Below are 57,671 nucleotides of genomic sequence, written 5' to 3'. Positions count from 1 at the left end.
GTTGAACCGCCCGCGCCGCCGTGCTAACATGGGCATTCCTCCATGTACTGCGATTACCATACCCATACCCCCCTGTGCCTGCACGCCTCCGGCACTCCGCAGGAATATGTGCAGGCAGCCGTCCGCGCCGGCCTCCGGGAATACGGCATTTCAGATCACGCCCCAATGCCCGGGGAGCCTTTTGACGACTGGCGCATGAAGCAGGCGGACATGCCGGCCTATCTGGACTGGCTCACGGAGGCCCGGGAATGCGCCGCACCGCACGGCCTGACGGTCCGCGCCGCGCTGGAATGCGACTGGTTTCCCGGCATTGGGCCATGGATAGAGCACTTGCAGAGCCTGCACGCATGGGATTACCTGATCGGGTCCGTCCATTATCTGGGGGAGAAGGAGGAGTTTGACAATCCCTACAAGATGGATTTCTGGAACCGGACGGATGTAGAGGACGCATGGAGGCAGTATTGGGAACGCTTCCGGGAGATGGCGGCTTCAGGCCTGTTCCACATCATGGGCCATGCAGACCTGATCAAGAAGTTCGGCTTCCGCCCTTCCGGAGATTTGCGTCCTTATTACGAACCGTCTCTGGAAGCCATGAAGGAGTCCGGCGCCTGCCTGGAGCTTAATACCGCCGGCTGGCGCAACAAGTGCGCCGAACAGTATCCGGACGCGCAGTTTTTAAAGATGGCGGCGGAGATGAATATTCCCCTCACCATCAGCTCAGACGCCCACAAGCCGGAGGACGTGGGCCGGGATTTTGAGCGCGCCGCGGACCTGGCCCGCCAGGCGGGCTTCACGCATCTGGCCTCCTTCCAGGAGGGCCGCATGGAGCTGTATCCCCTCCCCGGAATCTGACCTTCCCCTTTCCTCTGCGGGAAGGGAATGCTTCCCGGGGCCGCGGCGTCTGCCGCCTGGGCAACCCGTGCCTTGAGTTTCCTGTTCCGGCAGCCCGTTTGCTGCGGAGGCTGGCGCACGCTTTCCGGAAGAAGAGGAGGAACCCGCGGACGCACTTTCAACCACCGTACAAGCCAGGCTTCACAGGCAAAGGCATCGGACGCGGTGGAACGGGGCGGGGAGGGACGGGATGGGGCCTTGGCGGCAAGGGGGAAGGCCGGATAATGACGGGCGGCGGCGGATAGTTCCACGTCCTGATAATCGGAGGGACAATGATGCGCTCCGTTCTCGGCTGGCTGGCCACCTCCCTTACTTCCCCCTGCAACTGGGAGACCTGCTTGTTCAAGTCCGCAATTTTCTTCTGGGTTCCGTCCTTCAGAGCCAGGTATTTCTTTTCCAAATCCTGCCAGTACTGTTCGGCGGTCTCCCTTTTTTTACGGATGGCGTTCACCTGTTCCTGATAGGTTCCCATCCTCGCACGGAAGGTACGGGCATCCTCCGGCAGTCCCACGCGGTCCGCTTCCAGGGCATTCCATTGCAGGGCCATGACTTCCGCCTCCACCTGGGAGAGTTCCCCCAGCAGCAGAAACATGCGGGAGATATCCGCTCCTTCCAGATAACGGGGATGCCGCTCCGCTTCAGACAGGGATTCCCTGATTTTCCTGGCTTCTTCATCAGCCGCCTTTCTGGCCTCTTCCGCCTTTTTCCTGCGCGCCGCGTCCTCCAGGCGCCGCTGGTCCAGCCTGGCTTTCACGTCCTCCGGCGTCATCCTGTAATCCTTCTGCTGGGCATCCGTGAGCTCCTTGTAGGAGACCTTGGCCACCCCGTCCGTGTACTGGACGCTGACAAAGTCGTCTCCGGAAGACACCACGCTGGCGTCTTCCAGCACCCTGCCGGACCGCAGGGTCATATTTTCCGCCAGGGCCGCAGGCAGCAGGGCGCACAACATCAAAAAACAGGTTCCAGGCTTCATATGATTCTCCTCTTCTACGTTGGTAAGAGGCGTGGGGAAAGAAATTTATTCAAAAAAAATAGAACCAGAGGTTAATACTGGCGCCGCGGCCCGGTTTTCGCTAGCATCACGCGAGTCATTTACACGTGTTATGAGTCTCTATTCTTCATCCTGGTCCCCTTTACCCTCTCTTCCCGATCCGGAAGGTTTCGCCGGCATGTATGCCGGAACATGCGGAGAAACAATGATTTGTGCCGGCGGCACCAATTTCCCGGACAAACCCATGCTTGAAGGCGGCGCCAAAACGTGGACGGACCGCATTTTCACGCTGTCTCCGGGGGAGAATGGGTGGACGGAGGCAGGAACGCTCCCTGCGCCTTACGCGTACGGAGCCTCCGCCAGCACCAGGGAAGGCCTGCTGTGCATCGGCGGCTGCGGCAAGGAAGGCCACCGGAAGGACGTTTACCTGCTGAGCACTGCGGACGGAGCCGTCACTGTGACTCCCTTCCCTCCCCTTCCCATAGCCCTGGCTTACACGGCCGCCGCCGTTCTGGACGGCAAGGTTTATCTTACGGGAGGCTGTGAGCGCCCCGGGGAGCAGGACTGCACCAACCGGGTTTTCATGCTGGACGCACGCGGGCCGGAACAGGGCTGGCAGGAGCTGGACCCGCTGCCGGGCCGCGGACGCTTCCTGCACCAGATGGCCGCGGCGGACGGCGTCCTTTACGTGCTCGGCGGCATCGGCCTCCGGGAGGAGGACGGCAAACAGGCCCGGGAATTGCTGACGGAAGCCTGGAGCTTCACGCCGGAACGCGGATGGACGCGCCTGCCGGAGATGCCTTACGCCATCGCCGCGGCCCCCACCCCGGCCCCGGTTTCCCGGAACGGCGTGATTTATTTGCTGGGCGGGGACGACGGCTCCGGAAAGAAGTATACCCCGCAGACCAACCCCGGCTTCAACAACCAGTCCCTGTGCCTGGATACAGCCGCCATGGAATGGCACGACGCAGGGCCCATCGCGGCGCCCAGGGCGGTCCTTCCGTGCTGCGCGTGGCAGGGCCGTTTTGCAGCCGTGAACGGAGAACTTAAACCCGGCAGGCGCTCCCCTGAAGTGTGGAGCATCACCCTTTCCTGATTTTTCACCCACATCCCATCCCTATCTTCCAGCATATGCACATTTCACGTCACCTTACCCGGTTTTCCAGGGCATGCGGCTCCGCTTTCGCCGCCCTGCTGCTGATGGCGGCCCCCGCTGCCAACGCCTCTTTTTCCGTGGATGTACACCCGGCCGGAGCCATTCCCGACCTGCCGGACCCGGCGGGCCGCGCTGGAATGGCGGCTGGAACCGTTACGGAAAGTGACGGCACCCAGTCCATCATCGCCGCAGGCGGCGCCAATTTCCCCCAGGCCGCTCCGGGAGCCTCAACGCCGGAAGAACGCGGGCCTAAGGCGTACCACCAGGATATTTTCAAACTCCGCAACGGCCAATGGAGCAAGGTGGGGACGCTGCCCGTTCCGCTGGGTTACGCGGCTTTTGCAAGCGTAGGCAAGGGGCTGGCGGTAGCCGGAGGCCATAATGCGGAAGGCATCCTGAAAGACGCCCTGCTGATCAAGGCGGACGGCTCCGTGGAAAAGCTTCCTCCCCTTCCCGTCCCCGTTACGGAAGCCGCCTTCGCCGCTCACGGAAACAAGCTGTTCGTCATCGGCGGACGGGACAGCGACCAGCCGGAAGCCGCCCTCAATACCATCTACATGCTGGACACCACTCCGGATACGGCCAAAATGAAATGGGCGTCCCTCCCGCCCTTCCCGGTGCGGGCCGCATCCTCTCCACCGCCGCCGTCTGTGACAGCACCCTGTTCATCGCAGGCGGCTGCACCCTGTCCAGGGATGCCGCCGGAGAAACCGCCAGAACGTACCTTTCCGACATGATCGGCTACGACATGACGTCCAACGATCCCGCCGAATGGGGAGCCGCGGGCAAACAGCAGCCTGCTGGACCGGGAACGCCCGTAGCCGCCGCCGCAGGCCCCGCCCCGGTACGTGAAAATTCCATCATCCTCATCGGCGGGGACAAGCGCGGCAACGCGCCGGACCCGTCCAAGCCCGTGGTGCAGTCCCGCGACATCCTGGTTTATGACGTCATCGGAAACAAATGGACGCACCAGGGGGAGTGGCCCGTCGGCATCGCCACCGCGCCCGCCGTCGTGAAGGGTTCCGAGATCATGACCATCAGCGGGGAAACCGCCCCGGGCGTCCGGACCCCCGTGAACGCCTCCGCCTCCGCAGGGTACCATTTTGAAATGAGCACGGTTGATTACGCCGTTCTCATCCTGACCGTCATCGTCATGGCGATCATCATCGTTTCCGCCGTGCGCAACGGCGTTAAAAATGTTTCCGCCGTCACGGACCCGAACACCAGGCCGGGCCTGTGGGCCTGGGTGGCCGTCATCGTCCTGTGGTTCGTGGTCATGCTGAACTATTTTGACCGCCAGCTCCTTTCCGCGCTGCATGAACCCATCGTCCGGGACATTCCGCAGACGGAAGCCCAGTTCGGCATGGTCACCTCCGTCTTCCTGCTGATTTACGCCCTGCTCAGCCCGGTGGGCGGCTTCCTGGCGGACCGCTACAGCCGCCGCCTGATGATTCTCTGCTCCCTCGTCGTCTGGTCCGTGGTCACCTGGTGGACCGGCCATGCGGAGGATTACACGTCCCTGCTCATCGCGCGCGGCGCCATGGGCATCAGTGAGGCCTTTTACATCCCCGCCGCCCTGGCCCTGATTACGGACTACCACCGGGGCAGCACGCGCTCCATCGCCACGGGGCTGCACATGAGCGGCATTTACGTGGGCATGGCCGTGGCCGGCTTCGGGGCCACCATGGCTTCATGGACGGGCTGGCGCATGACGTTCGCCCTGTTCGGCCTGATCGGCGTGGCGTATGCCATCGTCCTCATCCTGTTCCTGAAAGACCCGGCCAAGGCCCCTGCGGATACGGCGCAGGCCAAAAAGCCGTCCGAACCCAAGGAAAAAACGGTCCTGATCAATGTGGACAATGACGAACGGGCCATCAAGGAACCCGCGTCCAATCTTTCCACCGGCGCCGTGCTTTCCAGCCTGCTGAGCGGCCGCCCCATGTGGATGCTGCTGGCCGTGGTCGCCTTTGCAGGCGCCGGGAACTGGTTCCTGCTCACCTGGTACCCCACCCTGCTTCAGGATAAATACCAGCTTTCCTCCGCGGAGGCAGGCCCCGCCGCCACCCTGTGGAGCTCCGTAGCCAAGTACGTGGCCGTGCTGGGCGGCGCCATTCTGGCGGACATGTGGTACCGGCGCAACGCCCGCGCCCGCGCCCTGGTGCCCGGCATCACCTTCACCATATCCGGCCCGCTGGTGGTCCTGGCGCTGCTGCCCGGCATCTTCGGCTGGGACATTGCGGTTCCCCTCGTGCTCATGCTGGGCCTCGTCGCCACGCAGGGGCTGGCGCAGGGATCGCTGGACGCCACCCTCATGCCTGTGCTACGCTCCCATATCGACGAGCGTTATTCCGCCACCGGCTATGGCCTCCTCAACCTCACGTCCGCGGGCGTGGGCGCCCTTATCTCCTTCTTCGGGGGATGGTTCAAGGACCAGGGCGTTCCGCTGACCACCACCCTGGCGGCGGCAGGATGCCTGATGCTGCTCTGCGGACTGCTGCTCCTGATGCTGCCGCGTCCCAAACATTAACAGCAACTTTCTTTCATATCCCCAACCCCAGCCTTATGAAGAATCCCGCATGCCTGTACCTGGTGACGGGAGCCCTGTGCTCCCTCTCCTTCCTTCCCCTCGCGCAGGGGCGCACCTGGACCAGCGTCCAGGGGAAAAGCCTGGAAGCCGAGTTCGTCAGGCTGGACGGCCAGAAAGCCGTGCTGAAACGCTCTGGCGGCCAAACCGTCTCCATCCCCCTCGCCCAGCTTTCCCGGGAAGACAGGGATTTCATCGCGGCCCGGGGAAAGGGAGGGGCTGCCTCCTCCAATCCCGCGGACAATTACCACCTGCCATGGCCCAGGACCGTCAAATGCCAGGACAATTTCAAGGTGGAAACCATCAAGGAGGAACAAGGGGAGTATATTTATGAAACGCCCCATTTCCGCTTCATCTGCGACGCCAAGCTGGGCGCCGGCATGATCAAGCGCCTGGGCCTTCTCTTCGAGGCCACCCACCTGGCGAACAAAACGCTTCCCATCGGCAACATCCCCCCTCACGACGATTCCGCCAAATTCCCCGCCTACCTGTACGAAAAGTTCAGCACGTACCTGGAAAACGGAGGCCGTGAAGGCACGGCAGGCATTTTCCTGGGGACGACGCGCAGCGGAGACCGCGGCAAAATCCTGGTCCCGTTTGATTCCCTGGGCGTCAAGACCATGGGGAGCACGTACATCATTGACCGCGACAAGGATTCCTCCACCCTCATCCATGAACTGACGCACCAGCTCATGTCCCCGGAGGCCAAGCAGGCAAGCTGGTTCTGTGAAGGCTCCGCGGAATACATGGGGATGACCCCGTATTCCGGAGGCCGCTTCAACTTCGGGGCCAACCGTTCCCACATTGTCTCCCGCGTGACGGAATACGGCAAGAAAAATACGGGGGGCCGCGCCCTGGGGGACGACTTTGAGGCGCCCAGCCTGGAGTCCTACATGAACATGCCCTATTCCCAGTTCACGGGAGAGAACGCCAACCTGAATTACGGCCTGGCCGCTCTGATGGCCTACTATTTCTACCACATGGACGGCAAGGGGGACGCCCAGCGCGTGAAGAACTACATGAAGGCCATCCAGTCCGGCAGCAGTGAAAAAGAAGCGCAAAAGCTCCTCCTTGATGGCCGGAGCTATGAGGAGCTGGCCAAGGAGATTGAACAGAAATGGCGCAAGGCCGGCGTTAAAATCCGCTTCCGCTCCTCCTCCTGACCCGCGCCGCGCATGCGGAAAGACGCTTCCGTCAATGGCCGGAGGACAGTCTGTGCCCTGAAAAACCGTTGACATGGCAGGGAAAGGCGGCACACTTTCCACCAGCAGGGGCTATCAGACACGCATGGCAGAAGACGCTTCCATAACCGCCCTGATGGACAGGGTGGCCCGCACCGCACCCTTTCACCGGGAACTCGCGAAACTGGGCACGGAGGAACAGGCGGTTTTCGACCATACCTCCCTGCCCGGGGTTCCGTTCGTGGCGGCCCTGTGCATCAGGACCATTCCGGACACCGCCCGGGCCTGGGTGATCGCGCCCCATCTGCGCGCGCAGGAATCCCTTGCCGCGCAACTGGAAACATGGGGAGTGCGCAACATCCTCTTCGTCCCGGAAAAAGAGGTGGCCCTGGGGGAGGAAGTGGGAGACCCGGAGCTTGCCGCGGAACGGCTGAACGTCCTTCACCGCATCGCTTCCGGCCATGTGGGCAGGCAAACCGTCGTTCTGACGGAAGGCAGCCTGAATGACGAGGTTCCCTCCCCCGACGGCATGCAGAACCAGGGAATGACCCTGAAAACGGGAGAAACGCACGCCCCTGACGATTTGATACGGCTGTTTGAGGAGGCGGGGTTCGAGGGCGTTCCTCAGGTCATTTCCCGCGGGCAGTGGTCCCGCCGCGGCGGCATTCTGGACGTTTTCCCGCTCCAGTCCTCCCATCCCGTACGCCTGGAGTTTTTTGACGACGAGATTGAATCCATCCGGGAATTTGACGTGGACTCCCAGATTTCCTTCCGGAAGACGGAGCACGTCAACCTCGTCCTGACGGAAGCGGCAGGCGTGGAAACCCTGCGGGCCTGGATCAAGCCGGGCGACCTGGTCATTACGGCCCCCTTCTGCAAGGAACGGGGGAACGTGTGCATCCTCACCGCACCGCCGAAGAACGCGGAGGGGGAGGAGGACTTCTCCCTGGCCATCCATGACAATCCCCTGGGCAGCTTTGACGCCGGGGACTTCGTGATGCAGGAGATGCGGCGGGAGCTGGCGGAACGCCAGATCCGAGAATGGCTGGACCGGAAATGGAACGTCAGCATGTTTTTTCCCAACGAAGGGGAGGAAGAGCGCTTCCGGGACATCTGCGCCGGAACGCCCGCGCTGCTGTCCATCACCGCCCTGCGCGGGGACCTGCCCGGCGGCTTCAGCATTCCGGGGGCAAAAACGGCCGTTCTCTCCTCCTCGGAGCTGTTCGGCAGGTACCAGTCCGCCACGGCGCGCCGCCGCGCCAGCCGGGAGGACAAGGCGCGCAAGGCCCGCGCGCAGGCCTCCCTGAAGGACATCAACCCCGGAGACCTGGTGGTGCATACCAGCTACGGCATCGGCAAATTCATCAACATTTCCACCTCTCCGGACTCCGGAGACGAGGAAATGAACATCCTTTACCGGGACAATACGATCCTGCACGTCCCCCTCAGCCAGGCGCACCTGGTTTCACGGTACATAGGGCTGGGCAGCAAGACGCCGGAACTCAACAAGCTGGGGGATTCCAAATGGCAGCGCGCCAAAAAGTCCGCGGAACGCTCCGTGGCGGACTACGCCGCCCAGCTCCTCAACGTGCAGGCGGAACGCCAGACCGGAAAGGGCTACAGCCACCCTCCGGACAGCAAATGGATGTGGGAGTTTGAAAGCTCCTTCCCCTTCCGGGAGACCCAGGACCAGCTCCGCGCCATCGCCCAGACGAAGGCGGACATGGAAGCCACCCGCCCCATGGACCGCCTGATCTGCGGGGACGTGGGCTTCGGCAAGACGGAGGTGGCCATCCGCGCCGCCTTCAAATGCGTGACGGGAGGCCGCCAGGTGGCCGTGCTGGTGCCCACCACCGTGCTTGCGGAACAGCACTTCCGCACCTTCAAGGAGCGCATGAGCGAATACCCCGTGCGGATTGAAATGCTCAGCCGCTTCAGCAGCGCGGCGGACGTCCGCTCCACGCTGGAAGGGCTTAAGTCCGGGGCCGTGGACATCGTCATCGGCACGCATCGCCTCATCTCCGAGGACGTGTCCATTAAAAACCTGGGCCTCGTGGTGATTGACGAGGAACAGCGCTTCGGCGTCAGGCACAAGGAGAAATTCAAGGAACGCTTCAAGGGCATCGACGTGCTCACGCTGTCCGCCACGCCCATTCCCCGCACCCTGTACATTGCGCTGATGGGAGCGAGGGACATGAGCTCCATTGAAACGCCGCCCGTCAACCGGCAGCCCGTGCAGACGAGCGTATGCCCCTATGACGAACGCATCATGAAGAAGGCCATGGAGCGCGAACTGGAACGCGGCGGCCAGATTTTCCTGCTGCACAACCGCGTCAAAACCATCGAACTGTTCCGGGACCGCATCCAGGCCCTGGTGCCCAAGGCCCGCATCGTCATCGGCCACGGACAGATGCCCAAGGACGAGCTGGAGAAGGTCATGCGCACCTTCGTGCAGGGGAAGGCAGACATCCTGCTGGCAACCACCATCATCGAATCCGGCATCGACATCCCGAACGCCAACACCATCATCATTGACCGCGCGGACCGCTTCGGCCTGGCGGACCTCTACCAGCTCCGCGGCCGCGTGGGCCGCGCGGGGCACCGGGCCTACGCCTACCTCATGCTCCCCAGGTCCGCCGCCACCACGGGAGACGCCCGCAAGCGCGTCTCCGCCATCAAGCAGTACACGGAGCTGGGTTCCGGCTTCAAGATAGCCATGAGGGACCTGGAAATACGCGGCGCGGGCAACCTGCTGGGCACCCAGCAGAGCGGCCATATTGCCGCCATCGGCTTTGACCTGTACTGCCAGCTTCTCCAGCAGTCCATCGCCCACATGCAGGGCAGGTACACGGCCCCCCGGCCGGACGCAGCCCTGAGAACGGATTTCATCGTGAACAGCGAGACGCAGTTCGCCGCCAAATCCCGCAAGGATTATCTGGGCGCCTTCCTGCCCCGGGATTACATCAGCGACGCAGCCCTGCGCATTTCGGCGTACAAGGACCTGGCGGCAGTCCGCACCCTGAAGGAGGCGGACGCCCTGCTCCGCGCGTGGGAAGACCGCTTCGGCCCTGCACCGGAAACGGTGCATCACCTGCTGGATTCCCACAAAATCAAGATACTGGCCTCCAAAGCAAACATCTCCATGGTGGAAATCAGCGGACAGCGCCTGATGCTCACCAGGAACGGGGATTTTATCCTGCTGTCCAACAAATTTCCGCGGCTGGCAGGCGTCTCTCCCGCAGACAAGCTACGGGAAGCGCTGGAAATGCTGAAGAACATCTAAACCGCGCCACAGCCTTCCCGGCCGGGCCATCCAGCGGAAACAGGAAAGCCCCGGCGCCGGGGCCTTCCGCCCCGAACGGCTTCCGATAACGGACGGAAACCGCATGCCGCGTTCTCTCCTTTCCCGTGGTAAAATCCTTCCATCAAATTCGCAGCTCTTCCGCGCCGGAAAACTCCTTCTTCCTCATCATTTCCATGATGCCGGACGTATTGGCCGGAGCCATGATGACCTCTATCGACCATTCGGAACTGTCCATTTCCTTTGCGTAATCCTCCATGTTTATGGAGACCTCCAGGACGGGAGACTCCCGGGTAAGGGCCGTACGGAAAGAACGGGACATGACCTCCTGCCCGTTCCGCAACAGAATCACCTTGTCAATAAGGATACTTCCCCCTTCCACGGAGGTCCGTACCAGCCGCAGTCCTGAAAATTGGCTCATCTTCCTGCCGGGAATGGAGCAGCGCATCCTCGTATAGGTTTCCTCCTTCTGCCCCAGAAGCTCCCAATGGGATAAAATGGGGGACGACAAGGTAAGCCGCGACAGGTCGTAACCGGAACCGGCCAACAGCCTGGACAGGCGCGCGACCATCTCCGCGGAATATTCCACCCCCCACCCCTGGGAATACAAGACACCCAGCATATACAGCACGGAAGGATCCTGCGCGGCAAAGGACATCAGAAGGAAATCAACCGCCTGAGAATAGTTCTGGGACAGGCTGACCGGGCACTGAAGCATATCCGGGAAAAATTCCTTGCCCCCCACAAGAAGAAACGCCAGATCCCTCTGCGCCACAATAAAGCCCCCCATGGCCGCCTTATAAAGCCAGGCGCCTCCTTCCTCTCCGTATCTCCCATCCCGTTCAAAGATGAGACGGGCTATTTTATACTGGGCGGCGGGATACCCCGCCTTGGCGAACTTCCGCACCTGCGCCTTCTCCTGTTCCGTCAGCACGATGGAATCAATTTCCGTACGGTTCCTTTTCCGGGAGGCGATGAGCATTTCCCGGATCCTGCCGTTTTCCGGCCTGTTCAGCGAATCTCTCACCGCGGGGTCATCCATCGCGCAAATGAATTTAAAATGGGGCCTCACGGTTTTCCCGCTTTCCAGCGTCGTAACCTGGGAAGAAACAACCTTCAACGGATGAGGAACATTATCCTTGGTTTCAAAACTGAACCTGTAAGGCGCATCCACATTCAGCGCCGGAAGATCCACAAAGCGGAACCCGGTGAGCACAGGACTCTCGATCAAGGTGAAGGAAAAGCCGTTGAGAGACCGGGAAACCAGCTTTCCCTCCTCATCACGTATGGTCAAATACAGGAGCGGGCACATCTTGTCTTCCTGAAGCACCCTCAAATGGACACACGCCAAGGAAAAGCGGTCGGGAAGCAGGGATGGAAGAGCATGGCGCGACAAAGACGGACTATCCAGCCTGACGTCAAAACGTTCCACGGGACTCAGCAAGGAAACGCCCCTGGATTCTGAAATAATCTGGGGAATGGGGGTGGACATTACACTGGGAAAGCGAAGCCCTAAAGCATCGTCCTCCTCCGGGCCGCCTCCCCAGTCATAAACAAAATAGCCGAGGGTTGCGCCAATCACGCCCACAACAACGAAGAGCCCCAGCACCTTCCTCCATCCGGCCCCCCACTTTTCGTGCCCTTCCGACATGATGCGGGAAGAGGACAAGGCAAACAGATTGAAAAAACGCTTACGGGCGGACTTGAACTCCTCACTGGAGAACTTAATGGTTGAGAGCGCCCCTCCTTCCACTCCCAGATCCTTCATCCACTCTTCCGCGGAGTTATAACGATCTTCCACCCGAGGAGAAAGGGCCTTGTCTATGGTCCTGAGAAAATTTTTCGAATAATGGGAGGACAAGGGCGCGGACAATGCCAAAGGCTGTATGGTATCGTGGATCAGCCGCTCCTCTCCTCTGGGGGGCGCACCCCCCTTCAGCAGGGAATAGAACGTAGCGCCCAGGGAATAAATGTCGCTCCAAGGTCCCGTGTTTTTCCTGCCGAGAGCCTGTTCCGGAGAAGAAAAGCCATGAGTCGTCAGGACAGTCTGGGTATGGGTGCTCTCCATGTGGCGCGACGCGCCGAAATCCACGAAAACGGGAGTTCCCTCCTGTGTAAGCAATATATTTCCCGGTTTGATGTCCCTGTGGCAGATGCCTTTTTTATGAAGGTAATCCAAAATCTGGAGGATGTGCATCAGCAATCCCTTCAACTTGGCTTCCGAATAACAGTTTCCGGCAAGCAGCTGCTGTTCTCCCAGGTAATCCAGAGGAAGCCCCTGAACATAATCCATGGAAAAATAAGCCGTGCCGTTGCACTCAAAAACGGAAAGAACCCGGACAATACCTGGAGAATCCAGCCTCGCAAGAATGCGGGCTTCATTCAAAAAGTTGGAAAGGGTCCACTTGAAATACTCGGCGTCATGCTCATTATTGGGAACCACGCGCCCCGTAAACGGATCTCTGTAAGCATAGGAAGAAGGAAAATTCTCTTTTAAAACCACTTTCCTCTTCAGCATCAAGTCCCGGACCAGATAGGTAATGCCGAATCCGCCGCTTCCCAGCACCTTCAATATTTTATAATGCTCCAACGTCGCTCCGTCCGGGAGTTCTTTGGAATAAACGGAAAACTCGTTCCAGGAAGAGGGAGGTGTCAATTTGGATCCATGCACGGAAACATTATTCAAATGAGCATCTTTTCCCGGAACTGCCGCATGGTGAAAATCGGGAACACTATTTGAGCCGCAACTCTCCATCCTAATATCTGATCAGGAAATTACTTTTATCTTTTCCACCTAATTTGTAAAGATTATTCTTTTGCCGCTCACCGGGTCGGTTATTTCTCCATAACCTCTTGCACGGGAAACAAGACATCCGCCATTTTTCATCTTCATGAACAGCTCACGGCTTCCACGGATTTAACGGAGAACCACCCGGCCTTCACGCAGGGAGGGCCTTTTCCCCCATTCCGGAAAGTAGATGCGCTGGCTGCCGCCCTTCCAAAACATACTTTTGCAATAAACGGGCCAAGATGGACGTATTCTGACAAAGATATGATTGTAAAATCTCTCATTATTTTCAGCAATATGGCAGGATGCCTCCTGCCCGGTTCCGGACAGGCGGGAGAATTGCATGCCTCTCTGCAATCCCCGGACGGCCGTCTGTCCTGGATGCTCCACGCGGATAACCGGGCCGCCCATTCCCTGAAAAAGGGAAACAGGACGGTTCTGGAGCCCTCCGGCCTGGGCATCGTGGTGAACGGCAAGGACCTTGCCGGAGGCATTACGGGATGGAGCGTGAAAAAAGTGAAGGACAACGTCCACGACACCTTTGAAACGCGCGGCAAATACCCCTCCGCTTCCGTCCATTTCAACGAATACGTGGTTTCCGGGGATAATTCCGGCCTCCGCCTCCGCGCCCGCGTTTTCAACAACGGAGTCGCCTTCCGCTACGAGTGGACGGAAGACGTGCAGAAAGCGCCCGTGCTGAACATCGGGGAAGAAAAAACGTCGTTCGCCTTCCCGGAAAAAGCCGTCCTGTGGACCCAGGACGCCGCTTCCGCACTGGGTCCCTGCGAGGGAGTCTGGTCTCCTTCCAGAATAGCCGATTTCAAGAAAGACCCCGGCAATCCCCGCAGCCATGTCCGCACCATGCCGGTTGCGGCGGAACTGCCGGGCGGAGGCTTCGCCCTCATCCAGGAAGCCGCCAATTTCAACAGGCAGTGGAGCGGCATTAAATTCTCCCTTCAGGACGGCGCATGCAGGACGGTATATTTCCAGGACCCGGAAGGCTTTTCCGCCCCCTCTTCCGCAGAGATGCCCTGGCGGGTCATCCTGGTGAACGACGACCTCAACGGCCTGGTCCGGAACGACGTCATCCCTTCCCTGGCTCCGGAACCGGACAAGAACCTTTTTCCGGAAGGAGCCAAAACGCCCTGGATCAAGCCGGGCCGCTCCACCTGGACCTGGTGGGACCGCGGAAACGTCCGTGAAGAGGACCAGTACGCCTTTGTCGACATGGCCTCCGAATTCGGCTGGGAATACCACCTCGTTGACGAAGGATGGAAGAAATGGGGCAAAACCGTGCCGGAAAGCATGGACAAGGTGGCTCAACTGGCCAGCTACGCCGCCGGCAAACAAGTAGGCATCTGGGTATGGGTGCGCTGGTCAGACGTCAACAACCCCGCCAACGACTGGGAAAGCATGCGCAGCTTTTTCAGCAGCCTTGCCAAAACGGGCATCAAGGGAATCAAGATAGATTTCATGGATTCCGCCTCCCGGGAACGCCTGGCCTTTTATGACGCCGTCGCGGAAAACCTGGCTAAAAACAAGCTCATGGTCAACTTTCACGGCGCCAATACCCCCACGGGGGAAGAACGCTCCTGGCCGCATGAAATGAGCCGGGAAGGCATCTACGGCGGGGAACAGAACATCTGGGCCGCCATCGGCGGACGGCACTACTGCGCACTGCCCTTCACCCGGCTGGTCTCCGGCCACGCCGATTTCACTGGCGGCTACTTCGGCCACGGGCCCAAGCTGCGCGGCTCTTCCTGGCCCCTCCAGATGGCGGCCAATATCATTTATACGTCCCCAGTCCTCCACTGGGTATCCAACCCCGCAGACATGGAAGCCGCCTTCCCGAAAGGCTCCCCGGAACGGGAAGCCGTCCGGAACATTCCCTCCGTATGGGATGAGACCATCGTCCTGCCGCCGTCCGCCATCGGGGAATGCGCCGCCTTTGCCCGGCGTTCCGGGGACCAGTGGTACATTGCCCTGATGAACGGGGACGGACGGGAACGCACCGTTTCCATTCCCCTGGACTTCCTGAACAGGAACACCGCGTACCGGGCCACCATCCTCCGCGACCTGCCGGAAAAGAACGACGGCTGGAAGGTGGAAAACCGGGAACTCCATTCCGGGAGCACCCTTTCCTTCACCATGCGCGTCAAGGGCGGCGGCATTGCCCGCCTGGTCCCCGCCGGAAAGTAGCGTTCCCTTCCGTCTGCTCAACGGGAGTTCATCAGGAAAGGGGAAGAGGCTATTTTCCTCTTCTCCCTTTCCATTTGAAGCGGCCTTTCCGGAAAGGGAGAATTCCCATCATTTACGGCCTCCGGCAGTCACCAACTTCATTACCCGCGGAAAGACCGGAAAAGACGGCAAAAGGGTCAGTCCTGGCCAGCCTTCTCCATGGTGCTCCACGCCGGGAGCCACTGCACGTCCCGGAGGCGGTAGCCGCGTTCCAGAAGAGCTCCGTGCAGGCCGGGAAGATGGGCCGCGCCATAAAAAATGCCTATCCTGCGAACGCCCTTGCCGCGCCATTGGTCAAATACTTCCATGCACTTGGAATTCCGGCCTTCCAGAATCACGGTATCCTCCAAATCATTCGGAGCATGGGCAAAAATGCGCATCAGTTCATTCTTCAGCCCCGCCTTGTTCCCGGCAAGCAAATCCACCATCATGCCGAATTCATTCGGCTGGTACGCCCCGGGCTTCTCCACCAGGGAGGACAGCATGGATTTAAGCATCAGGCTGGCGAAGTTTTCTCCCTTACTGGCCTGCGCCTGCCGGAATTCCGCCAGCGTCATGTCCGCATGGATAAAATGGGGCGCGGAATAATCAATGCCCTGATGCTGGGTTTGAAGGCCCAGCGCGGCGCTCAATTCCCGGTACGCGCTTCCCAGCAGCCCCAGCAAAAAAGACTTTTCCTCAAGGGCGGCTCTCTTCCTCCACTCCACCATCCGGTTCCATTCCCGCGCCTCCTCCAGCGTCAGCCCTCCCATAGGCTTATTGCGGTCTATTTTACGGCGGAGCTCCTCCTCCCTCCGGAGCCCCTCCCCGCCGATCATTTCAAACAGCAGCACGTCATAACTGCCGAACAGCTTGTTCAGCCAGGCATAATAATCAGCCTCCGCCACATGAATGGCCCCGATAAGCGCCACTTCCGCGCCTTCGTCATTCACATACGCGGCCACGGGCGTAGACAGGCTCTGGCTGTTGCGGGACGAGGATTCCAGAAGCATGTACCGGGCCGGATACCCCCCATGCTCCTTCTTCCCCGCAACGGAGGCGTCCGCCGCAAGCGCGGGAGAGCACAACAGGAACACGGCCAGGAAGCTGCGCAGCATTTTCATACATGTCCAGCCTAGCGCGGGCCACACGCAGAGCAAGCCCAAAAAAGGACTGTGCCGCCTTTCCCTGCATCCCCCTCTCCGGAACCGGCAGCCACCGGAGCACGAACGGGTTTTCCTTAAACCGCGGGAGCCGGCAAACTTCCGCAGTTTCCGCCGCGTCAGCAGGGAGCAAAAAAATCCCCGCACCCGGAGACGGGCACGGGGAATGAAAAGGTTCATTCAAGGCACCATGCGGAAAGCGATCCGCCGGCCGTGAACGGTTACTTCTGGCAGCAGCAGCCGCACTTGTCGGTCAGGGCTCCCACGCCGGGAAGCACCTTGCCTTCCAGCAGTTCCAGGGAAGCGCCGCCGCCCGTAGAGCAGAAGGAAAGCTTGTCCTGGACCTTGAACTTCTTGGCCGCCGTCACGGAATCGCCGCCGCCCACGATGGAGATGGCGGAGGAATCCGCCAGGGCTTCCGCAATTTCCTTGGTGCCCTTGGCAAAGCAGTCCATTTCAAACACGCCCATCGGGCCGTTCCACAGAACGGTCTTGGCGTCCTTGATGATGGCGGAGAATTCTTCAATAGCCTTGTCGCCGATGTCGATGGCCATGCCGCCTTCCGGCACCTTGCCGCCTTCCGCGAAGGGAGCCGTGCAGAAGGTTTCAGCGCCGTCTTCAAACTTCATGGCTACGCGCACGTCCGCAGGAAGCAGGAATTTCACGCCCTTGGCCTTGGCTTCCGCCAGGATTTCACGGGCCAGATCCAGCTTGTCGCCTTCAATCTTGGAAGCGCCCAGGTCATACCCTTCAGCCGCCAGGAACGTGTTGGCCATGGCGCCCCCGATCAGGAACGTATCAGCCTTTTCCATCAGCTTGGAAAGCACTTCAATCTTGTCGGACACCTTGGCGCCGCCCATGATTACCACGAAGGGCTTTTCCGGGTTTTCCAGCTTGCCTTCCAGGTATTCCAGTTCGCGTTCGATCAGGAAGCCCATGGCGCTCTTTTCCGCAAAATGCGTCACCCCTTCCGTGGAAGCGTGGGCGCGGTGGGCGGTGCCGAACGCGTCGTTCACGAACAGCGTGGCATTGCCCAGAAGAGCCTTGGCAAATTCCGGATCGTTCTTCTTTTCACCGGGATAGAAGCGGACGTTTTCCAGCAGGACCACGTCGCCGTCCTTCATGGCGGCGCGGGCGGCTTCCGCTTCCGGGCCGATGGCGGCGGGAACGAATTTCACTTCCTTGCCGAGCAGTTCGGAAAGGCGGGCGGCAACGGGCTTCAGGGAAAAAGCGGGATCGGGTTCGTTCTTGGGACGGCCCAGATGGGAGGTGAGGACAAGGCGGGCGCCCTGGTCCAGCAGGAACTTGATGGTGGGGAGGGCGGCCACGATGCGGGCGTCATTGGTAATTTCCCCATCCTTGAGGGGGACGTTGAAATCCACGCGCATCAGGACTTCCTTTCCCTTGGCATCAAGGTCACGTACAGTAAGTTTAGCCATATCGGTTTATATTGTTTGGTTCAATGGAATAAAAAAGGGAGGGCATTTCTGCCCTCCCGGATAAATCCCCGGCCGCCTGGACAAACCCGGTTCAGGAACCGGAAGGTTGAAGCAGGCAACCGGCAAGACTTGTCGTGCAACTGAAGAGCAAGCGTTGTTCGGAAGAACTTACTTGCCGCAGGAGCAGCCGCAGCTCACGCTGTCGCCCAGCTTCTTCATGGCTTCAGCGGCGCGGTTGGAGTAGCCCCATTCGTTGTCGTACCAGCCGCAGACCTTCACCAGGTTGCCGCCGACCACATACGTGAAGCCGGAGTCAAAGATGCAGGAGTGGGGGTCGGAAACGATGTCCTGGAGAACGAGGGCTTCTTCAGAGTAATCCAGAATGCCCTTCAGCGGGCCTTCAGCGGCTTCCTTCATGGCGGCGTTCACTTCTTCCACGGTCACGTTCTTCTTGAGAACGGCCACGAAGTCGGTCAGGGAACCGGTCGGGGTCGGCACGCGGAAGGAAGCGCCGTTCAGGGAGCCCTTCAGGTTCGGCATCACTTCGCCGATGGCCTTGGCGGCGCCGGTGGTCGTCGGGATGATGTTGATCGCGGCGGCGCGGGCGCGGCGGGGATCGGAGTGGGGAAGGTCCAGGATGCGCTGGTCGTTCGTGTAGGAGTGAATCGTGCTCATCATGCCCTTTTCAATGCCGAACTTGTCGTCCAGCACCTTCACCATGGGAGCGAGGCAGTTGGTGGTGCAGGAAGCGTTGGAAACGATGTCGTGCTTGGCGGGATCGTATTCGCTGTCGTTGATGCCCAGAACGAAGGTCAGGTCAGGATCCGGGGAGGGAGCGGAAATGAGCACCTTCTTGGCGCCGGCTTCAAGGTGCTTCTTGGCGGCGTCACGCTTGGTGAACAGGCCGGTGGATTCCAGAACGACGTCTACGCCCAGCTTCTTCCAGGGAAGGTTGGCGGGGTCGCGTTCCACGGTGATGAGGATCTTGTGACCGTCAACGACCAGATATTCTCCATCAATGGAAATTTCACCGTCAAACTTGCCCTGCGTGGAGTCATACTTGAGCAGGTGGGCGATCATTTCAATGGGGGTCAGGTCATTGATGGCAACAACCTTGTTGCGTTCTTCCTTGGACATGGCGCGCAGTACGTTGCGACCAATACGTCCAAAACCGTTAATAGCATATTTGGCCATAAGATTGAGGGCTTCAGATTTGATTAATTACTAGTCCCGGACTTATTTAAGTACCATGGACGCCGTAAGTTTAAAAACGATTCAACCAGCCGTCAACACTATTGTTCCCCCATCATGGCAGTATGCTCCCGCGCCTGCGCGGACCGCAGGAAGCCCTGCCCGCGGGCATGCTCCCGCATGGAAGTCAAATGCTTGCGGAGCCGGTCCCCGGGTGGGGGAGCCGGTCAGTTCATGGAGCGCAGGGCGGCGCGGATCAGTTCGTCCGCATCCGCGTCCGGATGGTCTTTCAGGTGGGCGGCGATCGCCTTGCGGGACTCCACCTGCTTGAACCCGAGCGCAATCAACGCCAGCTCCGCATCCCCCGCTGCCTGGGAGGTGGCGCCCTGCGCCTGGGCCTCCCACGTAGCGGCCAGTCCCACCTTGTCCTTCAGCTCCAGGACAATGCGTTCCGCCGTCTTCTTGCCCACGCCCTTGGCCCGCGCAATGCCGGAAACGTCCCCGCTCACCACCGCCTGCTTGAACTGCTCCACGGACAGGGAACCAAGAATGGCGATGGCCGTGGCAGGGCCGATGCCTGAAACGCGGTCGATCAGCAGCAGGAAAATGTCCCGCTCCGCATCCGTGGCAAAGCCGTAGAGCACCTGCATGTTCTCCCGGACATGCAGGTAGGTTTTCAGCGTCAGCTCCCTGCCGGGAAGAGGGTTCAGCCTGTCAAAGGTGGAGAGGGGCACAATCACCTCATACCCCACGCCATGAACATCCAGAATCAACCGCTGGGGATATGATTCCGCCACCGTGCCGCGCAGAAAAGCTATCATGCCCATAACGTGACACAATCCGGCCCGCGCTCAAGCCAAAAACGCATCTGCGGAAACCGGCCCCATCATCTTTTCTGGAGCACGTGCAGCCTGATATGCTCCAGGTCCTCCCGGTGATAAAAACAGCGCACCCGGAGGCCGCGGGCGGTCTTCATCCGGCACCGGTATTCGCGCAGCAGCCCCTTTTTCACGAGCCTGTAAATGTAGCTGCGCACCACCCCCAGCATGTCGATAGCCTCGGCCATGTCCATGTAGCACGGTGGCACGCGGCGGCGTACAGGCTCCCGCCGGGCGAGAATCCGGTCCACATCCGCACGCCGCCAGTACAGGGCCAGGGAACCCGTACCCTTGCGGACCACGCGGAAGCGGGCTCCGTGACGGTGCAGGTACTGGCGGGCGGCGGACGCGCTGCAGCAGAGCCGCGAGGCAATGGAGGACGTTTCCACGAACGCGCTGCCCGCTTCCGCATAAGGCTGGCCGGATTTGGGATTCGTTCCCCGACGGCGGATTTTCACATGTTCCGGGAAGCTCAGCTTGGGATTGTTAATGTATTCCCGTCCTCCTACTCCGATGAATGTTTTCTTAAAATGGTATATCATGGTTAATGAGTTTTTACATTGGGATTGCGAAGCTCCATGCAGACATTCCGCACGAAACTCTAACATTTTTGGAAGATTCCAAAAATGCATTGAGTCCAAGAATATTCAACATTTTTCTTTGTTTTTCTGTTTTTTACATTCATACTGAACTCATTTCATCGCAATATATGCCCGGAGGCCGTATCAGCCAATCACGGGAAAAGGGCCTACGCCCCCGGCGGAAACAGCATGTTCCTCAACTCTTTCCGCCCCGCAGGCCTTCCGTTCCGGTGAATACAGAGGTTCACGGGCACAGGGAAAAAACCCCTTCCACCAGCGTTTTTACTGGCGCCGTACGGTTCAAGGGAAAACTTTTTTCCCGCTATGATTCTACCATACGGTTCCACGCATGCACGGCCCATTTCCAGAAAAGGGCCTGGGAAATTTCATGACAGGCCTTCCGCGTTCCATCTCCCCAGCGGCCTGTTCCCATCCCGGACGCCGGCCCACGTGTTTTTTCCGGCATTCCATGGATTTTCCGGGAACCGGGGCAATAAAAAACCCGGCTTCCCTATGGAAAGCCGGGCATGAAAAAAGAATGTTTCAGGGCAGGAGCTTCGCGGGCCGCCCTTCAAAAATCCCGCGCTGGGGAACGAAGATGCGGTCATTGGGCTGAATGGGAATCGCCCTGTCCTTGATGGAGAAGTAATCGTACGTCACGGTTTTTCCGCCGCGCGTCACCTGCACGTACCGGGAACCCCAGTCCGTAATGTCGCCCGCGCCCACAATCGCTTCCAGAAGCGTCATGCCGCGCCGCCACAGGACGTTTTTCTTCATGGCTACGCCGCCGCTCACCAGCACAATGTGCTCCGTCAGCCGCGCGTCCGAACTCTGCACCTTCACCAGAAAGGTGGGGGCCGTGTACAATTCCGCCTTCTTATAGGCGGCCATCAGCATATCTTCAATCTGGCGCGCCGTCTTGCCTACCACGCGCAGCACGTCGTGGCCCGGCGGAAGCTGGGGCATGCGTATCGTCCCGTTGCCGTCCAGCAGATACTGGCCGGAAATGGCCGTAGCGTCATCCGCAGGAATGCCGCGCACCTGAATTTCAATGGTGCCCTGCGCAGGCACGGCGTCCGGAGACTGGGCGGACGCCAGCCCCGCCGCACCCAGCAAGAGGCAAAGGAGGGAACAAATGTATTTTTTCATGGAGCAATGGGTTAGTACAGATCTTCACTATCATGGGACTGGGTGGCCGCCAGCTCCTTGGCCTTTCCGGAACGCTCGGCCTTCTTCATGGAAGAGGCGTCCGCATTCTCGCCGGAGGAACCGCCATCCGCAGAATAATAGGAGTAATAAGTCGTGTAATACTGATACTGGTGATCGGACGTGATGTCCACATTATTCATCACCACGCCGGCCAGGTTGCCGCCTACGGATTCAATCACCTGCTTCTGCCTCAGGAGGGCTTTCAGCGGCAGTTTGCGGGGCTGGACGACCATGAGCGTCATATCCACCTCGCTCACGATGACGGCGGAATCACTGACGCCGAGGATGGGCGGGGAGTCCACCAGCACGATGTCAAAGCGCTGCTTCACTTCCTGGAGCAGTTCATTGAATTTGCGGGAATTCAACGCGCCCGACGGGTCGAAGGGCGTGGGGCCCGCAGGCATCACGTACAGGTTTTCAATGGGCGTCTGGAAAATCACTTCCTCCAGCGGGTAGTCTTCCAGCAGATAGGAGGTCAGTCCCACTTCATTGTCCAGTTCATAATACCGGTGAAGCTTGGAACGGCGCAGGTCGGCGTCAATCATCAGGGTGGCATAGCCGCCCTGGGCGCAGATATAGGCCAGGTTGCACAAGGTGGTGGTCTTCCCTTCCCCGGCACTGCCGGAAACAAAGGTCAAGGAAATTTCCTCCAATCCCTTTTTATTGAATTCTATATTTGTTCGCAGAATACGGTAGGCTTCCGCGTCCGGGCCCATCACATCGGAAGAATGAAGGATCGGCACATTCTTGGGGATAATGCCCAGCACCGGAACCTGCAGGGCCCGTTCCACGTCCTCCATCGTCTTCACGGAAGTGTCCATGAATTCCAGCAGCAGGGCCAGCCCGATGCCCAGAAGCAGCCCGGCCCCGGCGCCCACCGCCAGGTTGATGGTCACGTTCGGCTTGTAGGGAGCGGCAGGATAGGTCGGAAGCTGGTACATTTCAATCGCTTCACGGGGAACGCGCAGACGGGCGATTTCATCCTTGTACCGGGAATCCAGGTCCTTGAGCTGGTCCAGCGCGGCGTCATAATCACGGCTGGCCTGTTCATACATGGGAACCTGCAGGACATGCTTCTGGAGAGCTTCCTCCTTTTGAGCGACGGTCGCCTCCCAGTGCTTCCGGCTTGCGGAAACCATTTCCAGCTTGCTTTTCAGGGAGGAGCGCAGCCCGATCAGCTCCTTGTTCAGCTTCTCTCCCAGAATCCTTTCCGTCTCCAGCAGCGCCAGCATCTTGGGGTGCCTGGCCCCGATGTTCTGGGCTTTCAGGTTTTCCTTCTCCTTGAGCTTGTCGGAAAATTCGGCATAGGTTTCACGCAGGGCCTTGGCTCCTACGGATTCCGCATTCAGCAGGTCGGAACTGATGACGTAATCCAGCAGCTTGTCGTCAGGCAGACGCTGCAGTTCCTGCACGTAGGAAGCCAGTTCCTTTTCATCCTTTTCAAACTGCATGGCCTGGGATTTGGCGTTCCGGAAGTCTTCCTCTTCCATGCCGGCCGTCAGAGTGCTCCGGTTTTCACCGTTTCTCCAGGTAGTGGGAAGGTAGGAGCTTTCCGCAATCAGCTTCTTGAGGGACATCATCTTTTCATTGACGGTATCCTCCTGTTCCCGGAGAACGTCCTTCAAACTTTTGATGGCGGTTTCCACCAGGCGGTTTTCACGCATTTCACGGTCCTGCTTGTAAGCCTCGGGAACCGTCTTGGCGATGTTCTGCACCAGTTTGGGATCCGGGCCGGAGACAATGACGTCCACCAGGTCCGTCGCACGCACGGGAGCCACCTTGATCATGCCGGCCAGATTGGATGCCGCCATTTCATCCGTCATGCCCCATTCCGCGGCAAGATTCAGCTTCCTGGACACCACCTTCAGAACTTCAGTGGAAGTCAGCACGGAATACTGCATGGGAATGTAGTTAGCCGTCACGTTGGAGGAGGCGACCACGTCCCCCCCCTGGCCGATTTCCATTACGGGCTTGGGCAGCTTGATCTGGAACTGGCTCGTCGCCCGGTAGGAGGGCGGCATCAGGAAAGTCACTACCACGGAAATGACCAGCACCAGAAGGAAGACCAGGAAGACTTCTTTCCAGCGATTTTTTAAAACTTGCAAATAGTCAATGTTGCGTACGATGCGATCACTGTTCTGCTGATCCTGGGCATTCATGAAAGATAGTGAGGTAGTAAGATAAAAACTCCTCTAATTGTGAATGAACATTCGCAATTAGAGGAGTAAGGACATTAATGGTCAGTCAAGACTTAGAAGCTGTAATTCACGCCGAAGGAGAACACGTTGCGGTTGTAGGAGGGCATCGGGTAGTTATAGCCGCCGTAGGAACCGTTGGTGTAGGAGTACTGGGCCGTAAGAGCCAGCGCATTAGTCAGCAGCAGCTTGATGCCGGCCGTAGCATTGAAGGTCAGGTCAGACGTATCACTGTTGCTGCCGGAGCTCAGGCGGCTGTACTCGCTGGAAATCAGGTTTACGCCGCAGTTCAGGCTGGCGCGGTGCGTCAGTTTCAGCGTGCTGTTCACGCCGAAGCGCCACGTTTCATTGGAATAGTAACTGGCACCGCTGTAGGGAATGTACGTATTCGTCGCTTCGTTGGAGTAGCGGATGAACGTGCCGATCATGAAGCGGTCGCTCATGCGGTGGTTCAAACCGAATTCTGCGGAAGGATAGGTCCTGGTACCGTAGCTTTCCACATATTTGAACTGGGGACCTACGCGGAGCGTGGCGGACGTATTTTCAGCCACAGCGTATTCAGCGCCGGCCATGACGAAGTTGGAGAATTCGTTGTTGCCGTATTCGCGGTCGCAGTAGGAACCGTTCCAGCTCAGGGAAATAGCCAGGCGTTCCGTCCACTTGTAGCGGTTGGTGAAGTCCATGCCCACATAGTCGCGGTTGTCCGTCTTGGCGGAGTCCTCCTGATAGTTGATCATGGAGAAGTTGGCGCCCAGCGTGGTGGAGTAGCGGGAGGTCCATGCCTTGCTCACGGAGCTGGAGACGTACACGTAAATGTAGTCGCCGTCCCGGCGAGCGTTGGCAATGCCGTTGGAATAGTTGGGTTCCGGCTGCCACGCAAAGGACACGCTGCCGTTGTAGCGCAGGGTCTGGTCAAAGCTGTGGGAAAGGTTGGCGGAGAGCGTGGAGTTGGAAAGTGATTCGTTCGTCTCTCCCTCAAGGTCCTTCAGGTAAAAGATACCCCCAAGCTTGGCGGAGAAGGAGTACTGGGTCACGGAATCGTAGTTGGCCAGGGAGGCGCCGATGTCCGTGCTGATGAAAGCGGCTTCCTGCTGGTCATAGTTGGAAGCGTTGACGTTGTCGTCATAACCGGCGGCCAGATTGAATGTCCACTTCAGGGGAAGGGATTCTTCCAGACCGACCGGTCCTGCCAGGGTGTACAGGGACTGCCCGTTGGCATGGACGGCAAGCATGCCGGCAGCCATCAAGGAGAGATAAAAAAGACTCTTCATGCTATTGATAAATGGATCGGGTTAATTTCCGGCAGGATTGGAGATGGGAGCGGGGCTTGTAGCAGAGCCGCCCACGGGAAGATCGCCCGGCAGGACCAGGGCCCCTCCGGATGCCTCTTCACCAGGCCTCACCAGACCGCTGGTCTGAGTGGTCACCCCTTGCAGAGGATTGTCAGGCGTCTGGGCCGCCACGCCCACGGCAATGCCGGGAACGGCATTGGCTACCATGGAGCTGCCCAGAGCTTTCGTAACCGCTTCCGAGATGGGAGAGACGGACGCATACGGGTGGGGCTGCACAGCCACAGCAGAGGCAATCACGTTGCGTACGTTGGCTTCCGTTACCTGGGTTCCATAGCTTTTAACGGCGGCGGAAGCAACAGCGGGCGCGCTGCCCGGGAAAGCGCCTGCGGCCATGGATACCAGGGAGCCCATCACCTGGTCAGACACGCCGGCCTTGACAGCGGCGTTCAGAATCTCGGTCACGGCTTTCATATCCAGGGCGCCGGCCTTCAGGCTGGCCTGGACAACACCTGCCATTTGATTCATAAAAGCCTTTTCAACAGCAGAGGCTTTAACCTTATTAACAGCCGGAACGGCTGCCGGAGAAGCAGTTTGCTGAGCCACACCGGGGAGGGCGCCCGCAAACGCAAGTGCCAGCGCACTGAGCGCCGTCTTTGTCATGAACCTGGCTTTCATAAAGGAAGTATCTAGCAGGTGAATTTAATGAAAAAATGGAGCGGGTAACGGGAATCGAACCCGTGTGATCAGCTTGGAAGGCTGGAGCTTTACCATTAAGCTATACCCGCACAACAGAGGCATTATGTTCAAGCCTCGGGGGTAAGACAAGTTTTTTTTCATTTCTGTGTTAAAATATCAAAAAAGAAGACACGATTTTTCTGTGGTCTTGACATACCTGCCTTCTGCCGCTAAATAGGCATCCGCATTTCATGCGGGCGTCGTTCAATGGTAGGACGCGAGCTTCCCAAGCTTGAGACGTGGGTTCGATTCCCATCGCCCGTACCACTTTTATACCGCAAGCAATTGTTCCTCAATGCTTGCGGTTTTTCTTTACACTTTAAAAAGACGAGCATTCCGGAGGCTTTCGCTTTCCGGAAAATAAATTTTCCCCATTCCCGCTTCCCGGGTATTCCGGGAGAATTTCCGGATAAGAAAATGCCGCTCCCTCTTCCGCTGCGCCGGAAGCAGCCGCCTCCGGCGCAGCCGTGAATTACAGGCCTTTACCAGCCAAGAACAAATTTCCGCTGAATTTTCGCCAAAAGAAGAACCTTGCGGATCATCGTGCGGGTTTCATTAAGGAGGTTGAGGTAGAGGAGCGCCCGCCGCATGTCGGATACGTCCTCCGCCCGCAGGATGATCTGCTGCTTGACCGCCTCCGCAAATTCCTCATCCAGCGCGTCCATGCCGGCCAGGCATTGGTCCAGCCCGGCATAGTCGTTGCTTTCCATCATTTCCCGGAAACGGGGGTACAGGGAGGAAACGCGGTTGTTCATCCCCCTCAAGTGCTCTATCCTGTCCATGTCCAGCCCTTCATGGTTGTTGTCTATGTAGGCATGGCTGGCCGTGGTGATGTTGGAGAGGGATTCAAAGACGGAGGTGGCGTATTCCACCATCTGCACGTAACGCTTGCCGCGGTCCGCCTCTTCATCCGGAAGTTCCCGGACGACGGGCATGACTTCCATCGCCATCCGGTCGCTCAGGGAGCGGCGGATGCCGCGCGCTTCCTTCCGGAGCTTTTTCAGCCGCTTCCGGTCCTCCACGTTCAGGGCTTCCAGGTTCATTTCATAGATTTCCGCCATGCGTTTCATCAGCTCAATGATTTCTTCATTGTAGCGGGCGGCGCAGGCCGGATCCCGGTAATTGGCCACCTTCGCCAGCGCCGCGTCCTGGGTTCTTTTTTTATGGAGCCTGGAGCTTTTCAGCAGCAGGAAGGCAGCCAGGGCGCACATGGCGACAATGCCGAACAGGCCTCCGTAAACGATGCACGCCGCCACCATGCAGCACATGGTGAATGCGGCAAAGGCCGTAAAGAACCACCCGGAAATTACCGTAATCACCCCCGTGATGCGGTACACGGCGCTGTCCCGTCCCCAGGCTTTGTCCGCCAGGGAGGAACCCATCGCCACCATGAACGTCACATACGTGGTGGAAAGAGGAAGCCGGAGGGACGTAGCCAGGGAGATCAGCAGGGCGGCGACCGTCAAATTCACGGAAGCGCGGATCAGGTCAAAGGAGGCCCCGTTATCCGGGCCGTCCGGCACGGGCTGGAAACGTTTTTCAATGAATCTTCCCACGCAGGCGGGCATGATTTTTTCCACCGCGCGGGAGGCGTTCAACGCATAGCGCACGGCCATGCGGGCCGGGGGGACGGAGCCGAACCGCTCCACGCCCCCGCCCTGCCTCGCCAGGTTGACCTCCGTATCCGTGACGGTCTGCGCCTTTTTGGAGAACATGAGGGCCAGCACCATGATGACGCCCGCGCCCAGCAGGTAGCGCCAGTCCGCCGTGACGGGGACCATGAGGCCGCCCATGGTGAGGGTGGAAAGGTCCGCGCCCTGCGCCGCAGCGGCGGACGCTATCTCCATGGAGGACTGCCCCGCCATGAAAACGCCGATGAAGTTGACCAGGTCGTTTCCGGCAAAGGAGAGCGCCAGGGCCATGGTGCCCGCCAGGACGGATATTTTCAGGATGTTGATTTTGCAAATGTTCTGGAGAACGGCCATCAGGACGGTCCAGAATACCAGGCTGCAGCATACGTACAGCCAGATGTGGGCGTCCAGGTGGCGGATCATGTCCTTGGTGACCAGCGTACTGCCTTTCAGCCCCTTGAAGATGGCGAAGTAGGTGATGGCCGTCAGGGCCAAGCCGCACCAGACGGCCCCCAGGTATTTGAATGATTTTTTGTAGTTGAAGGAGAAGATGAGGCGGGAAATCCACATGACCGTTATCCCGCAAATGAAGGCGACGAAGACGGAGGAGAAGATGCCGGAGATGATCGCCAGCGCCTTGGAGGAGTTGATGTAGCTGGACAGTTCCTGCGCTGCGCCCGGCTCTGCGGACCAGATTTTGAACAGGGCAACCGCCACGGCGCCGCCCAGCAGTTCAAAGACGATGGAAACCGTGGTGGAGGTGGGAAGACCGAAGGTGTTGAAGACGTCCAGCAGAATCACGTCCGTCAGCATCACCGCCAGGAATATCAGCATGATGTCATGGAAGGTGAACTGGGCCGGCATGAATACGCCGCTTCTGGCGATTTCCATCATGCCGCTGGAGAACAGGGAGCCGATGATGATGCCCAGGGCGGCCACCAGTATGATCGTCCTGCGCGGCGCGGCCTTGGAACCGACGGCGGAGTTCAGGAAGTTGGCGGCGTCATTGGAGACCCCGACGACGAGGTCAAAGCAGGAGAGCACCAGAATCAGCCCTATGATGAAGTAATAGATTGGGTCCATAAGCGTAATAAACGGCCCTCTATTACAGGAGGCCGCTTCCGCACGCCCGTTTTAAAACGTGAACATTCCGTCACATTGATGCAACAATATGATTTTCAATAAAAACCATAGCGCTACACCTGCTTCCCGTGAAATCTTCCGTTTCTTCCGGGCACTTCCGGAGCCTGGTTTTCCTCCGGTTCTCCGGCAGCCACGGCCCATCTTCCTGAAATCCCTTCCCGCGGAGTGGCGGCTGCCGCCTTCCGAAAGAGAAGCGTTTCCCATACGGGAAAAGCAAAAAAACGGAAGGTTCCGGCGCCCTCCATACAAAAAGGCCCCCCGGAAAACCGGGGAGCCTTGAAGTCGATTGCCGTGTCTCGCAGAAACGGACGGGGGGCTTACATCATGCCCATGCCGCCCATTCCTCCCATGCCGCCCATGTCGGGAGCGCCGGAGCCGCATCCGCAGCCCTTCTTCTCGGGCTTGTCGGCAATGACGCATTCCGTGGTAAGCAGCAGGCCGGCGATGGAAGCCGCGTTCTGCAGGGCGGAACGGGTTACCTTGGTCGGGTCCACCACACCAGCGGTGAGCAGGTCTTCATATTTGTCCGTGGCTACGTTGTAGCCGTCGGCCGCTTTCTTCATCCCCTTCACCTTGGCGACGATGAGGGCGCCTTCACGGCCGGCATTGCTGGCCAGTTGGCGGAGCGGAGCTTCCACCGCACGATAGACGATTTGAGCGCCGGTTTCCTCGTCGCCTTCCAGCTTGAGGGTGTCAATGGCTTTCTGGGCGCGGATCAGGGCCACGCCGCCGCCGGGAACGATGCCTTCTTCCACCGCAGCGCGGGTGGCGTGCAGGGCGTCGTCCACACGGGCCTTCTTTTCCTTCATTTCCGTTTCCGTAGCGGCACCCACATGGATGACGGCCACGCCGCCGGCCAGCTTGGCCAGGCGTTCCTGGAGTTTTTCACGGTCGTAGTCGGACGTGGTGTCCTTGATCTGGTGGCGGATCTGGGAGATGCGGCCTTCAATGTCCGCAGACTTGCCGGCGCCTTCCACGATGACGGTTTCATCCTTGGAGACGACCACGCGCTTGGCCTGGCCGAGGTCTTCAATGCCCACGTTTTCCAGCTTGATGCCCAGGTCTTCCGTGATGCACTTGCCGCCGGTCAGGATGGCAATGTCTTCCATCATGGCCTTGCGGCGGTCGCCGAAGCCGGGAGCCTTAACCGCGCAGATGTTCAGCACGCCGCGCAGGCGGTTGACCACCAGGGTAGCGAGAGCTTCGCCTTCAATGTCTTCCGCGATGACCAGGAAGGGACGGCCGCTCTTGGCCACTTTTTCAAGCAGCGGAAGGAAGTCCTTCAGGTTGTTGATCTTCTTTTCGTGGATGAGGATGTAAGGGTTTTCCAGCACCGCTTCCATCGTTTCCGCGTTGGTCACGAAGTAGGGGGACAGGTAGCCCTTGTCGAACTGCATGCCTTCCACCACGTCCAGCGTGGTTTCAATGCCCTTGGCTTCTTCCACGGTAATGGTGCCGTCCTTGCCCACCTTGTCCATGGCTTCCGCGATGATGTGGCCGATTTCGGCGTCCCAGTTGGCGGAAACGGTGGCAACCTGGGCCACTTCCTTGCTGGAGTCAACAGGCTTGCTGATCTTCTTGAGTTCTTCCACCACGGCGTCCGCGGCCTTCATGATGCCCCTCTGGAGGGAGATGGGGTTGGCGCCGGCGGTGACGTTGCGCAGGCCTTCGCGGTAAATGCTTTCAGCCAGCACGGTGGCGGTGGTGGTGCCGTCCCCGGCCACGTCGTTGGTCTTGGAGGAGACTTCCCGGACAAGCTGGGCGCCCATGTTTTCAAACGGGTCTTCCAGTTCGATTTCCTTGGCGACGGTCACGCCGTCCTTGGTGATGAGGGGGGAACCGAATTTCTTGTCGATCACCACGTTGCGGCCGGCAGGCCCCAGCGTGCTCTTGACAGCCTTGGCAATCTGTTCCACGCCGCGGAGCAGAGCCTGGCGGGCGGTTTCGTCAAATTGGATTTGTTTAGCCATAATATCAGGTTATTTTAAAATGATGTTGAGTGAGTGTGTCGTGTGATTTAGCCAATGATGGCCAGAATGTCGTTTTCAGACAGGATGAGGTAGTCTTCTCCGTCCAGCTTGATTTCCGTGCCGCCGTACTTGGAAATAAGAACGTGGTCGCCCGGCTTCACGGTGAATTCAATCAAGGCGCCCTTGTCATCGCGGCCGCCGGTGCCTACGGAGATCACTTCGGCTTCCTGGGGTTTTTCCTTGGCGGTGTCCGGCAGGAACAGGCCGCCGGCCGTCTTGGTTTCAGCTTCAATGCGCTTGACCAGCACACGTTGTCCTAGGGGTTTGATGTTTGCCATAGTATGTTGTTTTTGTGTTGTTATAGATGAATATATGGATGTAATGTTCCGCCGGAGGGGAAGTTGCTCCCCCCTCCGGCGGGAAGGGGTTGCTTATTTGTCGTCGTCGACGATTTCGGCGTCCACCACGCGGCCTTTCGCCTTGCGGGGGCCGTCGGAAGCTTCTTCCTCCGGAGCGGCTCCCGGCATGGGGCCGGCTGCACCGGCGGACTGCTGGGCGGCTTCCGCTGCCTTGTAAAGGGCTTCCAGACGGGATTCCAGGTCTTCCTTCCCGGCCTTGATCGCGGTGTATTCCTTTTTGGAGATGGCTTCCTTGAGGTGCATCACCTTGTCTTCGATCTCGCGCTTGAGGTCTGCGGGAATCTTGTCCCCCATGTCCTTGAGCTGGCGTTCCACGGAGAAGCAGAGGGAGTCCGCCTGGTTGACGGTGTCAATTTCCTCAGCCCGCTTCTTGTCTTCTTCCGCATGGGCTTCCGCATCACGCTTGGCGCGTTCGATTTCATCCTTGGAAAGGCCGCTGGAGCCCTGGATGGAAATCTTCTGTTCCTTGCCGGTGCCCTTGTCCTTGGCGGAGACGTGCAGAATGCCGTTGGCGTCAATGTCAAAGGTCACTTCAATCTGCGGCACGCCGCGCGGAGCGGCGGAGATGCCGTCCAGCTTGAAGTTGCCGAGAAGCTTGTTGTCCTCAAACATCTTGCGTTCACCCTGGCAGATGCGGATGTCCACGGCGGGCTGGTTGTCCGCGGCGGTGGAGAACACCTGGCTCTTGCGCACCGGAATGGTCGTGTTGCGCTCGATCATCGGCGTAGCGATGCCGCCCATCGTTTCAATGGACAGGGTCAGCGGGGTCACGTCCAGCAGAAGCACATCGTTGACGTCCCCCTGGAGCACGCCGCCCTGGATAGCGGCGCCTACGGCCACCACTTCATCCGGGTTCACGCCCTTGTGGGGTTCCTTGCCAGCCAGCGTATGGGCCATTTCCTGAACGGCGGGCATGCGGGTCATGCCGCCCACCAGCACCAGTTCGTCAATGTCCCCGGTCTTCAGGCCGGAGGCGGCGATGCAGTCCAGCACGGGCTTGCGGGTACGGTCCAGCAGGTCTTCCGTGAGCTGTTCCAGCTTGGGACGGCTCAGCGTCAGCTGGATGTGCTTGGGTCCGGAAGCGTCCGCCGTGATGAACGGCAGGCTGATGTCATAGCTCTGGGTGGAGGAAAGGGCGATCTTGGCCTTTTCAGCTTCTTCCTTGATGCGCTGGATGGCGTCCGGCTGGTTGGAAAGATCCATGCCGGAGTCCTTCTTGAACTCGTCCATGATCCAGGTGATGATCGCGTTGTCCCAGTCGTCGCCGCCCAAGTGGGTGTCGCCGTCGGAAGCCTTCACTTCAAACACGCCGTCACCGATTTCCAGCACGGAAATATCGAAGGTGCCGCCGCCGAGGTCGTACACGGCAATGTTTTCATTGGACTTCTTGTCCAGGCCGTAAGCCAGGGCAGCAGCCGTCGGTTCATTGATGATGCGGCGCACCTTCAAGCCGGCGATTTCACCGGCGGCCTTGGTCGCGTTGCGCTGGGCGTCATTGAAATAGGCGGGAACAGTAATCACGGCTTCCGTGATCGTCTCACCCAGCTTGGATTCCGCGTCGGCCTTCAGCTTGGCCAGGACCATGGAGGCGATTTCCTGGGGAGAAAAAGTCTTCTTTTCCCCGCCTACGTCCACGCGGATATAGGCGTCCCCGTTGTGGGCCTCCACAATTTCATAAGGCACCTTCTTATCTTCTTCCGTCAGCTCGCTGTACTTGCGGCCGATGAGGCGCTTGGAGGAAAACACGGTGTTTTTCGGATTGGTCACCGCCTGACGTTTGGCGGCCTGCCCCACGAGGCGTTCACCGCTCTTGGTGAAGGCAACAATGGAGGGAGTGGTGCGCGCACCTTCGCTGTTTTCAAGTACGGTACCCTGACCGCCTTCCATCACAGCCATGCACGAGTTGGTCGTGCCCAAGTCGATTCCTAATATTTTAGCCATATCGTTATCTTAGATTGTTTTAAATGGATTTCGTTGAGATTTGATTTCCCCATGACCTGAAGTGTCATGCAGGCAAACTCATGTTCTTGCCTTTCTTTCTGCAAATGGCATGCCAGCCTTGTAAGCCCTGTTGAAAAATAAACATAAACAACATAAATTCATCGTATTATAACATCGCATCATTTCGTCCGCTCTTTTTCCTGCCGAGCAGCAATGGGACATATTGTCACACCAAAAAGAGACAAAATGTCACACGCGGCCATTTTGTCCCACACCCTCCGGACGCCTGTCCCCGGCGCCCGTCACGAAGCCTCCTTGCAGGAGGAAGCTTCCGCTCCGGCTCCGGTTCCGCATTTGCCGTAAGCCAGGCGTTTCATGAAATCCTTGTAAAGCAGCGTTTCCATGCGGCCGTCCCCGTATTCCACCACCGCGCTCATGGTTTCCACCCAGTCCCCGCAATTCAGGTACCGCACCTCCCCCACCATGGTATCCGCCGGATGATGCACATGCCCGGCAATGATACCGTCACACTGCCTTTTCACCGCCAGATTCTGGAGCTGCTCCTCATATTTCCCAATGAAATTGACGGCGGATTTCACGCGGCTCTTGATGGCGCGGGAGACGGAATAATATTCCCTGCCCCGCCAGGCGCGGTATTTATTGTAAAGCCGGTTGACCGTCAGCAGAACGTCGTAGCCCAGGGAGCCGAGCATCGCCAGCCACCGGTGGTTGGTGGAGATGGCGTCAAAACCGTCTCCGTGCACGCACAGGTAACGCCTGCCGTCCGCCGCCCGGTGCACGTACTCCTTGGCCATTTTCAGGCCGCCCAGATGAAAGGGAAGGAATTTTTCCAGAATATCGTCGTGGTTCCCGCGCAGGTACAGCACTTCCACATCCTCCTGCTCCATCTTTTTCAGCAGGGTGCGGATCAGGCGCGTATGCCGCCTGCGCCAGCGGCTGCCGCGGGAGAGGGCCCAGGCGTCCACAATATCCCCTACCAGAACTATTTTTTCCGCACGGACATGCTTCAGGAACCTCCGGCATTCGTCCGCCTTGCAATCCTTCGTGCCCAGATGGAGGTCTGACAAAAAGACCGTGCGGCATTCCAGCACCGCATCCCGCGGGGGGCGGGCGTAGCCGGTTCCATTCTCCTCCCGCGCCACGGAGGCCAGCAGTTCTTCAAACCTGTCATGGATGGAATCCCACGCTCTGGCGCGCACGGTCCTGCGGGCCTGTTCGCCGAGTCTCCGGATCATCCCCCTGTCCTCCAGCAGACGGCGCATGGCGGAGTAAAAACCCTCCGCGTCCCCCTTCTCCGCCTGAAGGCCGTTGATGCCGTCCAGCACCACATCCGCAGAAGCGGCGTACCGGTAGCTGACCGTAGCCAGGCCGCTGGCCATCCCTTCCAGCAGAACGTTCCCGAAGGTCTCCGTCTCACTGGCGAAGAGCAGCACGTCCATGGCGGCGTAATGGCGCGCGAGGTCCTCCCCGCTGCGCATTCCGCAAAACACGGCGTCCGGAAACTCACTGCGCAGGCTGCTCATCATGGGACCGTCCCCCACCACGACCATCTTCATGCCGCAGGCCGGGAACTCCCGCTGCAGGCGCGTGTACAGTCCCAGGGCCGTCACCAGGTTCTTCTCCCGGGCCAGACGCCCCACCACGCCGAACACCACTTCATCCCGCCAGGCGCCCCATGACTGGCGCAGGCCGGCATCCCTCCTGGCAGGGTCAAACAAGGCGGCATCCACCCCGCGCCCCATTACGGAGAGGCGTTCAAATCCCAACCCCTCCAGCGCGCGGCGCATCTCCTCCGTGGGCACCACCGTCATCCCTGCCCGGTTGTGGAGCTTGCGCAGGTAATTCACGGCGGCGGTTTCCAGCCTGGAGAAATGGTAATCCTTCATGTACTGGTGAAAATTGGTGTGGAATCCCATCACCACGGGAATCTCCAGAGCGCGAGCGGCCTTCACGGCGGAGGCCCCCATGGGGCTTTCCGTGGCAACATAAACCACATCCGGCCTCTTCTTCATCCATCTGGAGCGGAACCTTTCTGCGGAAGGCAGCCCTATTTTCACCTCATGATACATGGGGAGGGAGAGAGACGGCATGGCCGTCTCTCCGGGAACGGAAGCTCCGTCCCTCCCGGAAGCCCTCAACACATGCACCAGATGCCCCCGCGTCCGAAGCCCCCGGACCAGCCGCTCCAGCGTCAGGGCCACTCCATTCACGTCAGGTTCATACGTATCCGTTGCCACATCAATTCTCATGCGGCGGCACCATGGGCAGAAAGGCCTTCCCAGGCAAGCTGAGGAGGGAAACGAAACCGTCACAGGCTGCTGTCATCCGTCCCCGTCCCCAGCAGGAGAAACAACCGTGCCGGACAGATTCCGGCATGTCCCCCCCGCTTTTCCTGCACGGGAAACCGAACAGAGGAGGCGGCCTCCCCCACTCCCTGTTTGGAAGGTGCCGCCGCCAAAACCGCACATTTCCGTAAAAAAACAGACGAATCATTGAATATCAGACGCTCTGAAACTACATGCGGTCATCCGCGCATTATAAATCCGCCGTCAACCAAATTTTTTGAGAAAAAATGATTTTCATCGTATCCAGGACGGGAAAAAACACAATGGAATCCAAAGGCCGTGAAATCTGATATTCTTATTAACCATTGATAATGTTTCTATTATTTATTAAAAAAATTATTCCTTCCCGACAGCCGGATTTATAATCCGCCAAAATGCATGCATACGGGATACATAAAACGGAAATGAAGGAATATTTAGAAAGATTTTTAATAAAAATAATAATGATTCCCATGTTCTGAAAGCCGGGAAAACGTGGCGGAACGCCGGATGCTTATCTCTGCCTTTTCCCGGTCCGGAAACCGCAGCCGGTTATCTACTTCATTGCTCCTGATACTCTTGCATATTATCCTTCAACCTGCTTTAAACACCCCGGATTAGGAATCCGGCGTCAATACTAGTTTTTCATATCAAGCCTGTTTCTCCAAATCAATCCAGTATTTTCCTAGACGAAAGCCTTGATAAAATATGTTTGTTAGAATAAAGCATAAATACTTGAATATAATGATTGTTCATCTTATTTTAGCGCTGTCGGCCATTTCATCCGGATTCCTAATTCGCTATTGAAACAACCGACCCCCACCCCTACCCCATTCCCCCAATGAAATTGATAGATTGCTATCGCTATGCAGCCATGCTTTATGCATCCGCCTGCTGTACCGCCTCGCCGCTTTACGGCCCTCTGGAAACAGGCTTGCAGGAAGCCCAGCTTCTGAGTTCCCTGAAAGCCTGCAAATCCCTGGAAGGTCCGGGAACGGACGCCTACCTGAGCCGCACTGGATTGAACGGCGCCTACAAAACGAAAAAGCCCATTGGCGGCCTTTTCTTTTCACTTCATTTTGAGTACAACAAGGATGGAGGCCTGAGAGCCGTCTCCTTTTACTCCAGCACCAAGGCAGGCAAGGACGAATACGATACGCGCCTGAAATCCCTGTACAAGCGCATGCTGAACGGGCTGACGGGCCTCTATGGCCCGCCCATGAATCTGCCGGACTGGATTGAGAAGGAGTCCCTGCCCGCGGAACGCGTGCTGTACATGCACATGTGGCGCATTCAGCCGGGCTGCTTCCTGATGGCCGGCCTGGCCAACATGGGGGCCTCCGGCTACATTCCCGTTTTCCGGATTTCCCCGCCTGCCGGCATGCCGCCCAAGTCCAAAAAGGACAGGGACAAACTCAAATCCGAATGGGCCGCCATTCCCGAATTTTACGAATTCACCAAGGCGGAACGCTTCCTGGCCAATGCGGTGTTCGCCATGTCCCATAAAAAATATCAGGACGCGCTCCAGCTCTTCCAGAAAGCCGCAGACCTGGGCAGCCCCAACGGATACTGGGGACTGGCCTACCTGTACCGGCTGGGACCCGCCGGCGTGGAAAAGAACGCGAGCCTGGCGGATGAACACACTAAAAAAGCGGCCCTGATGGGATTTGCGCGGGCTGCCATGAAATTCGGAAAAACATGGGAACAATTCTGCAAGAACCAGGATTTCACCGAAGCTGAAGCCAGGGAATGGCAGAACAGGAACCTTCGGGCAGCCAGAGCCGGCTATGCCTCCGAACAATACAACCTGGGCATCATCTACCAGCACGGCTTCGGCGTGGAAAAGAACCTGGCCACCGCCAGGGAATGGCTGGAAAAGGCGGCCTCCCAGGACCATACCCAGGCCAAAGCGGCATTAAAGACGCTGCCGGACGCCGGAGCCGGAAACGCGGAACTCTCCTGACCATCTTCCAACAACCAACTCCCCCAATACCAAGCCGGCTGTAGCTTCTCCGGAAGTACACGCAGCCGCTCCGGCAAATCCCTATGAAATGCCAGACCGGCAGGGAGGCGGCCCCAACCGCTTCCCTGCCAAAAAGCCGGAAATGCAACGCCGGAGGAAACCGCGGGAAGCATCAGCAAATGCGGGGCAGCTGCATCCCGGAAGGCATGCCCAGCACCCGTTCCACCCCCAGCCGCCCCGTCATCAGCAGGGGCGCCGTTCCAAACTCTTCCACACGGCCTATCGCGCAGGCCCCGGCGGACACGCCGCAGCCGCGCATCAGGCGCAGGGCCTCTTCCTCATGCTCCCGGGGAAGAATAGCCAGATAACGGCCTTCACAGGCCACTTGAAGAGGGTCCAGCCCCAGCAGGCCGCAGGCTGCTCTGACATCCTCCCGCACGGGAATGGACACTTCATCCAGTTTCACCGTCAGGCCGGAGGACTCCGCAATTTCCGAGAGCGTGGCGGTTAACCCGCCACGGGTCACGTCACGCAGGCAATGCACGGGGATTCCGGCCCGGACGACGGCAGCCACGGATTCATGCAGCGGGGCGGAATCACTTTCCAGTCCCTCCCCGAAGGACAACCCGGCCCGCAGGCTCATGATCGTCATGCCGTGCCTCCCCAGATCACCGCTGACCAGCACGGAATCCCCCGGACGGACGGAAGAAGGGCTGATTTCCAACCCATGGCGCACCACGCCCGCCCCGGCGGTATTAATATAAATGCCGTCACCCTTTCCGCGCTCCACCACTTTTGTATCTCCCGTCACGATGCGGACGCCCGCCGCGCGCGCCGCCGCCGCCATATCCTGCACCACGCGGTTCAGCGCCTCCAGCGGAAGCCCTTCTTCCAGGATAAAGCCTGCCGTCAAGTACAACGGGTCCGCGCCGCCCATGGCGAGATCATTCACCGTGCCGTGCACCGCCAGGGAACCGATGCTCCCTCCCGGAAACTCCAGAGGCTGCACCACAAAGCTATCCGTGGTCATCGCCAGCCGCCCCGGCGGAAAATCCAGAACGGCCGCATCATTCTGCACGCCGCCGGAGGGAGTGCCGAACGCATTCAGAAAGACGGAACGGATCAGGTCATTCATCAGACGGCCTCCGCCGCCGTGGGCCATCTGGATACGGTCGGAAACAGGTTCCGGAACAGGACATTCAAACATGGAATCAACTTCTTTTATAACGGTAATAGGCGGCGCAGGCCCCTTCCCCAGACACCATGGGCGCGCCCAGGGGAGCCAGCGGCGTACAGGACGTGCCGAAAAACGGGCACTCCGCAGGACGAATCAGCCCCCTCAGCACCTGGCCGGCCAGGCATCCGGAAGCTTCATCCGCGCCATGGGCGCTTTTTCCGCATTCGAAACGCAGGGCGGCATCCATGCCCTCCCACTCCCGGCGCAGCCTCATGCCGCCGCCGGGAATCAGGCCCAGGCCGCGCCAATGGCGGTCTTCCGGCTCAAAAACCTCTTTCATCCTTTCCTGCGCCGCCCTGTTCCCCTCCGGCTTCACATAGCGCCCGTAGGCATTCTGAACCGTGCAATCCCCGTTCTCCAACTGGCGGACGCACATCAGGATGCCGCGGAGCAGGTCCGGAGCCTCAAACCCCGTCACCGCCATGGGCGTCCGGTAACGAGCGGCCAAACGGCCGTAATCCTCCTCCCCCATGATGGCGCAGACATGGCCGGGGGCCAGAAAGGCGTCCGGCCTTCCCTCGTCCTGATCCATCAGCCATTCCAGTGCGGGGGGAACCTGCACATGGGCACAGAGCACGGAAAAATTGGCGTAACCCAGCGCGCGGGCCTGCTGCATGGCAAGAGCCGTGGCCGGAGCAGTCGTCTCAAATCCTACGGCGAAAAATACCACTTCCGCTTCCGGATGGCTCCCAGCGAAAGCAACCGCCTCCAGCGGTGAATACATTAAAAGCACGTCCCCGCCGCGAGCCTTGGCGGAAAACAAATCTCCGCGGGAGCCCGGCACCCGCATCATATCCCCGTAGCTGCACAAAACCACGCCGGGCCGCAGGCTTAACTCCACGGCCTGGTCAATCAAATCCACCGAAGTAACGCAAACCGGACAGCCGGGGCCGTGAATCAGACGAAGCCCAGGAGGAAGCAGCTCCTCAAGCCCCAGGGAGGCAATCGCATGCGTCTGTCCCCCGCACACCTCCATCACCGCCCACGGACGCGTCACGGCATGGCGCAGCTCCTCAAGCAACTGCTGAACTTCCTCCTGCATAAGCCATTAAAAATGTTCAATCCGGCAAACGACCCTCCCCTTACACGGGATCGGTATTCTCCACGATCTCCCGCATTTCCCTACGGGTTTGAAGCGCGGTCTCCTTATCCAGCACGCTCAGGGCCATCCCTACATGAACAATAACGTAATCCCCCAGGACGGCCTCCGGCACGCAGGCCAGGTTCACTTCACGGGTCACGCCGCCGAAATCAACCACTCCCAGCCTGAACAGCGGGTCCGTCTCATTAATGCTCACGATCTTTCCGGGAACAGCCAAACACATATTATTATCCTTTCCATTGGCGCACGACTGCCGCAGCCTGCCCCAGGGAAATTCCCCCGTCATTGCACGGCACCCGCTGCGGCAGGGACAACTGGCACCTTCTAGACTGTGCCATTCCCGCCAGGCCTTCAAGCAAAAAGGCATTCTGAAAACATCCGCCGCCCAGCACCAGCCTGTCCAATGAGAAACGCTCCGCCACGTCAAAAGCCAGGTTCACCAGGCTCTCATGAAACTTCCGGGCGATGCAGCCGCGGGAAACGCCTCTCAGCAGGTCATCGTCCACGGCTTTCAGCATCGGGCGCCAATCCAGTTCCAGCAGGCCGCCCTCCTCATGCATGACCCATTCATACGGTTCCCCCGGCATTTCTTCCCCGGAAACCGCCGCAGCCCATGACTCCAGCATCATGGCGGCATGCCCTTCGCATCCCGCCACGCCGTCAAAGCCGCACCAGAAAGCCATGGCGTCAAACAGGCGCCCCATGGATGAAGTGGCGGGAGCTTGAATATTACGGGCCATCATCGCCTCCAGGGCTTCCCGCTTCTGCAAGGTCATTCCACCCTGCAGACGTTGTTCAAGCCCATCCGTGCGCCACGGCGCCATCTGCCGCGCCAGGGAACAGGCGCACCGGGCAGGTTCCCGGACCGCTTCATCCCCCCCGGGCAGCAAAAACGGCCTGAGCCGCGCCACTCTGCGGGGAGCGCCTTCCTCCTCCATCACAAAAAACTCTCCGCCCCATACCGTCCCGTCCGTGCCGAATCCCGTGCCGTCCCAGGCCGCGCCCAGGGCGGGCAACGGCGTCTCATTCTCCACGGCACAGGCCAGAACATGGGCCTGATGATGCTGCACCGGAACGACTTCCACATTCCATGCCCGCGCCAGACGCCTGCCCAGGGTAAACGACGGGCCGTCCGGATGGGCGTCCACGGCAATCACCTGCGGCACAGCACCCAGCGTGCGCCCCAGCGTCTCCACCGTCCGTTCAAACGCGTTCAGGGAAGCCGCGCTGTCAAGATCGCCCAGATGCTGGCTCATGACGGCCACGCCGTTCTTCAGCCAGCAAACGGTATTCTTCAACCCGGAGCCCAGCGCAAGAACGTCGGGAGCTTCTGCAGACGTGCGCCACACGGGCCGCGGAGCATACCCGCGGGCACGGCGCACCATCATGGCCCTTCCGTCCATGACGCGGACCACGGAATCATCCACGGGCCGCACGACCGGACGGTCATGCACAAAAAACACATCCGCCACATGGCCCAGTTTCTGCAAGCCTTCCTCCACGGAAATGCACAGGGGCTCCCCGCTCAGATTGCCGCTGGTCACCACCAGGGGCTTTCTCCATACATCCATCAGCAGGGCATGAAGGGGGGAGGACGGAAGCATCACCCCCACAAAACGGCTGAACATGCACACGGAAGGAGCCAGGTCCACATCCTTCCTTCCGGGAGCCAGTACGATGGGGGCCGCCGGAGAAGCCAGCAGGCGCTTCTCCTCCTCCGACAAACGGCACAGCTTCCCCGCCGCGTCCACATCCGGCACCATCACGGCAAAGGGCTTGGCATCCCGCTCCTTCAGCCTGCGGAGACGCCTGACGGCGGCTTCCGAAGAAGCGTCCGCCAGCAGTTGAAAGCCGCCCACGCCCAGCAGAGCCACGATCAGGCCGTCCGCCAGCACCCACGCCACCTGTTCCGCGGGAGTGTCAAACCCGTGGCCGAACCCCAGTTCGGAACCATCTGAAAACAGCACCTTCATGGAAGGGCCGCACGACGGGCAGCCTATGGGCTGGGCATGGAAACGCCTGTCCTCCACATCCCGGTACTCCCTCAGGCACTCCGGGCACATCTGGAACTTCTTCATGCTGGTGCCCGCACGGTCATACGGCATCTCCTCAATAATGGAATAGCGGGGGCCGCAGTGCGTGCAATTGGTAAACGGGTAATGATACCGTCGGGAGGCGGGGTCGCGCATCTCCTTCAGGCACTCCGGACACGGGGCCAGGTCCGGCAGCATCATCGGAACGCCGCCGGGAGTAGAATCGCTTTCCACAATGCGGAACTCTTCAAACCCGGCAGGCTCGCACACGGTCTGCTCCACGCCATACACGCGGGCGTGCTCCGGCAAAGTATCCATCAGCGCGGCAAAAAAACGTTCCGGAGCGCCGGGCTTCCCCTCCACATGGATTTCCACGCCGGACTCCGTATTGCGCACGAACCCCTTCAATCCGTGCCGCACAGCCAAACGGTACACATGGGGACGGAAACCGACCCCCTGGACGATGCCGGCTATCTCAAACTTCAACGCCGCAGCGGCCTGTTCAATGGTGGTGATGGCCATGGTGCTGGATCCTGCCTTCCCGGACGCGGCGCGCGCGTTCCACAATCTCGTCGCACCACGCGTCCATTCCCTCTCCGGTCTTGGAGGACAACTCAATCACGTGCGCATGATGGGCTACCTTGTTCAGGGCGGCCAGGGCGGCGTCCCGGTCAAAATCCACGGCATCCGCCAGATCGGACTTGGTCACCAGGGCCACATCCGCGGAATGGAACATGGGAGGATACTTCAACGGCTTGTCCTCCCCTTCCGTCACGGAAAGCAACACCACGCGCATGCCTTCCCCCAGATCATAGGAAGCCGGGCAAACCAGATTGCCCACGTTCTCAATAATCAGAACGTCAAGATCGTTCAGAGGCATCTTCTTCATGGCTTCTGCAATCATGCGGGCGTCCAGATGACACATGGTGCCCGTCGTAATCTGCACCACGGGAATATCCGCACGGCTCAGGCGTTCCGCATCATTATCCGTCGCCAGATCCCCCACGATCACCCCCATGCGCACACGGCCGCGGAGCATCTCCGCCGTCTTCTGCAGCAGAGAGGTCTTGCCGGACCCGGGGGAAGAAAAAACATTGATAACCAGAAGATTCTTTGCTGCGAAAAAACCTCTGTTGCGCTCTGCCAGCCGGTCATTGGCGTCCAACACAGGAACATGGACATCCATGCCGTGGCCGTGACTTTCATGGGTGTGCTCACCTCCGCATCCGCATTCTTTACACATAATCAATACTGATATTAGATTCCAAAAAAGAGAAAAAATCTCATTTATCCTACGTCATATCCTGGAGACGGCAAGGTCAAACTCCCCTTGAACCTCATTTCAGGCCCGGACATCCCGGGGCAGAATACGCTATCAAACAATTCCCGGAAAAACCGTTTAAAGAAACAGTCCGAATAAATAAGACAAGTTTACAATGCGGCTCTTCTGGCCTACCATCCCAATCAGGAAAACAGCAATGAAAAACGCGGAAGCAACAGTGGGAAATCTCATTGACCATCAGAAAGTGGCATTCATCAGCTCTATTGATGAACAGGGCTATCCGAATACGAAAGCCATGCTGCCGCCCCGGAAAAGGGAAGGCATCAAGGTCTTCTACTTCACCACCAACACCTCCTCCATGCGTGCAAGGCAATATCAAGACAACCCGAAAGCCTGCATTTACTTTTGTGACCGGAGATTCTTCAGAGGCGTCATGCTTCTCGGCTCCATGGAAGTGCTGGAGGACAGCATCTATAAGGAAATGATTTGGAGGGAGGGTGACACCATGTACTACCCGGAGGGAGTGACCGACCCGGATTATTGCGTCTTGCGGTTTACCGCCACGCAGGGCAGATTCTACAGCAACTTCAACTCTGAAAACTTTAATATCATATAAAGCTTTCCACGCCACATGGCCCAACCTCCTATAAAGGATTCCGGGGATGGAGGCAGAACGCCGTCCTCCCGGAAAGGTTCTCCGCTGGAAGAGAGAAAAATAAAAACAATCATGGACGTTGAGGAGGCATATTCCGATAAACGGCCTTCCGTTGAAATTCCTTCATCGTAAGCATGTGGACTTGCCAAGGCATGGGAATTCTGTAAACTGTTTCGTCCTCAGACAACATCCTTTTTCCCAGGTTATGCCAGACGCTCGCTTTCAACCACTTCCCGGATTCCGTGATTTTGCACCGGCGGACTGCGCCGTGCGCAACTATCTCTTTAACGCATGGAAGAGGGTGGCGCACCGCTATGGATTCCTGGAATGGGAAGGCCCGACCGTGGAAGCCACGGAGCTTTACCTTAAAAAGAGCGGGGGCGAACTGCCCACCCAGCTCTTCCGCTTTACGGACCAGGGAGACAGGGACATCACCATCCGTCCGGAACTCACCGCCTCCCTGGGCCGCATCGCCGCCGCCTACCAGCGGGAATACACCAAGCCGCTCAAGTGGTTTGAAATCGGCTCCTGCTTCCGTTACGAAAAACCGCAGAAAGGACGCCTGCGCGAATTCTACCAATTCAATGCGGACATTCTTGGGGAAGGCTCCGCGTGGGCGGACTCTGAACTGATTGCCCTGGCCATCGACTGCATGAGGGAGCTGGGCTTTACGCAGAACGACTTCATCGTACGCGTCTCCGACCGCGAAGCCTGGATCAGGTTTGCCGCGGAACACGGCGTGCAGGAACAGGACATTCCCGCCTTTCTGGGCATTGTGGACAAATTTGAACGCGACCGTCCGGAAGAATGCCAGCGCAAGCTGGACTCCTTCCACATCAGCCGCGGCGACCTGGTGGCCTTCATTGAGAACCCGCCCGCCGGAGCCTCCGAACGCTATGACATCCTGCTGAAAGACCTGGAAGCCCGCGGACTGGACGGCTACGTCAGGCTGGACCTCTCCGTGGTGCGCGGCCTGGCCTACTACACCGGGCTGGTCTTTGAAATCTTTGACACGCAGCGCAGCCTGCGCGCCGTGGCTGGCGGTGGCCGCTACGATACGCTGGTAGGCGCCCTCTCCAACAATGCGGTGGACATGCCGGCCACCGGGTTTGCCATGGGGGATGCCGTCATCACCCACCTCATTGACCAGACCCCCCATGCCAAGGCGCTGAAGGATGCGGCGCTGGCCGCCGCGGGATGCGACGTCTTCATGGTGCAGGCCTCCGAAAACCGCCGCGCGGAAATGCTCTCCATCGCCTCCGCCCTCCGGGACCAGGGGTACAGCGTGGACCTTCCCCTCACACTCACCAAAATCAACGGCCAGCTCCAGAAAGCCGTCAAATCCGGCGCGCGCGCGGCCCTGATTGTGGGAGACGAATTCCCTGCCCTGGAACTGCGCGACCTGCATGCGCGCTCCTCCTCCACTGTCGCCATGGAGAACCTGTTTGACGCCCTGGCCTCCCTGACCGGCCGTGATTGATACGTTCCTTCCTCCCTTCCATTTTCAACAAAGATGAACTCATACCGCACTCATACCTGCAGCGAATTGCGCGCTGCGAACATCGGCAAGCCGACCACCCTCATCGGCTGGGTAGATTCCGTCCGTGACCACGGCGGCGTCATATTTATCGACTTGCGCGACCGCTCCGGCATCACGCAGGTAGTCTTTCACCCGGAAGTCAACCAGGACGTGGCGAAGGCCTCCCAGCAGCTCCGCTCCGAAGACATGATCCAGATATCCGGCACCGTGGCTGCGCGCCTGAAAACGGACACGGTGGACACCACCAATGCGGACCTTCCGACCGGGGAAATTGAAGTCTCCGCGGACACCCTGAACGTCATCAACAAGGCGGACGTGCTCCCCTTCCAGCTGGACCGGGCCCTCTCCAATGAAGACCTGCGCCTCAAGTACCGCTTTCTGGACCTGCGCCGCCCGTCCATGGTCCGCAACATGCAGATACGCCACCGCGTGACCAAGACCACGCGCGACTATCTGGATGAACACGGCTTCCTGGAAATTGAAACGCCCATCCTTTCCAAATCCACGCCTGAAGGCGCGCGCGACTTCCTGGTCCCCTCCCGCCTGGCACCCGGCAAATTCTATGCCCTCCCCCAGGCCCCGCAACAGTACAAGCAATTGCTCATGGTAGCCGGCATGGAACGCTACTTTCAGATCGCCCGCTGCTTCCGTGACGAAGACCTGCGTGCGGACCGCCAGCTGGAATTCACCCAGGTGGACATTGAAGCCTCCTTCATCACGCCTGAAGACATCTACAACCTGGTGGAAGGCCTGCTCAAGCGCGTGTACAAGGAATCCCTGGACGTGGACATTCCCACCCCCTTCCCCCGCATGACGTGGAGGGAGGCCATGGACCAGTACGGCTCCGACAAGCCGGAACGCCGCTTCGGCATGAAGCTGACGGACGTCTCCTCCATCTTTGAAAACAGCGGGTTCAAGGTATTCTCCTCCGCCGTAAGCAATGGAGGCGTGGTCAAGGCCATCAACGCCAAGGGGTTCGGCTCCGCCTCCGTCGGACAAATCGACGCCCTGACGAAAACCGCCGTGGAAGCCGGAGCCAAGGGCCTGGCCTACATCAAGGTGCGCGAGGAAGACTGGAGAAGCCCCATCTCCAAATTCCTTTCCGACGAAGAAAAGCAAAAACTCACGGAAGCCCTCAACATTGAAACCGGAGACCTCGTTCTCTTTGCGGCCGGTCCGTGGGAACCCTCCTGCGATATCCTGGGCCGTGTGCGTCTGCAATGCGCCGAATTCATGGAACTGCTTAAGGACAACACGGAACGCGACTTCCTGTGGGTCATCGAATTCCCGCTGGTGGGCTGGGATGAGGAAGAACAGCGCTGGGTGGCCATCCATCACCCCTTCACCCGCCCCGTCAAGGAAGACGAGGAAAAACTGCTCAAGGGAGAACTCTCCTCAGACCTGCGCGCCCAGGCTTACGACGTGGTGCTCAACGGGACGGAACTGGGCGGCGGCTCCATCCGAATCCATGAACGCGACTTGCAATCCGCCATGTTCAAGGCGCTCGGCGTCACGGAGGAACAGGCCCGCGAACAATTCGGCCACATCCTGGACGCCTTCAGCTTCGGCGCTCCGCCCCACGGCGGCCTTGCGCTGGGCCTGGACCGCCTGGTCATGATGATCTGCAACGCGGAATCTATCCGTGAAGTCATCGCGTTCCCGAAAAACAATCGCGGAGCGGACCTGATGAGCGACTCCCCCGCCGCTGCGGAAGAGCGGCAATTGCGCGACATTCACATCCAGGTGAAACTGCCCGCTAAAAAATAACCGGAATCTTTAAACACAAACCCCCGGATGGAAAAACTTCCATCCGGGGGTTTTTCATTCAAAGAGCTTCCTGCATCCGGAACCACGCCAACGGCAAGACAGAAATCCCTTCCTATAAACCGTGCCCGGCGCCCGTCAGACGCCGCCGGATATCCGCCATCTGCCGTAAATTCTTCATGACGGGCAAACGGTGACGCTTGTCCAGCGGCTGCGGAGGAGGATTGCCCGTCGTCACCATGGTGAAACGCTGGTAACCCTTCACCTCCGGATAACGTCCCCAGTAATACGCCGTCCACCCGCTGTCCGGCGCGTCCGGACCAAAGGGAGCATAAACCATGTGCCGTTCCTCTCCAGGATATAAATTAAAAGCGCTGGTGCCTATCACAATATCTTCCGGCGCGTCCGGCAGCAGCTCCAGCCTGCGAACATACTCCCGGATTTTTACGGCCGCATACGCCTTCAAGGCATACAGGCAGCCGTAAACACGCTGTTCCACGGAACCGCTGCCCCAGAACACCATCTCCCTCCGGTCGGCAAAACGCAGCAAATCATCTCCCGACACCATCACCGTATCCGCATCTATCTTCACCAGGGTATCCCCTTCATCGTCCATGCTCCGGAGCATCTCCCCCAGCATCCCTTCAATACAGGCCTTCCCCCTCAAATTGCCGCCTCTTTCCCAAAAGGACACGCGCCATTCCGCCCCCAGTTCCTCCGCCTGCGCCTTCACCTCATCCGGGCAAGGATGGCGCCCGTCGTCAATCACGACCAAATGGGCTCCGGGGAGGGCATGCCGGACACACAGCAGATTCTCCCCGACCAGGGCGGCGTCTCCCGAATAAACGAACAAATGAACGTGAATGCTTGCTTTCTTTTTCATCATCAATAACTCTATCGCTGGAACTCTTTTTCCTGTTTGCGATCATCATGACAGGAACTGCCGGACATCTCCATCTGCCGCAACGGGCCTTGTTCAACAGGCTCCAAGGAAAGCTCCGGCAGGGAAGAAGGAGAGCCAGACACTGCGGCCTCCTTCCGCGCCTCCTGCTTCAACCGCAGCACGCCCAACTTGATTCTGGAGGCCATATTGCCCAGGGCATTCGCCCGGGAAGGAATCAGCCAGCCGCCAAGAACACCCTGATGAAGGAAATCCGTCTCTGCGGCCAGCACTTCTCCCGGCCTCAGTCCGGAAAACAGACGCACCCACAGAGCCATCAAACCTCGGCTGATGAGGGAATCGCTATCGGCATCAATCCGCACCAGACCGCCTGCAAGCTCCAGCCGCAGCCATACCCGGTACTGGCATCCCCGCAGGAGGCAGGCTTCCGTTTTCCATTCCTCCGCAAAGGGCGGCAACTGTTCCCCCTGGCGCATTAAAAAACCGTACAGAGCCCCCTCCCCGGACAGGGCGGCCAGCTCCTGCAGTAGAACCTGCCGCCGTTCTTCAAAACAATCCATATGTTCTTATTCGTTATATATTAAAAGCAATTCCGACCGTTCAGAAAACCCTCTTGAAAATTGACTTAACCGGAACGGTCCGGCTCCCTAGCCCTTCAATACACACTCGTCCCGCGCTGCCATCATGGAACCAGACCCGATTTCAATATTCAAAATCCGGCAGGGATGCTGGCGCTGTTCCGAGGCGCAATGCTGTAATCCCTGAATCAAAACCCTCAGGTCACCCGCCCGGTCATCTATTCTCCATCCGGAAATAAGCAAACGAAGACACTGCACTGCCTCATCTCCATTCGTTTGAAACCAGATGACCATCGTTTCATCCGTGGCGACGCGGCAGCCCCTTCCGGTGAGCCTGAACATTCCGGAATCTCCGATGCAGTCCATGCTGTCCCACACAACCTCCTTAATACCGCATTCGGCGGAATTCCTGACGGCAATCTTTCCACCGGGAAACCATCCCATATGGAACAATAAGCACCGCATCAGGTAGGCGCGCCTTAACGCACAATCCTCCTGATGGGTGCCAAGACCGAGCGACTTCCTGGCGCCGCAGAACTTGCTCCCCCGGTCAATGGTTAGTCTGACCTTATAACTTCCGGATGTATTCTTCCGCAATTCGATTGATCTATAGATGGACATGCAAATATTCATACAATATCCAAAAACTATATATATAAAATCAAACGGGCCTAGAATAAAAATGTTAGAAAACAGCGCAACTTCATCAAAAAAAGCAATATTAGAAAACTATGCAATAAAGAAAAAAAGCAAAATATTCCATATCTGGAACGCTTCTGGCGTTCATGAAGAATCCTGCGCAGCAGACCTTTCCTCCCCTCCCGGCATTTAAAAAACCGGCAATCCTTTATAGACAGTCTCAAGAGAGCTTTCTAAGGGAGCTTCCACTTGGCCCCTCCCTATAGTCAATCGGAGAAGGCAGGTCAAGCTGCTTTTTCTATTCGCGGCCACTTTCACCCAAAGTAAAAAAACATTCTTTCCTAACAAGCAGAAAGAACCTCAAACCATTTTAAAAACAGACAGCGAAAGCCTCTTCGCTTTTCAAGAACCAAACAGGCTTTCCGTGAATAGTCCTCAATCTTCACACACGATTCGCTCCCCGGAAGAAACGCTTCAAATATCGGACCCATGCCAGCGAAACCAATCCTTCCATGAAGTCCATATATACCATCCCATGCACAAGACCACAGGCAATAGGACAAAAACAGCTCTCCTCAAAAGGCAGCACCATTTAAAAAGGGAATCGATACTCATCTCCCTCTCTTCCAATAGCATTGATAGTCTATCCTGACACAATGGCCAATAACCCGTAGCCCCTGGAATAACATTAGGCACCACTTGCCTTTTCTTCCCTGTTCGCGTTGTACCTTGCACCCCAAACCCCGCTTTACCCCCAGTTCAGAAAGCTCCAAAGCTGTCTGCCAAATAAAAATGAATTGGAGGTGTAGGACAGGCAATCCATGCTCGTTCCCATCAACTGAGCTCCCTATGAACAAAAACCGAGGCACATATGTACCTCGGCGTATAATTTACTTTATATTAAAAACTTAGATAAAGATATGATATCGCAATCTCTTTTATCAACAGTAATTTTACTTTTATCCTTATACATATTAAGAACGGCATCTACGACTGCATCAATATATTGCTCCGTTGAATCTGACCTTGCATAATTTTCCCGGCATATTGACCGTTATTTCTTTTCTGAAAATCAACCTTCGAATTTCATATTTTGTATTGTCGATTCATCCGGCCGATAACCAGTTATTCTCTTAAATACGAGAAACTTACTTCAAGAAGAAGAGGAATTTTCTACAAATTTAGAAGGATTTATATTTTCCAATTTCCCTAGCGTGTAGCTACTTTAGTCTATTTGTCTCTCTTGAGGGATCCCATCTGCGTTAGCATTTAAATCCCAAATGATCTACCTAAGTATATTTGTACGTCTTGTCCCATCGCTCCTTTTTATTGCTGTCTAGCACATCTGTACTATCTGCTGAGATACTGATATTACGGATAACTAAAAACATCAAAACCTATAGATGAACTGAAATGAGTGCCAGTAATCAAATAACACAGTAGAATCAATATATTAGTTAATGTAGTATATTAAGCCCAAATTCTCGTTATAGCATTCACAGGAATAGCGAAATTGCATTGCCATAGCTTGGATCATTTCTACATTCAGTGTTACTCTTAGATATTAAAAAAAATGAGGTTGCTTTAATTTGATAAAACAACCTCATTAAATGATGTAAAGTCAATAAAAACTAAAACTAATCCTTCTCAACTTGATTCACTATTTTATCATAAAACCATTTCTGAAAATTTTTACATTCATCCACCGTCATAGTTTTTTTAACAGTATTACCATTGAAAGAATACAAGTTATGTATTATTTTATGATTTTTTGCATCTTCATAAATGCCTAATGGACTTTGCAATATTTCCGGATCAATCAAGCCGGCATCTACTAATCCTTTAAATATTTTATTCATTAAGTCAAATTTCACTAAGCCTTTTCCATCAAATTCATAGATGGAATTTGCTATGACATTAGCAGTTATCTGATCTACAATTTGCCGTAAGAGAATTTCAAGCTCCTTCATATCACCCTTTTCTTTCCTCAATACTGCCATTTCAGCAGATAATGAAATAATATAGGAAAGTCGGTCTATTTGTTCCTGACACATTTGTATATCATCCTGTTCCGGATCACATACAGAATTCTGGGTTGAAAGAAAAATTATACTCCAAACAATATTTGCAACGAAAAGCACCCCTGTTGCACTCCATAAAAAATATTTACTTATATTACATTTCATGCTAGTTTATCTTAACTTTTTACATTTCTCTTCACATTCTTTTAATTTTGACGAAAAAAGTTTATTGAATTCTTCTTGTTTCTTTTCTTCAATTTCCTCTTTTTTTGGTATCTTGTTGATAGATCCCAATCCGTCAGTATATGGATTCCCGTTACCAAAGGTTCTGCTATTAATTGTAAATGAACCTGTCATTGGAGCAATTGCTTCTCCATACAGCGCATTTTTTAACCAACCTTCACACTTGCATTTACACCTACATGTAAATTCTACTTTTACGTTCACCTGTAAAGAAAGCAAAAAGGGTGCCGCCGTAGTGAAAGACATCCCTAAAGCATCTAATCCTTTAACTGCGGTTTTTACAAGTTTAGGACGTTTAGTGTGCTTTTCAATTACTGCTTCAGACACTTTACGTACATATCTTTCGGTTTCCCGTGTTCCAGCAAACTCCTCAGTCACTGTAATATCACTAGGGTCCTGTGTTAAAACGCAACCATCTCCATACCGTTCTTCTCTGGAAGAAAAAGACAGACCTAGATACTCACTAATTAATACAGGATTATTTTTTACAAATCCATATAAATGGACACCACCTTTTTCTCCAATCGGATCTCTGGATATCCAGCGACCATCTTGTGGATTGTAATGGCGGTAATTGTAGTAAATTAAACCTAAGTCTTCGTCATGGTACTCGCAGGAATAAAGGAATGGCATAGACGCGGTCTTAATTCCTTCCGAACTCAAGGTTTCTCCGTAGGGCGTGTATTCAAACTTCGCCTGACGGTTTCCCGAGGAGTCAAACAGAGCGCTTACGCTTTTGAGCAGGTCATGCGCCACATAACGGGTGGTGGCCACGCTCTTGTCCGCATTGTGCGTGCACATCGCCAATACCCGTGTCGACTCCGATTCAGAGGGATCCCAAAACCACGTACCCAGCAAGGGCGGATTGGAGGTATTTTGCGTGCAGTCCATGCTTGCCACCATTAGATATCCCATATACGCGAATCTTGTACGTCTGGTCAAGTTATTTCCATCATATTCCACTTTTTCCACACGTCGACCAAGATAGTCATACACACATTCCACCTTTTTGCTTCCCTGTGTAAAGACCACCGGACGATTGTCCGCATTATACTGGACAGACCATATTCCTGTGGAAGTGTTCACACTCGTTTGATTACCGTCAGAGTCATACACAGGTGCGAAGGCTGTTCCTGAATGTGTCACAGTAGCATACTGGTTCAAACTATTGCTTCGATAGGTACTGGAAATGCCTTGTTCTGCCGCCGTCTGGCGGTTGCCGATATTGTCATAGTCATAGCTGAAGGCTCCTCCCGCGTTCATGGTGTCTTCCGTCAATTCCCCTCGTGCATTGTAGCCATATGTGTGGCGACGGGAAAGAGCAGTTGAACCCACATAGTCTTCCCGTACGGAAGGACGCCGCATACTGTCCCACGTATAGGCGTGCTTGAGCGCAGGAATGGAGGAAGTTCCCTTCACGTAAGTCAGGGACACCGGCAAAGGAAGATTGGCATGAAACACTGTGTTTCTAACCAATCCATTCGGATAGGTCAAACTGTTGAGCCAGCCCGTAGCCGAATCATATCCATACGTAAAGGATGAACCATTAAGCGACATTGCAGAAAGGCGGTCTGCGACATCATATTCCAGAGCGACCTGCTGTACCATTGTTCCATTCAGAGAAAACGTATATCCGGACGAACGATCCAAAGAATCACGCTGGTACTCAAGCAGGCTTGCTACCATGCCAGAAGTTTGTTCGTAGGCAATATCTTCAAGATCCCAATAGTAAAAGGAACGTGTTCCGGATGCATCCTGGACGGAAGATAACCGATCCATCCTATCATAGGAAAATGACACAGACGGAGTTCCATCACTATGCGTTATAGAAGCTATTTTTCCTGATACAGTATCATACTGGTATTCCGTCGTCACTCCGCGGGACTGGATACGAGTTCCCAGACGCCCCCAGTCATCATGGTAATACGAAGTCATGGAACCATCCGCATAAGTCTTATTCACCACAAGTCCACTCACAGGGTCATAAGTCCAGCGTGTGATATCGGAATCCGAGGATGGAATCGCATCCAGAACAGATCCTGATGCACGATAGGTATGCAGAGCCACAATACGGTCCATGGCATCATATTCCCATTTGATGGGCTGGACAGCCGTTCCATACTGCTGCACTAAGCGTCCACGAAAATCATAGGAAAACCATGTCTGCTTGCCATCAGGAGTTACAATACAATTTGCCAGCCCTGTAACCGCATCATAGGAGGTAGTAGTCGTCTCTCCGTCCTGGTCCGTTCGGCTTGTTTCCCTTCCTGTGGCATCGTTGACGATGGTCATGTCTTTACCACGGGCATCGCGGATTGTAAGCATATCTCCGGTCATACTGTAAGTACGCTTGTACTGGGTCATTGTCCCATCTATTTGTATCAGGCGTACGGTATCCCCGTTCAGGATGACTTCTTCCTCTTCCCTGTCACATCCCTTCCGTCCCCTTAGAACACGTATATTACCGTTTTCATTGTAAACTTTTTCCCAAATGGAACGGTATTCCGGTAGCCTCTCCCTCATAACGACTGACTCCAAAGATTGCAGGGCACTGTCCGTTCTGGAGACTAATGTATATGTATATTCGAAGTCAGCATCCAATCCCTCACAAATAGCCTGTACGTAGTCCATACGCCAGACAGCATTTACCGCTGAAGCAGACAATCCGGGAGGAGGAAAAGACAGGCGGGTATAACGGGAAACCACTGAATACCTGTATGGAGAATTATCAGGCCAGTCATTCCAACTCCTCATCCATCCCGTCAGTTCTCCTCTGTTATTATAATGGTACCACAACGGGCATTCATTCTTTTGCTGTTCACATACTATTTGCCCGAATCCGTTATATTCGGCGTTATACTGGTCTACCATCACAGCGCCGTTAGAATGTAAAATTCTCAATATCTTGCCATCTGCATTTTCCAGAATATTTTCTATCATATCTCCGGATGAGGAAAGACGGCGTATATATTTCCAAATCCCGGACCAGTCCGCCTTATATTCATAATAACGCGCCTCCCGTCCTGTGCCGGACTCTTCCACAACCAGGCCGGAAGGAGCTTTCCTGGTCACCAGCGTAGCTCCGGGCGATGTTGTTTCAGTCATTGTCAATCCGTCTTGGGAATAAGAATAAAGGGAGGTTCGCCCCATCTTATCCGTCCGGGAAGTGACTCTTCCCAGTAAATCATATTGGGAAGAAACCGTCGTTTTCCTGTCCCCTATGGAGTGGCTCACTGACAAAATCCTCCCCATCCCATCGTATGTCGTTTCCGTTATACTATCCGGACAATCGGCATTCATATCTACATCATTCCAATTTTCCACAGCCACGGCAGCATCCCTTTCCACACACACCAGACGTTTGGCCCCATCATAGGTATAACGCGTCTGCAGCCCTCTTACATCTGTTTCCCACAACGGTCCCGCACAACTCCATTCCATCATGGAATACAAGCCATTGGCGTAATCTGTCCGGATCAAACGATGTGAAGGATCATAAGACATCCGGCGAAAGTCAATGGAGACAAATCCCGGCGAATATAAATGAACTTGATGGTCTGTAGCAATTTCATCGCCGTTCTCTGCATAATAGCGAATTATCCTGGAGGACTTTTCTGAATCCGCCACATCTATATAGTCATCCTCTGTACATTTCCAAACAGCGCCATAATCACTGCAGGTAGAATATTCGCGACGTGAAATATTTCTGGCCTCTCCATTATTTACTATATCAGGATTATCCACATCTTGCACGTTTTCATATTGATATCTGCATTTCAACCGTCCTGGCGCATACACGCAGTCATGAGCTGTGTACCATTCCTCAACCGTAGTTACCGAATTCAGAACACCCACATTTGTAGAACCCAGATAGGTGCGTGTGGCGGTTTTCGAATAAACCTGTTCTGTCTTATTGTATTCATACTGTGTTTTTTCCAGACATTCGGTCCTCTGAGGAGATACCAGTTCTACAAGCTCCTGAGAAATTCTCCGGTCATTGAACAATTCATCTGCATATGAATAGGAAGTCCTCATAGAAATATCCCCATACCACGGCTCCGTCCGTTGAATCACGTTCCCGTTGGAATCATACTCCATCTCCACCACGGCTCCGTCCGGGCGCGTTTCCCTGATGCGTTTGCCATAATTGGGGGAAGAAGGATCGCTGCCGTATCCGTACGTCCATGTTCTTTCCAGCGGGGTTCCATATCCTTCCGTGCGGGAGATAAGGACGTCCCCGTACAAACGGCGCTGGTATACTTCCTTTTCTGCGGAACACAGCACGGCATGCTCGGTTCCGGCCACGCCGCTGTACACATACTTGAATTTTTCCTTCTTGTCCGTATAGTACCCTCCCGCCACCATGGCCTGTCCGTTAATATCCTTGGCAACCAGGTTTTCATGGCCGGGCGCCGGAAGGCATCTGGTGACGATGCTGATGGCGTCATCCCCCTCTCCTTTCACCAGGGTCAGATCGTCCGGGTAAAGGCCCGCGCGCCATTCACTGATAAAACCTCCCGGTTCTTCAATACGGAATGTCTGCAACAGCATCTGGGTCACTTCCGGATTTTCTTCATCCACAGCCCTGGCGACCATCGTCTCCGTATCCGCGAACGACCAGGACAGCTTCCATGTCTTGATCGGAACGGCTCCTTTGCGGATGATATACGTGCCATCGTTGTGCCGCCCCGTCACGTCTGCGGGGGCATACCATCTAATGCTCTGAACATTGCTTAGATCCAGCAAGCCGTCCGTCTTGTTCCACACCTGCTTCAGCATGAACAGGGAAAGGGAGTTGAAAGTTTCCACCGCAGTGCCGGGTTCGTCGTAGGCGTCCTGCCTGACTACCTTAAGTTCCGCGGCCAGTTCAGCAAAGGTGATTTTCACGCCGCGCGGCGTCACGATATGGTCAAATATAGCGGAATTGGGGCGGAAGCGCATGGTCATGCCGCTTTCCTGAACTTCTTCCAGATAGGAAACGCCATCCACCACAACGCGCCGCATCCTGTCCTGGAACATCTGGCTACCGCCAAGAACCTCTGCCCCGGAAACATTTGGAGAGGCAAAGCTGTAATAACGCGGAAATCCTTTTTCCGTCTTCACCACCGCCCGGGAAACGTCTTCCGGTTCTTCCGGGCGGCTGATGGATGCATTGAGGGTTTCAGCCACTTCCAGACGGCGCTGGGAAATGTGCTCGTACTGGAAAGCGGTCCCCCAGCATAACCCGGCATCCATCATGTTCAGGTTCAGCATCAGGCGGCCTCCACTCAATTCCGGCCACTTGGGAAAGCGTCCGAATTCTATGGAGAAGTCCACGCTGTTGTTGTCCGTACTTCCCGTACCGGAGTCGCCCTCGGAACACGGGCACGGGTATTCCGTCTCCGGCCCTATGGGAGTGACAGGGTACCACGTATTGGGCCACGGCATCGGAGACGGTTCATCATTGGAAACGAATGTAACGGGATGGCTGGGCATTCCTCCGGATTGTTCCGGAGTGGATAACTGATTATCAATTTCTTTCATTGTTTTATTGTCGTTGAGGCACCTGCCGGGAATAAGGGAAAACGCCGCCATGGAATTTCCCCGGCCCCATTCCCGGCAGATGCTTTGGGTCAGGTTCAGGCGGCAGGTTGACGGTCCACGGAAACAGGACGGTTACAGATGGCGTTCCGCAGGCATCTCATGACGGAGATACGGGCGCGGCGCGCCACCTTGTCCTGATAACGCCGGCTCATGGATACCATGTCCATGTCCGCCAGGGATTCCGCAGACGGAAAAGTCGTCCAGTTGTAATGCCCCCACAGGGGACCTCCGGTTCCTCGCGTCCATGCTCTGGCGAGGAGTGGGGCCCCATCCGGGAACAGGGCGGTAAACGCCCCCAGGATGACGGCGCCCTCCGGACATTTCATCACGGAGGAGGATTGCTCCAGATGCTGGAGAATGGCCCGAAGCACAGCAGGCTTCAGGGCATAAAGTTCATTGCACAGCAGGCCGGACCGAAGACAGGTTCCGGATAATCCCGCTTCGGAACGGGCAAATTCCCTTAAAAAACCGGCATGGAGAATGAGATTGTCCGGCTTGGTGCGCACCAGCACATCATGTTCATGGCGCACAGCCTGAGCCATCAGAGTCAGAATAGCGGCCGCATGTTCGGAGGACGTATCAGTTTTCTTCAGCACTTTCCATTCCACGGACATGTTCCTCAGCACTTCCCTGACGGTTTGGGGACAGCGTGCCCGGTCATCGTCCAGAATAATGACAGACGCTTCCGGAACGGCACGGCGGATGCCCTGTACAGCTTCCACCAGCAGAGGAGCGTTGTTTGCCTTGCAGGGAATGAAAAAGATGATTCCCGGCTGCTCCACAGGATCAGGCTGCGGAGAATTTGATATGGATTCATTCATACAGATAATCGTTGAGTTGTAATGAAATGATGCGTTGCATCAGTTCCAACCTTCATCATTACCCTGTA

The 57,671-nt window shown here is 57.1% G+C and carries 38 protein-coding genes and 2 tRNA genes; 12 read left to right on the top strand and 28 right to left on the bottom strand.

From position 1 onward, the window contains the following. Nucleotides 1–42: 42 nt before the first annotated feature. Nucleotides 43–852 carry a histidinol-phosphatase gene (locus M8N44_RS00685; protein WP_102728931.1) on the top strand — a complete coding sequence of 270 codons (810 nt, stop codon included), beginning with the start codon at nt 43–45 and terminating at the stop codon, nt 850–852. A gap of 157 nt (nt 853–1,009) precedes the next feature. Here M8N44_RS00685 and M8N44_RS00680 read toward each other — a convergent pair whose 3' ends face one another. Continuing rightward, nucleotides 1,010–1,864 (bottom strand): AAA family ATPase, encoded by an 855-nt coding sequence (locus M8N44_RS00680; RefSeq protein WP_146021182.1) that lies wholly within the window; start codon nt 1,862–1,864, stop codon nt 1,010–1,012. A 130-nt stretch (nt 1,865–1,994) separates the two neighbouring features. Between M8N44_RS00680 and M8N44_RS00675 the strand changes: the two genes are divergently transcribed. The 5 genes from M8N44_RS00675 to mfd all read left to right on the top strand — a co-directional run bounded on the left by M8N44_RS00675 (nt 1,995) and on the right by mfd (nt 10,086). Further along, complete coding sequence (locus M8N44_RS00675; protein ID WP_146017765.1) at nt 1,995–2,978, top strand: hypothetical protein; 984 nt, start codon at nt 1,995–1,997, stop codon at nt 2,976–2,978. Nucleotides 2,979–3,013: 35 nt separating this feature from the next. Then, complete coding sequence (locus tag M8N44_RS00670; RefSeq protein ID WP_249852977.1) at nt 3,014–3,775, top strand: hypothetical protein; 762 nt, start codon at nt 3,014–3,016, stop codon at nt 3,773–3,775. Beyond that, nucleotides 3,772–5,565 (top strand): MFS transporter, encoded by a 1,794-nt coding sequence (locus M8N44_RS00665; protein ID WP_343207012.1) that lies wholly within the window; start codon nt 3,772–3,774, stop codon nt 5,563–5,565. Before M8N44_RS00670 ends, M8N44_RS00665 begins: the two co-directional genes overlap by 4 nt. Nucleotides 5,566–5,600: 35 nt before the next feature. Further along, nucleotides 5,601–6,785 carry an SHD1 domain-containing protein gene (locus M8N44_RS00660; protein ID WP_022396224.1) on the top strand — a complete coding sequence of 395 codons (1,185 nt, stop codon included), beginning with the start codon at nt 5,601–5,603 and terminating at the stop codon, nt 6,783–6,785. 124 nt (nt 6,786–6,909) lie between these two features. Further along, the gene (gene mfd, locus M8N44_RS00655) at nt 6,910–10,086 is read left to right on the top strand and encodes a transcription-repair coupling factor (RefSeq protein WP_180975250.1); all 3,177 of its coding nucleotides are present in this window, start codon (nt 6,910–6,912) and stop codon (nt 10,084–10,086) included. A 142-nt stretch (nt 10,087–10,228) separates the two neighbouring features. Here the strand turns inward: mfd and M8N44_RS00650 are convergent, their stop codons facing one another. After that, the gene (locus M8N44_RS00650; RefSeq protein ID WP_180976228.1) at nt 10,229–12,775 is read right to left on the bottom strand and encodes a protein kinase domain-containing protein; all 2,547 of its coding nucleotides are present in this window, start codon (nt 12,773–12,775) and stop codon (nt 10,229–10,231) included. Nucleotides 12,776–13,189: 414 nt separating this feature from the next. On the opposite strand from M8N44_RS00650, the gene M8N44_RS00645 reads away from it, so the two are divergent. Continuing rightward, nucleotides 13,190–15,091 (top strand): glycoside hydrolase family 97 protein, encoded by a 1,902-nt coding sequence (locus M8N44_RS00645; protein WP_180975252.1) that lies wholly within the window; start codon nt 13,190–13,192, stop codon nt 15,089–15,091. 176 nt (nt 15,092–15,267) lie between these two features. Here M8N44_RS00645 and M8N44_RS00640 read toward each other — a convergent pair whose 3' ends face one another. The 10 genes from M8N44_RS00640 to M8N44_RS00595 all read right to left on the bottom strand — a co-directional run bounded on the left by M8N44_RS00640 (nt 15,268) and on the right by M8N44_RS00595 (nt 25,842). Next, the gene (locus tag M8N44_RS00640; protein WP_102728938.1) at nt 15,268–16,233 is read right to left on the bottom strand and encodes a hypothetical protein; all 966 of its coding nucleotides are present in this window, start codon (nt 16,231–16,233) and stop codon (nt 15,268–15,270) included. A gap of 260 nt (nt 16,234–16,493) precedes the next feature. Beyond that, nucleotides 16,494–17,711 (bottom strand): phosphoglycerate kinase, encoded by a 1,218-nt coding sequence (locus M8N44_RS00635; RefSeq protein WP_102727368.1) that lies wholly within the window; start codon nt 17,709–17,711, stop codon nt 16,494–16,496. Nucleotides 17,712–17,879: 168 nt separating this feature from the next. Then, entirely contained in the window at nt 17,880–18,905 is a 1,026-nt protein-coding gene (gene gap / locus M8N44_RS00630; RefSeq protein WP_022396231.1) for a type I glyceraldehyde-3-phosphate dehydrogenase, read from the bottom strand. A gap of 224 nt (nt 18,906–19,129) precedes the next feature. After that, nucleotides 19,130–19,723, bottom strand: coding sequence for a Holliday junction branch migration protein RuvA (gene ruvA / locus M8N44_RS00625; RefSeq protein ID WP_102714792.1), 594 nt, complete (start codon nt 19,721–19,723; stop codon nt 19,130–19,132). A 65-nt stretch (nt 19,724–19,788) separates the two neighbouring features. Then, nucleotides 19,789–20,322: a helix-turn-helix domain-containing protein gene (locus tag M8N44_RS00620; RefSeq protein WP_102722427.1), complete on the bottom strand. Its 534-nt coding sequence runs from the start codon at nt 20,320–20,322 to the stop codon at nt 19,789–19,791. 582 nt (nt 20,323–20,904) lie between these two features. Next, a complete protein-coding gene (locus tag M8N44_RS00615) occupies nt 20,905–21,510 on the bottom strand; it encodes a polysaccharide biosynthesis/export family protein (RefSeq protein WP_022396234.1) in 606 nt (201 codons plus the stop codon). Between the two features lie 11 nt (nt 21,511–21,521). Next, on the bottom strand, nt 21,522–23,729 hold the full coding sequence (locus M8N44_RS00610) for a polysaccharide biosynthesis tyrosine autokinase (RefSeq protein WP_102722429.1): 2,208 nt from the start codon (nt 23,727–23,729) through the stop codon (nt 21,522–21,524). 92 nt (nt 23,730–23,821) lie between these two features. Next, nucleotides 23,822–25,036 (bottom strand): hypothetical protein, encoded by a 1,215-nt coding sequence (locus tag M8N44_RS00605; protein ID WP_249852976.1) that lies wholly within the window; start codon nt 25,034–25,036, stop codon nt 23,822–23,824. A 21-nt stretch (nt 25,037–25,057) separates the two neighbouring features. Continuing rightward, complete coding sequence (locus tag M8N44_RS00600) at nt 25,058–25,573, bottom strand: hypothetical protein (RefSeq protein WP_249852975.1); 516 nt, start codon at nt 25,571–25,573, stop codon at nt 25,058–25,060. Nucleotides 25,574–25,768: 195 nt separating this feature from the next. Further along, nucleotides 25,769–25,842, bottom strand: a tRNA-Gly gene (locus M8N44_RS00595). Between the two features lie 143 nt (nt 25,843–25,985). Between M8N44_RS00595 and M8N44_RS00590 the strand changes: the two genes are divergently transcribed. Beyond that, nucleotides 25,986–26,059: transfer RNA gene (locus M8N44_RS00590), tRNA-Gly, on the top strand. Nucleotides 26,060–26,274: 215 nt separating this feature from the next. Here the strand turns inward: M8N44_RS00590 and M8N44_RS00585 are convergent. The 5 genes from M8N44_RS00585 to M8N44_RS00565 form a co-directional block, all read right to left on the bottom strand. Then, nucleotides 26,275–28,506 carry an inorganic phosphate transporter gene (locus tag M8N44_RS00585; protein WP_102728940.1) on the bottom strand — a complete coding sequence of 744 codons (2,232 nt, stop codon included), beginning with the start codon at nt 28,504–28,506 and terminating at the stop codon, nt 26,275–26,277. A 377-nt stretch (nt 28,507–28,883) separates the two neighbouring features. Beyond that, entirely contained in the window at nt 28,884–30,539 is a 1,656-nt protein-coding gene (gene groL, locus M8N44_RS00580; RefSeq protein ID WP_102722434.1) for a chaperonin GroEL, read from the bottom strand. A gap of 44 nt (nt 30,540–30,583) precedes the next feature. After that, entirely contained in the window at nt 30,584–30,874 is a 291-nt protein-coding gene (gene groES / locus M8N44_RS00575; RefSeq protein ID WP_022396241.1) for a co-chaperone GroES, read from the bottom strand. A gap of 93 nt (nt 30,875–30,967) precedes the next feature. Next, nucleotides 30,968–32,896 carry a molecular chaperone DnaK gene (gene dnaK / locus M8N44_RS00570; protein ID WP_102728942.1) on the bottom strand — a complete coding sequence of 643 codons (1,929 nt, stop codon included), beginning with the start codon at nt 32,894–32,896 and terminating at the stop codon, nt 30,968–30,970. A gap of 302 nt (nt 32,897–33,198) precedes the next feature. Beyond that, a complete protein-coding gene (locus M8N44_RS00565) occupies nt 33,199–35,166 on the bottom strand; it encodes a glycosyltransferase (RefSeq protein ID WP_102728943.1) in 1,968 nt (655 codons plus the stop codon). A 916-nt stretch (nt 35,167–36,082) separates the two neighbouring features. Here M8N44_RS00565 and M8N44_RS00560 point away from each other — a divergent pair. Then, the gene (locus tag M8N44_RS00560; protein ID WP_022396244.1) at nt 36,083–37,204 is read left to right on the top strand and encodes a tetratricopeptide repeat protein; all 1,122 of its coding nucleotides are present in this window, start codon (nt 36,083–36,085) and stop codon (nt 37,202–37,204) included. A gap of 172 nt (nt 37,205–37,376) precedes the next feature. On the opposite strand, the gene hypE is transcribed toward M8N44_RS00560, so the two are convergent. From hypE to hypB, 5 genes are read right to left on the bottom strand one after another with little or no spacing between them, the layout of a single operon-like run. Next, nucleotides 37,377–38,411: a hydrogenase expression/formation protein HypE gene (gene hypE, locus M8N44_RS00555; RefSeq protein ID WP_102727363.1), complete on the bottom strand. Its 1,035-nt coding sequence runs from the start codon at nt 38,409–38,411 to the stop codon at nt 37,377–37,379. A 4-nt stretch (nt 38,412–38,415) separates the two neighbouring features. After that, nucleotides 38,416–39,483: a hydrogenase formation protein HypD gene (gene hypD / locus M8N44_RS00550; protein ID WP_102729185.1), complete on the bottom strand. Its 1,068-nt coding sequence runs from the start codon at nt 39,481–39,483 to the stop codon at nt 38,416–38,418. Between the two features lie 40 nt (nt 39,484–39,523). Next, a complete protein-coding gene (locus tag M8N44_RS00545) occupies nt 39,524–39,766 on the bottom strand; it encodes a HypC/HybG/HupF family hydrogenase formation chaperone (RefSeq protein ID WP_102729184.1) in 243 nt (80 codons plus the stop codon). Nucleotides 39,767–39,770: 4 nt separating this feature from the next. Beyond that, nucleotides 39,771–42,098 carry a carbamoyltransferase HypF gene (gene hypF, locus M8N44_RS00540; protein WP_022396248.1) on the bottom strand — a complete coding sequence of 776 codons (2,328 nt, stop codon included), beginning with the start codon at nt 42,096–42,098 and terminating at the stop codon, nt 39,771–39,773. Then, nucleotides 42,079–42,762, bottom strand: a complete 684-nt coding sequence (hypB, locus tag M8N44_RS00535; RefSeq protein WP_240454295.1) for a hydrogenase nickel incorporation protein HypB — start codon at nt 42,760–42,762, stop codon at nt 42,079–42,081. Before hypB ends, hypF begins: the two co-directional genes overlap by 20 nt. Before the next feature lie 292 nt (nt 42,763–43,054). Between hypB and M8N44_RS00530 the strand changes: the two genes are divergently transcribed. The 3 genes from M8N44_RS00530 to aspS all read left to right on the top strand — a co-directional run bounded on the left by M8N44_RS00530 (nt 43,055) and on the right by aspS (nt 46,820). Further along, the gene (locus M8N44_RS00530) at nt 43,055–43,474 is read left to right on the top strand and encodes a pyridoxamine 5'-phosphate oxidase family protein (protein WP_102729183.1); all 420 of its coding nucleotides are present in this window, start codon (nt 43,055–43,057) and stop codon (nt 43,472–43,474) included. A gap of 244 nt (nt 43,475–43,718) precedes the next feature. Next, nucleotides 43,719–44,993, top strand: coding sequence for a histidine--tRNA ligase (gene hisS, locus M8N44_RS00525; RefSeq protein ID WP_102729182.1), 1,275 nt, complete (start codon nt 43,719–43,721; stop codon nt 44,991–44,993). Between the two features lie 33 nt (nt 44,994–45,026). Continuing rightward, on the top strand, nt 45,027–46,820 hold the full coding sequence (aspS, locus tag M8N44_RS00520) for an aspartate--tRNA ligase (protein ID WP_102720981.1): 1,794 nt from the start codon (nt 45,027–45,029) through the stop codon (nt 46,818–46,820). Between the two features lie 112 nt (nt 46,821–46,932). Here the strand turns inward: aspS and M8N44_RS00515 are convergent, their stop codons facing one another. From M8N44_RS00515 to M8N44_RS00490, 6 genes are all read right to left on the bottom strand, one after another. Then, on the bottom strand, nt 46,933–47,703 hold the full coding sequence (locus tag M8N44_RS00515) for a glycosyltransferase family 2 protein (RefSeq protein ID WP_022396253.1): 771 nt from the start codon (nt 47,701–47,703) through the stop codon (nt 46,933–46,935). An 8-nt stretch (nt 47,704–47,711) separates the two neighbouring features. Continuing rightward, complete coding sequence (locus tag M8N44_RS00510; protein WP_102729181.1) at nt 47,712–48,278, bottom strand: SufE family protein; 567 nt, start codon at nt 48,276–48,278, stop codon at nt 47,712–47,714. Nucleotides 48,279–48,365: 87 nt separating this feature from the next. Continuing rightward, on the bottom strand, nt 48,366–48,740 hold the full coding sequence (locus M8N44_RS00505) for a hypothetical protein (RefSeq protein ID WP_146017767.1): 375 nt from the start codon (nt 48,738–48,740) through the stop codon (nt 48,366–48,368). A gap of 1,832 nt (nt 48,741–50,572) precedes the next feature. Beyond that, entirely contained in the window at nt 50,573–51,121 is a 549-nt protein-coding gene (locus tag M8N44_RS00500) for a hypothetical protein (RefSeq protein ID WP_146021215.1), read from the bottom strand. Nucleotides 51,122–51,127: 6 nt separating this feature from the next. Beyond that, nucleotides 51,128–56,722 carry an RHS repeat-associated core domain-containing protein gene (locus tag M8N44_RS00495; RefSeq protein ID WP_180975285.1) on the bottom strand — a complete coding sequence of 1,865 codons (5,595 nt, stop codon included), beginning with the start codon at nt 56,720–56,722 and terminating at the stop codon, nt 51,128–51,130. Nucleotides 56,723–56,817: 95 nt separating this feature from the next. Further along, on the bottom strand, nt 56,818–57,603 hold the full coding sequence (locus M8N44_RS00490; RefSeq protein WP_102729178.1) for a hypothetical protein: 786 nt from the start codon (nt 57,601–57,603) through the stop codon (nt 56,818–56,820). Between the last annotated feature and the right edge of the window lie 68 nt (nt 57,604–57,671).

It is taken from the genome of Akkermansia massiliensis, assembly GCF_023516715.1.
Classification (GTDB): domain Bacteria; phylum Verrucomicrobiota; class Verrucomicrobiia; order Verrucomicrobiales; family Akkermansiaceae; genus Akkermansia; species Akkermansia massiliensis.
Note: the sequence above shows the minus strand (reverse complement) of the source record. Positions and strands in the feature narration are given on the sequence as shown.

Bases quoted from the DNA above. Each gene is read 5' to 3' on its own strand.
- M8N44_RS00685 (WP_102728931.1), top strand. From the start codon at position 43: ATGTACTGCGATTACCATACCCATACCCCCCTGTGCCTGCACGCCTCC.
- M8N44_RS00680 (WP_146021182.1), bottom strand. From the start codon at position 1,864: ATGAAGCCTGGAACCTGTTTTTTGATGTTGTGCGCCCTGCTGCCTGCG.
- M8N44_RS00675 (WP_146017765.1), top strand. From the start codon at position 1,995: ATGAGTCTCTATTCTTCATCCTGGTCCCCTTTACCCTCTCTTCCCGAT.
- M8N44_RS00670 (WP_249852977.1), top strand. From the start codon at position 3,014: ATGCACATTTCACGTCACCTTACCCGGTTTTCCAGGGCATGCGGCTCC.
- M8N44_RS00665 (WP_343207012.1), top strand. From the start codon at position 3,772: ATGATCGGCTACGACATGACGTCCAACGATCCCGCCGAATGGGGAGCC.
- M8N44_RS00660 (WP_022396224.1), top strand. From the start codon at position 5,601: ATGAAGAATCCCGCATGCCTGTACCTGGTGACGGGAGCCCTGTGCTCC.
- mfd (WP_180975250.1), top strand. From the start codon at position 6,910: ATGGCAGAAGACGCTTCCATAACCGCCCTGATGGACAGGGTGGCCCGC.
- M8N44_RS00645 (WP_180975252.1), top strand. From the start codon at position 13,190: ATGGCAGGATGCCTCCTGCCCGGTTCCGGACAGGCGGGAGAATTGCAT.
- M8N44_RS00640 (WP_102728938.1), bottom strand. From the start codon at position 16,233: ATGAAAATGCTGCGCAGCTTCCTGGCCGTGTTCCTGTTGTGCTCTCCC.
- M8N44_RS00635 (WP_102727368.1), bottom strand. From the start codon at position 17,711: ATGGCTAAACTTACTGTACGTGACCTTGATGCCAAGGGAAAGGAAGTC.
- gap (WP_022396231.1), bottom strand. From the start codon at position 18,905: ATGGCCAAATATGCTATTAACGGTTTTGGACGTATTGGTCGCAACGTA.
- ruvA (WP_102714792.1), bottom strand. From the start codon at position 19,723: ATGATAGCTTTTCTGCGCGGCACGGTGGCGGAATCATATCCCCAGCGG.
- M8N44_RS00620 (WP_102722427.1), bottom strand. From the start codon at position 20,322: ATGATATACCATTTTAAGAAAACATTCATCGGAGTAGGAGGACGGGAA.
- M8N44_RS00615 (WP_022396234.1), bottom strand. From the start codon at position 21,510: ATGAAAAAATACATTTGTTCCCTCCTTTGCCTCTTGCTGGGTGCGGCG.
- M8N44_RS00610 (WP_102722429.1), bottom strand. From the start codon at position 23,729: ATGAATGCCCAGGATCAGCAGAACAGTGATCGCATCGTACGCAACATT.
- M8N44_RS00605 (WP_249852976.1), bottom strand. From the start codon at position 25,036: ATGAAGAGTCTTTTTTATCTCTCCTTGATGGCTGCCGGCATGCTTGCC.
- M8N44_RS00600 (WP_249852975.1), bottom strand. From the start codon at position 25,573: ATGGCAGGTGTTGTCCAGGCCAGCCTGAAGGCCGGCGCCCTGGATATG.
- M8N44_RS00585 (WP_102728940.1), bottom strand. From the start codon at position 28,506: ATGGACCCAATCTATTACTTCATCATAGGGCTGATTCTGGTGCTCTCC.
- groES (WP_022396241.1), bottom strand. From the start codon at position 30,874: ATGGCAAACATCAAACCCCTAGGACAACGTGTGCTGGTCAAGCGCATT.
- dnaK (WP_102728942.1), bottom strand. From the start codon at position 32,896: ATGGCTAAAATATTAGGAATCGACTTGGGCACGACCAACTCGTGCATG.
- M8N44_RS00565 (WP_102728943.1), bottom strand. From the start codon at position 35,166: ATGAGAATTGATGTGGCAACGGATACGTATGAACCTGACGTGAATGGA.
- M8N44_RS00560 (WP_022396244.1), top strand. From the start codon at position 36,083: ATGAAATTGATAGATTGCTATCGCTATGCAGCCATGCTTTATGCATCC.
- hypE (WP_102727363.1), bottom strand. From the start codon at position 38,411: ATGTTTGAATGTCCTGTTCCGGAACCTGTTTCCGACCGTATCCAGATG.
- hypD (WP_102729185.1), bottom strand. From the start codon at position 39,483: ATGCAGGAGGAAGTTCAGCAGTTGCTTGAGGAGCTGCGCCATGCCGTG.
- M8N44_RS00545 (WP_102729184.1), bottom strand. From the start codon at position 39,766: ATGTGTTTGGCTGTTCCCGGAAAGATCGTGAGCATTAATGAGACGGAC.
- hypF (WP_022396248.1), bottom strand. From the start codon at position 42,098: ATGGCCATCACCACCATTGAACAGGCCGCTGCGGCGTTGAAGTTTGAG.
- hypB (WP_240454295.1), bottom strand. From the start codon at position 42,762: ATGGATGTCCATGTTCCTGTGTTGGACGCCAATGACCGGCTGGCAGAG.
- M8N44_RS00530 (WP_102729183.1), top strand. From the start codon at position 43,055: ATGAAAAACGCGGAAGCAACAGTGGGAAATCTCATTGACCATCAGAAA.
- hisS (WP_102729182.1), top strand. From the start codon at position 43,719: ATGCCAGACGCTCGCTTTCAACCACTTCCCGGATTCCGTGATTTTGCA.
- aspS (WP_102720981.1), top strand. From the start codon at position 45,027: ATGAACTCATACCGCACTCATACCTGCAGCGAATTGCGCGCTGCGAAC.
- M8N44_RS00515 (WP_022396253.1), bottom strand. From the start codon at position 47,703: ATGATGAAAAAGAAAGCAAGCATTCACGTTCATTTGTTCGTTTATTCG.
- M8N44_RS00510 (WP_102729181.1), bottom strand. From the start codon at position 48,278: ATGGATTGTTTTGAAGAACGGCGGCAGGTTCTACTGCAGGAGCTGGCC.
- M8N44_RS00505 (WP_146017767.1), bottom strand. From the start codon at position 48,740: ATGGGATGGTTTCCCGGTGGAAAGATTGCCGTCAGGAATTCCGCCGAA.
- M8N44_RS00500 (WP_146021215.1), bottom strand. From the start codon at position 51,121: ATGAAATGTAATATAAGTAAATATTTTTTATGGAGTGCAACAGGGGTG.
- M8N44_RS00495 (WP_180975285.1), bottom strand. From the start codon at position 56,722: ATGAAAGAAATTGATAATCAGTTATCCACTCCGGAACAATCCGGAGGA.
- M8N44_RS00490 (WP_102729178.1), bottom strand. From the start codon at position 57,603: ATGAATGAATCCATATCAAATTCTCCGCAGCCTGATCCTGTGGAGCAG.